Source organism: Streptomyces sp. NPDC005962, from assembly GCF_040629205.1.
GTDB lineage: Bacteria > Actinomycetota > Actinomycetes > Streptomycetales > Streptomycetaceae > Streptomyces.
Map to the genome: position 1 here is coordinate 113,648 of NZ_JBEXVE010000015.1, position 57,671 is coordinate 171,318.

The following is a 57,671-nucleotide window of genomic DNA, read 5'->3' on the forward strand; positions in this document are numbered from 1 at the left end:
AGGAGGCCGAGCGGATCGGGCTGATCGGCCGGGTCGTACCCGACGGCACCGCCCTGACGAAGGCCCTGGAGATCGCCGAACTCATCAACGCCAACGGCCCGCTCGCCGTCGAGGCGGTCAAGGCGTCCGTCTACGAGACCGCCGAGATGACCGAAACCGACGGCCTCGCGTCCGAACTCGAACGCGGTTGGCCGATCTTCGACACCGCCGACGCCAAAGAGGGATCGAAGGCCTTCGCGGAAAAACGCCCCCCGGTCTACCGCCGGACCTAGGGCCCTGCTGACAGCAGAAGGAGACGCCCCATGACACCGGCTCCCGCCCCCGAGGTGCTGCAGGCCCCTCTGGTCGTCGAGTTCCCCTTCACCCGCTCCCTCGGCCCCGTCCAGAGCGCCTTCCTCACGGGGTTGCGCGAGCGCACCGTGCTCGGCGTACGGACCGCCGACGGCCGGGTGCTCGTGCCGCCCGTCGAATACGATCCGGCCACCGCCGACGAACTGCGCGACCTCGTCGAGGTCGCCCCCACCGGCACCGTCACCACCTGGGCCTGGAACCCGGCCCCGCGCCGCGGCCAGCCCCTGGCCACCCCCTTCGCCTGGGCGCTGATCCGGCTCGACGGCGCCGACACCGCCCTCCTCCACGCCCTCGACGCGACCGGGCCGGACGCCGTGCGCACCGGCATGCGGGTACGGGTCCGCTGGGCCGGCGAGCGCACCGGCGCCATCACCGACATCGCCTGCTTCGAACCGTACGACGGCGAGGCCACCCACGAACTGAAGCCCCACGACGGGGTGTTCGCCGACCCCGTCACCGGCATCGTCGCCCCCGCCCGCCTCGACTACACCTACGCGCCCGGCCGCGCCCAGTCCCGCTACCTCGCCGCCCTCGCCGGGCAGAAGACCGTCGGCGAGCGCTGCCCGTCCTGCCGCAAGGTGTACGTACCGCCCCGCGGCGCCTGCCCCACCTGCGGCGTCGCCACCGACGAACAGGTCGAGGTCGGCCCGGGGGGCACCGTCACCACCTTCTGCATCGTGAACATCAAGGCCCGCAACCTCGACATCGAAGTGCCGTACGTCTACGCGCACATCGCCCTCGACGGCGCCGACCTCGCCCTCCACGGCCGGATCGGCGGCGTCCCGTACGACCAGGTGCGGATGGGGCTGCGGGTGACGGCCGTATGGACCGAGGGCGGCCGCTACCCCGACCACTACCGGCCCACCGGCGAACCCGACGCCGACTACGACACCTACAAGGAGCTGTTGTAGATGCGAGACGTCGCCATCGTCGCCTTCGGGCAGAGCGGAACCCGGCGCACCAGCGCCGAGGTCTCCGAGGTCGAGATGCTGATGCCCGTCCTCCACCAGGTGCTCGACGCGGTGGACTTGCGGGCGGACGAGATCGACTTCACCTGCTCCGGCTCCTCCGACTACCTCGCGGGCCGCGCCTTCTCCTTCACCATGGCGCTGGACGGCGTCGGCGCCTGGCCGCCCATCGCCGAGTCCCACGTCGAGATGGACGGCGCCTGGGCGCTCTACGAGGCCTGGGTCAAGCTGCTGACCGGCGAGGCGGACACCGCGCTCGTCTACGCGTACGGCAAGTCCTCGCCCGGCGATCTGCCCGAGGTCCTCACCCGCCAGCTCGACCCGTACTACGTCGCCCCCCTGTGGCCCGACGCGGTCTCCCTGGCCGCCCTCCAGGCACAGGCGCTCCTCGACGCGGGCCACGCCGACGAACGCGCCCTCGCCGAGGTCGCCGCGCGCGGCCGGAACGCCGCCGCGGACAACCCGCACGCCCAGGTGACCCGCTCCGCCCCGGCCGCCGCCCTCCTCGACACCCCGTACCTGGTGCGGCCGCTGCGCCGCCACGACTGCCCGCCCATCGGCGACGGCGCCGCCGCCGTGGTGCTCGCCGCCGGGGACACCGCGCGGCGGCTGTGCGCCCGCCCCGCCTGGATTCGCGGCATGGACCACCGCATCGAAGCGCACGGCCTGGGCGTACGGGACCTCACCCGCTCCCCGTCGACCCGGCTCGCCGCGACCCGCGCCGGGGCCTTCGACGCGCCCGTCGACATCGCCGAACTCCACGCCCCCTTCACCCCGCAGGAGATCATCCTGCGCCGCGAACTGGACCTGGACGACGGCGTACGCGTCAACCCCTCAGGCGGGGCACCGGCCGCCCACCCCATGATGGCCGCCGGGCTCATCCGGCTCGGCGAGGCCGCCGCCGCCATCCACCGCGGCGCCGGGGACCGGGCGCTGGCCCACGCCACCTCCGGCCCCTGCCTGCAGCAGAACCTGGTCGCCGTCCTGGAAGGGGAAGCCTCATGACCATGACGGGCAAGGAACCGGTGGCCGTCGTAGGCATCGGCCAGACCAAGCACACGGCCGCCCGGCGCGATGTCTCGCTCGCCGGACTGGTCCGGGAGGCCGCCGTACGGGCCCTCGACGACGCCGAGCTGACCTGGGCGGACATCGACGCCGTCGTCATCGGCAAGGCGCCCGACTTCTTCGAGGGCGTCATGATGCCCGAGCTGTACCTCGCCGACGCGCTCGGCGCGGTCGGCAAACCCATGCTGCGCGTGCACACCGCGGGCTCGGTCGGCGGCTCCACCGCGCTCGTCGCCGCGAACCTGGTCGCCGCCCGCGTCCACGGCACCGTGCTCACCCTGGCCTTCGAGAAGCAGTCCGAGTCCAACGCCATGTGGGGGCTCTCGCTGCCCGTCCCCTTCCAGCAGCCGCTGCTGGCCGGGGCGGGCGGCTTCTTCGCGCCCCACGTCCGCGCGTACATGCGGCGCACCGGGGCGCCCCCGGCCATCGGCGCGCTCGTCGCCTACAAGGACCGCCGCAACGCCCTGCGCAACCCCTACGCGCACCTCCACGAGCGGGATCTGACGCTGGAGAAGGTGCAGTCCTCGCCCATGCTGTGGGACCCCATCCGCTACTCCGAGACCTGCCCCTCCTCCGACGGCGCGTGCGCCATGGTGCTCACCGACCGCACCGGCGCCGCCCGCGCGCCCCGGCCGCCCGCCTGGATGCGTGGCGGCGCCATGCGCAGCGAGCCGACGCTCTTCGCGGGCAAGGACTGCGTCTCGCCGCGCGCCGGGCGCGACTGCGCCGCCGACGTCTACCGGCAGGCCGGGATCACCGACCCGCGCCGGGAGATCGACGCGGTCGAGATGTATGTGCCGTTCAGCTGGTACGAGCCGATGTGGCTGGAGAATCTGGGCTTCGCGGAGGAGGGCGGGGGCTGGAAGCTCACCGAGTCCGGGGTGACCGAGATCGGCGGCGACCTTCCCGTCAACCCCTCGGGCGGGGTGCTGTCCACCAACCCCATCGGCGCGTCCGGCATGCTCCGCTTCGCCGAAGCGGCCCTCCAGGTCCGCGGGCAGGCGGGCGACCACCAGGTCGAGGGGGCCCGCACGGCCCTCGGCCACGCCTACGGCGGCGGCTCGCAGTTCTTCGCCATGTGGGTGGTCGCGGCGACGTCCCCCACCGCGTAGCCGCGTCCCCGCCGGACGGATCACATCCTCCTTTCGTGGCCTGTCCGGCACCGGCCGCGATCGCTAGGGTGGGGCCGGGACGACGATCCGGGAGGAGCCGACACGTGGCAGACACGACCACGACCGCACAGCCGCTCAGGGGCAACGGCGAGAAGCCCGACCTCGACCTCAGAGGCGCCCAGTGGCAGTCGAGCAGCCAGGGGGTGGGCGATGTCGAGATCGCCTTCGTCGAGGGCTTCATCGCGATGCGCCACGGCCGCCGTCCCGAAGGCCCGGCCCTGATCTTCACCCCGGCCGAATGGCGCGCCTTCGTCCTGGGCGCCCGCGAGGGCGAGTTCGACCTGACCTGACGCCTCATCCGGGCACGCCTCATCCGAGTACTCCTCATCCGAGTACGACGCAGCCCCGCTCGCCGAGCGCCCGGAGCACCGGGCCGTCATCGACGCCGTCGTCGAGCGGGTTCCAGCGCAGGTCGAGCTTTTCGAGGGCGGGCAGCTCCGCGAGCCAGTGGGGGAGCGTCCGGATCTGGTTGCCGCGCAGATCGAGTTGGCGCAGGTGCGGGAGTCCGCGGAGCGGCTGGGGCACGTCGCTCAGCGCGTTCTCCCGCAGCTCCAGCTGGCGCAGCTGACGTAAGCCGGACACCTCGGCGGGCAGGGCGGTGATCCGGTTGCCGCGCAGCCACAGCTCGCGCAGCGAGCCGAGCCGCCCGATCGACCCGGGCAGCCCGGTCAGCCCGGCCTGCTGGGCGCGCAGCTCCACCAGGCCTGCCATGCCGCCGAGTTCCTCCGGCAGTCGGCCGAGCGGGTTCTCGCCGACGTTGAGATAGGCCACCCGGTCGAGCCGACCGAGCGCACGCGGCAGCCGGGTGAGCCGGTTGTCGTGCAGATAGAGGCAGCGGGTCAGGCCCGACAGCTCGCCGATCTCCTCCGGGATCTCGGCCAGCCGGTTGTGGCCCAGGTCCAGCGTGTGCAGCCGCCGCAGCCGTCCGAGGGCGGGCGGGAGGCGGGTGAGGGCGTTGTCGGCGAGGATCAGGACGTGCAGGCCGGTGCGCTGCCAGATCTCTTCGGGGGCTTCGGCGAGCCCCGCCTTCCACAGGTTGAGTGTGTCGGTCACGCGCCCTTGATACCCGAACGGCCCGCCGGGGCGGGCCGTTCGTGCGTAGTGTGTCCGGTCAGGCGGGGCCGGGGGCGCTGAGTCCGGCCCACGGTCGTTGGCGGCCGTCGCTGACCGCCGCTATGCCCCGCTCGTCGTAGCGGGCCGTCCGCAGGGACCAGCCCAGGTTGCCGCACATCACGTGGCGCATTCCGTCCACGTAGTGGTCCACGTCCCGGCGCAGATCCGCCCCCGCGCCCGCCTCGCCGAGCAGCCGTGGCAGCTGGTCAGCGGTCTGCTCGAACCAGCGGTAGCGCGCGTTGGCGAGGCCCGCGATGTGCTCGACCGCGTCCTCCAGGGTGCCGCCGTGCCGCTGGTGGCGGACGATGACGGTGTTGTGGAGGTCCCCGGCGGCCAGCTCCTTGTCCAGGGAGGCGATGTCGTTGGTGAAGACGACCACGTCGTCCGTGGCCTCCCGCATCCGGGCCAGCGGATAGCCGCCGTGCAGCGCGGCGGGCAGGGCGTAGCCGCCGAAGCGCTCGGCCAGGTCCAGGCACGGCTGTACGCCGATGGAGTGGCGGCGCAGCGCGAGTACGGCGTCCACCGAGAGCGGGGGGCCCTGCGGACCGGTGCCGGTGCCGGTGGCGGCACCAGTGGCGGTGGCGGCGCGGTCGAGCGCCTCGCGGTGGTAGGAGTGCAGATACTCCAGCCAGTGGTGGCGGAAACGTTCCCGCCATACCGGCGGGCGGCCCGCGTGGATGCGCCGCCACAGGTCGCGGAAGCTCTCCAGCAGAGGCCCGTCGCCCTGCCCCGGCGCGTCGTCCGGCTCCTCGGTGACCCGTATGACGTCCCGCACCATCCGCGCCACCGCCTCCGGGCGACAGCCGAGTTCACCGTCGAACTGATCGTCGAAGACGAAGTACCAGCCGATGAGGTCATTGCCGACATCCAGCTCCGCACCGGTCGTCCGGGGGTAGAACAGGCCGTTCAGCAGGTCGAAGCGGAGCGCGTCGTACTCGGCGACCGCGCCGCCGGCCGTGAACACGCCGTACCGCGACAGCCATTGGACGGTGTGCACTCTGGCGGCCCCGGTGCCGGGGCTGGGGTCGGCCGAGGCCGGAATGTCGAGCAGGGCCGCCCGGCTCAGCAGCGCCGCATGCCGGGCGTGCGGGCGCGAAGTGGTCGTGTACGTCGTGTTCATGGCGGAATCGCCCCCCTTCGGGATCAGGGGACGGCCGCGCCGCCACTACCACAAGCCGCTGCGGCGACGGGCCGACCCGATGAATCCGGTCATCCTCGCGTGGTGAACGTGCCATCGATAGAGCACGAGTTGAATTGGCGTGTGCCAATGGCAATGCCAGAAGGAAATACCCGCATACCGGGCTACGGAGCGTGCCAGACAGGCTACGCTCGGCGTTACGTGCCGAAGGGGATCGAACGTGGCGGACATGATGGACCGGCAGGACCGGACACGTCGGGCACTGCTGGAGCGGGAGGCGGAACTCGCCGCGGTCGACCTCGCGTTGACCGATCTGTGCGGCTCCGATCCCGGTGATCCGTCCGGCACCCGCACCGGCGGAGTGATCGCCTTCGCCGGGCCGGGCGGCGCCGGCAAGACCGCGGTGCTCGGCGAGATGCGCAGGCGGGCCGCCCACCGCGGCTGCACCGTGATCTCGGCGCGCGGCGGCGAGCATGAGCAGGGCGCCGCGTTCCACGTCGTGCGGCAGCTCTTCCAGCCCCTGCTCGCGACGACCGGCGAGGAGGAGCACCGCAGAATCCTGGGCAGCTGGTACGACATCGTCGCGCCCGCGGTGGGCCTGGTCGTCTCCGGAAGCGGCGGCTCTCCCGATCCGCAGGGCGTGCGCGACGGCCTGGACTGGCTGGTCACCCGGTTCGCGGTGGAGCACGCCCCGGTCGTCATGATCCTGGACGACGTCCACTGGGCCGACCCCGAATCCCTGGACTGGCTCCTGCGGTTCGCCGCCCGCGCCGTGGACCTGCCGCTGCTGCTCGCCGTCGGCTACCGCCCGGAGGACCTGACCGCCGACGCCGCCGGGGTCCGCGGCCTCACCGAACGCCAGGGCTCACGGCCGCATGTGCTCGCCCCGCTCACCCCGGCCGGAGTCGGCAGGATCGTGCGGGACGTGCTCGGCGAGGAAGCCGACGAGGCGTTCTGCCGCGAGTGCTGGGCGGTGACCGGCGGCAACCCCTTCGAGGTCGTCGAGCTGACCGCCAAGGTCCGCGACCGCGACCTCAAACCGCAGACGGTGAACCTCAGCGCCCTGCGCGAGCTGGTCGCCGCCGCCAAGGACAGCGGTCTTGGCGACCGGTTGACCCGGCTCGGCACCGCCGCCGTCCGCCTCGCCTGGGCCGTCGCCGTCCTCGGCATCGAGGCCACCCCGTCGCTGACGGCCAACGTCGCCGGGCTCAGCGAGACCGAGACCGACGAGCAGGTGGCGCGGCTCGCCGACGCCCGTATCCTCGCCCCGCCGCGGCAGGGCACCCGCGGCGGCCAGCCGCTGGAATTCCTCCACCCGCTCATCGCCACCGCCGTCTACCAGGCGATCCCCGGCGCGCTGCGCGTGGCCATGCACGGCCAGGCCGCCTCCGTGGTGCTCGCCGCGGGCCTGGGCTCCGCCGCCGCCGGGCGCCATCTGCTGGAGATGTACCCGGAGGGCGACTCCTGGGTGGTGCGCCACCTCAGGGAGGCCGCCCGGGAGTATCTGCGGGCCGGAGCCCCCGACGCCGAGCGCCGCTGCCTCGCCCGCGCCCTGCGCGAACCGCCCGCCCCGGAGGAGCGCGCCGCCGTCCTGTACGAGCTGGGCTGCTCCGCCCAGCTCACCGAGCCCTCCGTCACCGTCAACCATCTGCGGGCCGCCCTGGAGGAACCGGATCTCGGCTCCGACCTGCGCGAGGCGATCACCTACCGGCTCGCCCAGGCGTACGGCCACAGCGGCCGCATGGAGGAGGCCGCGCAGGTCGTCGCGGCCGAGGTGCCGCGCGCCACCAGCGCCCGCACCCGGCTGCGGATGCAGGCCGAACAGTTCATGTGGAGCATGTTCCGCGCCGACGAGAAGGAGTCCCCCGCCCGCGCCCGGCGTCTCGCCCGGCTCGCCGACCACCTCACCGGCCGCGGCATGGCCGAGCGCCATCTGATGGGCCTGCGCGCCTGGGACGCGATGACGCGCGGAGAACCGGCCGCCACCGCCCTCCACTACGCGGAGGAGGCCCTCGGTGACGGCCTGAGCTGGACCGATGACGACTGGGGCTTCGAGGTCCCGATCCTGGTCGCCCTGATCTTCCTCCACTGCGACCAGCCCGGACGCGCCGAGGCACTGTTCAACACCGGCATAGCGGAATGCGAGCGCAAGGGCTGGCGCGGCTCCCACCTGGCGTTCGGGATCACCCTCCTCGGATACGCCCGGCTGCGCCGCGGAGCGCTCGTCGAGGCCGAGGAGCTGGCCCGCGAGGGCATGCGCATCGCCGACCTCGTGGGCTCCTCCACCCCGGCCCACTGGACCGCCGTCGGCACCCTCATCGAGACCCTGATCAGCCGCGGCCGTATCCGGGAGGCCCAGGAGTTCGCGGCCGGCCACGGCGGCGAGATCCTCCCGCAGGCCGTGCTCTGCCCCGACGTGCCCACCGTCCGCGGCGAGCTGCTGCTCGCCTCCAACCTGCACGGCGAGGCCCGGCAGCAGCTCGCCGACGTCGGCCGCCGGATGGACGGCCGCGGTATGCGCAACCCCGTCTGGTGCCCCTGGCAGCTCCACATGTCCCAGGCCCTCGCCCTGACCGACCCCCGCCAGGCCGCCGAGGTCGCCGACGACGCGGTGCGCCGCGCCCGCCAGTTCGGCACCCACTCCGCGATCGGCCGGGCGCTGCACAGCGCCGCCGCCGTGGCCCAGGGCTCGGAGCGGATCAAGCTGCTGGCCGAGTCCGTCAGCCATCTGGAGCGCTCGCCGTCCGCGTACGACCTGGCCGTCGCGCTGGTCGACCACGGCGCCGCCCTGCGCCGCGTCGGCCTGCCCCAGGAAGCCGGGGACCGGCTCTACCGCGGGCTGGAGGGCGCCGTCCAGTGCGGAGCGGACACCCTGGCGGCCCGCGCCCGCGACGAGCTGTCCGCCGCCGGGCTGCGCCCGATGCAGCTGCGGGTCGATCACACCAGCCCCCTCACCTCCCAGGAGCAGGCCGTCGCCGAGCGGGCCGCCGAGGGCTGGCCGGACGACCGGATCGGCGAGGCGATGGGCCTCGCCGAGCGCGACGTGGCCCGCCTGCTGTCCGACGTCTACCGCAAGGTAGGCACCGACCGAACCGGCCTGGCCCGCCTCCTCGACCCCTCCCGCCCCACCCACCCCCTACCTCCCGACTGAGCGAGACCCGCCCCCGTCGACCGCTCCCCGGGGGCACCGGGGGCAGGGGGTGTTCGGGGTGTGGGAGGGGTGCTCCCGAGCAGGGGAACGGTGGTGGGCCACGTACCATGTCCGCATGTCCTTCCTCCGCCGCCGCAGCGCCGCCACGCCCACCGGGCCGGACTTCGATGTCCTGGCCATGGACCCGGGGGACTGGCCCGGCGATCTGGGCGCGGGGCTGCTGCCCGCACCGGACGGCACCTGCCAGGGCGTCTTCCTGCGCTACGACCTCTTCGGCGGACGCGGACCGGCGATGATCATCGGGAATCTGCCCGAGGGCTCCCCGGCCCGCGAGGTGGCGGAGGGCCAGGCTCCGTTCGAGGTGACCCAGCTGCTGGCCGCCCTCGGCAACGAGGAGGCGGTCCAGGTCGTGGACACCGAGGACACCCCGGTCATGCATGACGACAACCTCCTCATCGTGCGCCGGATCAAGCTGTCCGAAGGCCGGATCTCCTGCGCCCAGTTCGACCGCAGCGACGGCGTCCTCGTCACCATCGCCAGCTGGGACCGGCCGATCACCGACGACCTGTACCGGCTGCTCAAGCCGCTGCCCGCGGAGATGTTCCAGCAGGGCTGAGGGGAAACCGGCCCCGTACCCCGATCGGGTGATCGTCGGACGGCTCGACGCGCCCCGGCGACCACCACGCCACCGCCCACGACGGCGGCGCCACGGGCGGCGAGACGGCCGTACGCGACGACGCCGGGGAACTCCGGCGACGGCGTCGTCACGACCACGCTCGCGGCCCGCGGCGGCCACATCTACCGCTTCACGGCGCGCGGCCGACTCACCGCCCCGAGCGCCGCACCCGCACATCCGCGGCCCGCACGAACGCCACCCGGTGCCCGAACTGGACCTGGTAGTAGACGTCCTGACCGCGCACCACCACATGCCCGGCCTGATCGAACGTGGTCGCCCACAGATACTCGCCCCGGGTCTTCAGCCCCAGCGCGTACCGCTGCCCGGCGAGCAGCTTGTACGGCAGCGGCGAGACCGCCTGCACCGGTACGCCCTCCGGGTACGCCTCCTGCTCCGGGTAGGCGCGCCCGTACACCGGGACCTCCGCCAGGCCCGGCTTCGGCGTGACGACGAGACCCTTGCCGTACACGGCCGTGGGCCGCCGCCGCGGGTTGTGGAACCAGGCCTGCTGGCCGAGGTACCAGATCGCCGTCCAGTCGCCCTGCCGCCCCGCGACCGCGTAACTCTGGCCGGTGGTGGCGCGGGCGCCGGTGTCGTTGACGCCGGTGGTCGAGTCGGCGCCGTCCGGACGCAGCCCGATGTCCTTGACCAGCGGGGCGTCGTCGCTCGGCGCCGTGTGCAGCCGCACCGCGGACGAGCCGTGCGGGGCGCACACCTGTCCGGCCGTCTCGCAGCCGGTGTACACCGGTTCGTTCGTCTCGTAGTCCGGGCGGATGGTGACCAGCCCGCCGGAGGCGCCCGCGGTGCGGCGGAACGGCGCGCCGAGGAGGCCGAAGTAGTGCGCCCAGTCCCAGTACGGGCCCGGGTCGGTGTGCATGCCCTTGATGGTGGAGGCGGTTGTGCCGGGCACATTGTCGTGGCCCAGGATGTGCTGACGGTCCAGCGGGATGTCGTACCGCCGCGCCAGCCACTTCACCAGCCGGGCCGACGACCGGTACATCGCCTCCGTGTACCAGGCGTCCGGCGCGGTCAGGAAGCCCTCGTGCTCCAGGCCGATGGACTTGGCGTTGACGTACCAGTTGCCCGCGTGCCAGGCGACGTCCTTGAGCGGGACGTGCTGGGCGATATGGCCGTCGGACGAGCGCAGCGTGTACTGCCAGGAGACATACGTCGGGTCCTGGACCAGCTTGATGGTGGTGTCCCAGGAGCCCTCGGTGTCATGGATGACGATGTAGTCGACCGACTGGGAGAGCGGGCGGTTGCCCAGGTCGTGGTTGCCGTAGTCGTTGTCCCCGAACTGCTCGTAGGGGGCCGGAATCCACTCGCACGACACATTGCCGGGCGCCTCGACGTGCGGGTCCCGCTTACGGTCCGGCAGCCCGAGCGACCGCAGCTGCCGCCGGTCCGGGACGGCCCCGGGGGTCGCGTCGAGCGTGACCCGCTCACCGTCGCCCGTGGTGCGCGCCGCGCCGCCGCGGATCACGTCGTAGACGTCGTCGGCGAACACGGCGGCCGCCGGGGCGCTGTCGGCGCCCGGGTAGGCCGCCACCGCCGCGTACCAGTCCGCCGGGTCCTCGCTCGGCGGCAGCCCCAGCCGCTTCTGCGTGGCGGCCAGCAGCGCGGCGCCACCGCGCACATTGGCCGCCGCGTCACTGCGCAGCGCCGCGGCGGACAGGCCCGTCAGCTCCGCGGCCCGGTCCAGCGTGCGCAGCCGCGCGGGCAGCTGCCGCGGCTCGGACACCGAGGCCTGGGGCACCTTCAGGGGCCGCGCCAGGTCGCCGCGGGCGTCCTCGGTGCCCTGGCTGTGGTGCGGGGCGGCGGAGAGGGCGGTGAAGGCGTCGGTGAGGTGCATGGGGCCGTAGCCGCCGGTGACGCTGGGCGCGCCACGATGGCCGTCCCAGCGGGACTGCAGATACGACACACCCAGCAGCACGCTCAGCGGCACCCGGTGCTCCTTCGCCGCCGCCGCGAAGGCCCGCTGCAGCGCCCCGGCCCCGTCCGGCGACGGCGTGCCGCCCGAGGGCGCGCTGCCCGCGGGCGGCTGGTCGGCCCGGGCGGCCGGGGCCGCGGAGACGGCCGGGAGCAGAAAGGCGGCACCCGCGGCGGCGCCCGCGGTCCACAGCGCCGTCCGGCGGCTGGGGCCGGGGACCGGTCTGTCCGCGTCTCGTTCCGCGTCGTGGGTGCTGTCCTGTGCGGATGATCCTGGCATTGCAGCCTCCTCAAGGTGGGCTGAGCCGAACCGTGGCCGTGCCCCACCTCCACCGGAGGTACGGCACGGCCTACAGCTATCCGCTGCCAGGCGATCCGTCAATCACCGCCGTACGAAGACGGCTTCGCACGTCACCGCGTGCCCACCGCGGCGCGTACGGCGCGGCGGGCCAGGCCGCAGTCGTCATGCAGCCGCCGCAGCAGCAGCCGCTGCTCCTCACCGGCGGCCATCACCCCCGGCACCACGGGGGCCGGATCGTGCATGGTGCGCTGCACGGCGGTCTCGTACCGGCGGATCTCCCGGGTGAGGACGAGCATCAGGTTCACCAGGAAGGCGTCCCGCGCCGCCGTACCCGCCGCCTGTGCGAGCTGGCTGATCTGACGCCGGGCCACCGGGGCGTCGCCCAGCACCGCCCACAGCGTCGCCAGGTCGTAGCCGGGCAGATACCAGCCCGCGTGGTCCCAGTCGATGAGCACCGGGCCCGAGGGGGACAGCAGTACGTTGTTCAACAGGGCGTCGCCGTGGCAGAACTGGGCCGGGAGCTGCCGCCCCGCCGTGTGCGAGATGCCGCGCAGCAGCTTGCGCACATCGCCCATGTCCCGGTCGGTCAGCAGCCCCAGGTCGTGGTAGCGGGACAGCCGGGCCGCGTAGTCGACGGGGGCGTCGAAGAGGTCCCCGGGCGGCCGCCACTGGTTGATCCGGCAGATCGCGCCGAGCGCGGCCCGCACATCGGAGCGCGATGGCGCCTCGGTGGGATGGCGCTGCGCGGCCACGACCCGCCCGGGCATCCGCTCGATGACCAGCGCGCAGTTGTCGGGGTCGGCGGCGATCAGCCGCGGCACCCGGACGGGCGGCCGCTGCCGTACGAACGTGCGGTACATCGCTATTTCGCGACGGAACCGCTCGGCCCACGCTGGGGAGTGGTCCAGCAGGCACTTGGCGACCGCTGTGGTGCGGCCCGTCGAACCGAGCAGGAGGAGGGACCGCCCGCTGCGCCGGAGCACCTGGACGGGGTTGAACTCCGGGCAGATGCGATGGACCGAGGCGATGGCGGTGCGCAACTGGGCACCCTGCGGGCCGGACACGTCGAGTCGTCCGCTGGGCGGCACGGAGCCGGGGGCGGGGGCCCGCCGCGCGCGGCCGCCGGGAGCGGGGTCGAGGTAGGGCCCATTGCCGGGCAGCTGCCGCCGGTACGGCCGAGGCGGGGCGGACACGGAGGACGACGCTGCGTACATGGGCGAGACAGATCCCTTCGTGTGCCGACGATGTACGTACGCTCCCGGCCCTGGGGGCGGGTCCGCACCCTGGGGAATGCGGCTGGCACATGCCAACTGGCACTTTTCAGCTGGCATTTTCCAACCGCCCCCGGGCCGGGTAGCGCACTCCTACATCACACCCGTGCGCGGGTGGCACACCATCTGGCGGACCCTGGCGAACCCTGGCGAATAGTCGCACGGCTCGTGACGGGCCCGTTACTGTCAAGTCAGCCGAGATCCTGGGGGCTTGACGTGACGAGGGAACCCAACACCCGTCTTGCGGACCTGTTCGGCCTCGCCGGCTGGTCCAAGGGAGAGCTGGCGAGGCTCGTGAACCGGCGCGCGGCGGCCATGGGCCACCCGCAGCTGGCGACCGACACCTCGCGGGTGCGGCGTTGGATCGACACCGGCGAGACGCCGCGCGATCCCGTGCCCAAGGTGCTGGCCGTCCTTTTCACCGAGCGCCTCGGTCGTGTCGTGACCATCGAGGACCTCGGATTCGGACGAGGTGGGCGCGCGGGAATGGGGCAGTCCGCCGACGGGCTGCTCTGGCCCCCCGAGTCCACTGCCGCGGTCCTCACCGAATTCACGGGAATGGACCTTATGTTCAACCGACGCGGCTTGGTGGGTGCGGGCGCCGCGCTCGCCGCAGGTTCCGCCATCACCGGTGCCATGAGCGAATGGCTGCTCTCCGACCCCACCCTCGCCATCGACGCGCCCCGTTCCGACAACCCCCTCTCCGCCGAGCCCGTGGGCTTCGACCGCTACGAGGCCGCCCCCGTGGGCTCCCAGGAGATCGACGCGCTGGAGACGTCGGTCGAGGTCTTCCGCGCCTGGGACGCGGCCCGCGGTGGCGGGCTCCAGCGCAAGGCCGTGGTGGGCCAGCTCAACGAGGTGGGCGGGATGCTCGCCTATCGCCACCCCGAGGTGCTGCAGCGCAGATTGTGGGGTGTCGCGGCCAACCTGGCCGTGCTGGCGGGCTGGATGTCCCATGACGTGGGCCTGGAGCCCACCGCCCAGAAGTACTTCGTCATCGCCGCGCACGCGGCCCGGGAGGGCGGCGACCGGCCGCGGGCGAGCGAGGCGCTGTCCCGCGCCGCCCGCCAGATGGTGCACATCGGCCGCCCGGACGACGCCCTGGATCTGATGAAGCTCGCGTCGTCCGGCGCGGGCGACGAGGCGCTGCCCCGCACCCGCTCCATGTTCCGCACCATCGAGGCCTGGGCGCACGCCTCGAAGGGGCACGGCCAGGCGGTGCGCCGCACCCTGGGGGAGGCGGAGGAGCTGTTCGTCTCCGACCAGGACCGGGGGGCCCCGCCGAGCTGGATGCAGCTGTTCAACGAGGCCGACATGCACGGGATGCAGGGGCTGGTCTACCGCACCCTGGCCGAGCACGACCCGGGCGTCGCGGCCATCTCGCAGCGGTACGCCAAGGAGGCGCTGCGGATGCGGGAGGGCGGGCGGCAGCGGTCGCAGATCTTCGACCACATCTCCATCGCCTCGGCCTCCTTCATCGGCGGCGACGCGGAGGAGGGGGCCGCTTCCGCCCGCAGGGCGCTGGCCACGATCGAGCAGAACTCCTCGCACCGCACCTGGGACCGGCTGTGGGAGATGTACCGGCTCACCGCGCCGTACACCTCGTCCTCCGCGATGCGGGAGCTGCGGGCGGAGATCCAGCAGGCCATGCCGAAGGGGCTGGGCCACCAGAAGGGAGCCGGAAGCGGGGCGGTGAAGAGCACGGTCGTCTAGCGGCTCGGCGGTCAGCGGCCTGGCGGCTCAGCGGACCGGCGGAAGCGCACGGCCGTTCAACCGTTCAGCCGGTCAACCGACCATCGCGAGCAGTACGCAGGCGTCGCCCTCGCGCCGCTCGTCGTCGAACTCCTCGGCCACCACCCGTACGCACTCCCGCGTGCCCCGGGCGGCGGCGAACCGTGGCGCGAGCCCGAGCAGCCGCTCGGCCGTCACCGAGGAGTCCTTGGCGAGCCCGCCCGCGTGCAGCAGAAGCAGATCGCCCGGCTCCAGCGGCTCCTCGGCCTGGGCGTACGTGGCGCCCGTGGTGCCGCCGAGCAGCACCCCGGCCGGGGGGAGCAGGGTGCGCCCCGTCCCGTCGCGGAACAGCAGCGGGGCGGGGTGCCCGGCCTGCGACCACACCAGGGTGCGGGTGGCCGGGTCGTACCGCCCGCAGACGGCGCTGCCCAGGGCGGGTTGCGAGGAGGCGTCGAGCAGTTGGTTGAGCCGCGCCATCAGCGGGCCCGGTGCGATCCCGGCCACCGCCATGCCGCGCACCGCGCCGAGCACCATCGCCATGCCGGAGGTCGCGGCGACGCCGTGGCCGGTGAGGTCGCCGACGCTGAGCAGGGTCCCGCCGTCGGGCAGTTCGAGCGCGTCGTACCAGTCGCCGCCGATCAGCGCGCTGTTCGCGGCGGGGAAGTAGTGGGCGGCGGCATCGAGGGCGGTGGCCGTGGGCCGCCCGCCGTGCGCGAGGGGCGCGGAGCCGCGCCACGGCGGCAGGACGGCCTCGTGGAGCTCGACCGCGAGTCGGCGCTCGGTGCGGGCGATATGCCGCTGGCGCTGGAGCGAGTCGCGGGACTCGCGCACCGCCCGCTCACTGCGGCGCAGCTCGCTCACATCGCGGAGCACGGCCCACATGGAGGCGGTGCTGCCGTCGCCGCCCAGCACGGGCTCACCCGCCAGGTGCACCGTCCGCACGGAGTCGTCCGCGCGGACGACCCGGAACTCGCCGTCGATCGGCTTGCCGTCCACCAGGCAGTCCGTGACCATCGCGGTCAGCACCGGCTGATCGTCGGCGACGACCCAGGAGGGCAGCTCGTCCAGGGACAGCCCGCCCTCCTCGGGGGCGCGGCCGAAGATCTGGCACAGCTCGTCGGACCAGGTCACCTCGTCGGTGAGGAGATTCCACTCGGCGCTGCCGACGCGGTTGAGCAGCGAGCCGGGTGCGAGGGGCCGGGCGGCCGCGGCGGACCCGGGACTCCGCCGCCCCTGCGCCGGCTCATCCGCATGTCCGGTTTCCCGCGCTTCCTTAGCTTCCACGGATGCTTCGACAGACGCTTCCACGGATCGCTCGGACGGCAGCCCCTCGCGCAGCTGGTCCAGATGCTGGCCCAGGTCGTCCAGATGGTGGACGGCCAGATCGCAGAGCGCGCGCTGCCAGCGCAGCTGGGGCTCGTTCGCCGTGCCGCTCAGGTCCGCCGTGGTGTCGCGCCGTACAGCGGCGATGCCGCCGCGGAGCCGCCGGGTCTGCGTGATGAGCGCGTCGACCGTGCCGCGCTGGGGCGACGGGGCGGCGGAATGGTCCGCGGAGCGGGGGGACGGCATGTGTTCTCCGATACGGGCCGGTACGGCGCGGCGCGGCCGGGTCTGAAGGGGTTAGGGCCGGTAACGACTTTTGCACAGGCTGCGACGTCACGTAAGTCGTTTGGCAATACCCGATCCGGTGGTGCTTCCGGCATATGTCAATGGCCTTCCTGGGGCAAGTCGGACACGGCTCGGTGGAGCATCCGATTCCGGGTAGGCTGCGGCGCTCGGGAATCCCTCAGTCCAGGTGTTCATCCGGCATATAGCACCAGGACACCGGCAAGAATGCCGGTCGACGGAAATCCCGTTGCCAGCGAACCCCCCGCACCGGATGCTGACCTCATGTTCGATCCAGACATAGCGCCCAGCGGTACCCTGCTCGGCCTCCTCCAGCGAGGCCGCGGCGACGGTACTCTGCATGCCCTCGCCGCGCCGCGGGCCGAGGCGCTCGCGGCACTGCACCACTGCGTGCTGCACGACCCCCGCCGTGACTGGCAGGTCGAGAACCGCTCCCTCTATTACGCCCGGCTCTGCCTGGACCTCGACGCGGACCTCGACGAGATCGAACAGCACCTCTTCCACCCCGACGACCTGGTGAACACCGACGAGGAGCGCACCGGGCTCGCCCTCGCCGTCCTCGGCCACCTCGCCGCCTACGACCGGCTCGACGCGCTGCGGCTGCTGCGCCGGTACGCCGCCGCGGGCAGCAACTGGGAATGGGCCCTGGACGAGCTGGCCCTGCGCGACGACGACGCCGGGCTGCGCGCCCTCGCCCCCGCCGTCCTCGGCCGCTTCCCCGAGACCCCCGACGGCGAGGCCGAACTCGCCACCGCCGCGCGCGGCGCCTACGAGCCCCGCCCCTGGCGGCTGTGGGCCGACGACCCGGCGTACGGGCCGCGCGTGCGCGCCGTGCAGGAGCAGGGCTCCTTCGACCGCTGGCAGCGCCAGCTGCGCCCCTCCGGGCCGCGGCCCGGCTGGAGCGTGCACGACGTGCTGACCTGGGCCCAGCAGGAGCACGACCTGCGGCCCGGCTCCAGGCGCCCCGACGCCGCCGCCCGCTGCCTCGCCGCCGTCGCCGGTCCGGAGGACCGGCCCGAGCTGCTGGCCGCCGCCGCGTCGGCCCCGGAGGCGGCCCGCGCGACCGCCCTGCGCTACCTCGCGGACAGCGGTGACCCCGAGGTGCTGGACCTGATCGAGGCCGCGGTGACCGAACCGGACGCCTCGGAGCCGGTCTCCCGGGCCGCCCTCGGCGCCTTCGAACGCATGCGCAGCATCGCCGCCCTGGACCGTGCCCGGATCTGGGCCCACCGCCCCGACGCGCTCGGCGCCGCGGCCGCCGCGATGCTCGCCGCCCGCGGCGGACAGTACGACACGGGCCTCGTGCTCGCCGCCCTCCGCCGCACGGTGCGGTCCGAGGGCCCGCACAGCCAGGCCCTGTGGACGCTCGTGGACGGCGCCGGGCGCCTCGCGATCACCTGCGCCGCCCCCGTCCTGCGCCACGTCTACCGCGAAACCGCCTCCTCCCACCTCCGGGGCCGCGCCGCCCGCGCGCTGGCCGCCACCGATCCCTCGTTCGCCGCGGGCTTCGCGGTGGAATGCCTCTGGGACTGCGAGGAAACGACCCGTGAACTCGCCGCCCGCCACGCCGCCACCGGTGACGCCCGCGTCGTGGAACAGCTGCGCAGACTGGCCGCCGACCCGGCCGAGGAGGCGGAGGTCCAGACCGCGGTCCGCAGCCGCATCGGCCCCGACGCCGCCGGAGTCTGACCACGGCGCCGCCGGAGTCCGACGCAGGCGGGCGCGGGGCGGTCACCCGGGGTGGCGGAGTCGGCGGGGCGGGTGACCGTGGCCGGGGCGGGAACCGATGTGTTTACGCCATGTGGTTATCCGTAGACCCCGGAGTTCGTGTCGGGATTCTGGGGGTTCGTCCCACACTCGCCCGGCTTCCGAGGGCGCGGGGGCCAACGCTCACGGGACGTTTCACGGCTCGCAAGGTGGACGATGCCGGGGCCACCCTTCGTACGCCGAGAACACCGGTATGCGAGTCGCCATCGTGACCGAATCCTTCCCGCCCGACATCAACGGCGTCGCTCATTGCACGCTGCAGACCGCCCAGCATCTCCACCGGCGCGGTCACCAACCGCTCGTCATCGCCCCCGCGGGTCCCCCCGGAGGCCCGACTGCCGCAGGCCTGCACGACGGGCCGTCCGACGGGGCCGGGGACGCCGACGGGGGGCATCCGTTTCCCGTTGTCCGGATTCCCTCCCTGCCCCTGCCCGGCTATCCGCAGGTGCGCGTCGCGCTGCCCAGCCGCCGGCTGGCCGCCGCCATCACCTCGCACCGCAGTGATCTCGTCCACCTGGCCAGCCCCTTCGTGCTCGGCGCGCGCGGGATGACGGCCGCGCTGCGGCTGCGGATTCCCGCCGTCGCCGTCTACCAGACCGACCTGGGCGGTTACGCCCGTACGTACCTCGGCGCGGGCGAGAACGCCGCCTGGCGCCGGATACGGGCCGTGCACACCGCCGCCGACCGCACCCTCGCCCCGTCCACCGCCGCCGCCCGCGACCTCGACGAGCACGGGGTGCCGCGGATCGCGCTGTGGCCGCGCGGGGTCGACACCGAGCGCTTCCACCCCTCGCGCCGCGACCCCGAGCTGCGCCGCTCCCTCGCCCCCGGCGGCGAGCTGATCGTCGGCTACATCGGCCGCCTGGCGCCCGAGAAGAACGTCGAGCTGCTGGCCCCGCTGTGCACGCTGCCCGGCGTCCGGGTCGTCGTGGTCGGGGACGGGCCGAGCGAGCCCGCGCTGCGCGCCGCCATGCCCGGCGCCCGTTTCCTCGGCCGCCGGACCGGCACCGAGCTGGCCCGCATCTTCGCCTCGCTGGACGTCTTCGCGCACACCGGCCCGCAGGAGACCTTCTGCCAGACGGTGCAGGAGGCGCAGGCCAGCGGTGTGCCGGTGGTCGCGCCCGCCGCGGGCGGCCCGCTCGACCTCGTCGACCACGGCCGTACCGGGCTGCTGGTGCCGCCCGGCGACGAGGACGAGGTGCGCGACGCCGTATCGCTCCTGGCCGCCCACCCCCGGCTGCGTGCGACGCTCGGGCAGGCGGGCCGGGAGGCGGTCGAGGGCCGCACCTGGGAGGCGATCGTCGACCAGCTGATCGACCACTACGCCGAGGTGCTGATGGCCCGTACGGCGGTGGCGGCATGAGCGACGCACCGTCCCTCCGGATCGTCCGGCTCGCCAACTTCGTCACCCCCTCCTCCGGCGGCCTGCGCACCGCGCTGCGCGAGCTGGGCGCGGGCTACCAGGCGGCGGGCCATGAATCCGTCCTGATCGTGCCGGGGGAGCGCGACGCGGACGAGCACACCCGCCAGGGCCGGGTGATCACCCTCCCCGGCCCCGCCGTGCCCGGCACCGGCGGCTACCGGGTGCTGACCGACCGGCGGCGGCTGACCCGGCTGCTGGACGGGCTCGCGCCCGACCGGCTGGAGGTCTCCGACCGCACCACCCTGCGCTGGACGGGGGAGTGGGCGCGGCGCGCCCGCGTGCCCGCCGTGATGGTCTCCCACGAGAGCGCCGACGCCGTGCTGCGCACCTGGGGCGTGCCCGAGGGCGCCGCTCGGGGCGCGGCCGACCGGCTGAACCGCCGCACCGCGCGGGCGTACGCGCGGGTCGTCTGCACCACGGAGTGGGCGGAGCGCGAGTTTGTACGGATCGGCGCGCGCAATGTCGTACGCGCCCCCCTGGGCGTCGACCTCGGCCACTTCCACCCGTCCCACTTCGACGGCGCGCTGCGCGAGCACCACCGGGGCGACGCGGCCGTGCTGCTCGCCATGTGCTCCCGCCTGTCGCCCGAGAAGCGGCCGGGCCGCGCGCTCGACGCCCTCGCCGAACTGCGGCGGCGCGGCGTCCCGGCGGCGCTCGTCGTCGCGGGCGACGGCCCGATGCGCCCCCGGCTGGAGGCCCGCGCCCGCGCGGAGGGGCTTCCGGCGGCCTTCCTCGGCCACGTCGGCGACCGGTCCCGGCTGGCCGCGCTCCAGGCGAGCGCGGACATCGTCCTCGCCCCCGGCCCGGCGGAGACCTTCGGGCTGGCCGCCCTGGAGGCGCTGGCGTGCGGGTCGCCCGTGGTCGTCAGCGCCCTGTCCGCGCTCCCGGCCATCGTCGGCCCGGCGGGCGCGACGGCGACCGACGACGGGGCGGCGTTCGCGGACGCCGTCGCCGAGGTCCTGGCCCGCCCCGAGCCCGTACGCCGCGCGACGGCCCGGGCCCGCGCGGAGCGCTACGGCTGGCCCGCGGCGGTCGACGCCTTCCTGGCGGCGCACGACGCGCCCGCCGTCGCCCGGCCCGACGGGCGGGCCCCGGCCCGCACGGCGGTCGGCGGTGCCCGGTGAGCGCACCCCGCGCTCACCCGGGCCACCGCCCCCACGCCGCGGCCCCGGGCGCCAGGGCGACCGCCCACACGTCGGCCACAGTCCCGGACGCGCCCCTTCCGGACGCGCCCGCCGAGACCGGTGCCCCGGCCCCAGCCGGGACGGCCGCGTCGTCGGCCCAGGGTTGGGCCGAGCCCTGTCCCGGGCCGGACACGGCCGCCCACCAGACCGGCCCCGCCGAGCCCGCTGCCGGGACGTTGGTCCCGCGCAACGCCGCGATGCCGGACCCGGGGCCGCCGCCCCGCCACGGGGCTGTGCCTGCCGTAGCTCCCGTCCACCGGGCGGGGAGCGCAGCGTCAGAGGACGACGCGCCCCTCCCGCCCCACGCCCCGACCCCGGTCGCCCGCCGAGCCGTTCGCCCGGCGCCGGGCGCCCCGGCGAATGGTGTGGTGGCCGGTTCGTCGCCCGCCGCTGCGGGTGGTCTGGCCTGTGCCGTTCCGGTGGCCGACCGCGATGCCGTAGCCGTCACGCCCCACGTTCCGGTCCCGGGCGCGGCGTCGCCCGTACCGGCCGTTCCGGTTGCCTGCGGGGCCGGTTCTACCGCGTCCGGTTGCCCGGCGGCTGCTCCGGTGGTTCCGGTGGTCCGCCGTCCGGACGTCGCCGGTTCGGGGGTATCGGTCGACGATGTGGCTGGGCCGTCGCCCGTTGTGTTGGGCGCTCCGGTCTGCACTGCGCCCGTAGCCGACCGCGATGCCGTAGCCGTCACGCCCTACGCCGCGGTCCCGGGCGCGGGGTTGCCCGTACCGGCCGCTCCGGTTGCCTGCCCGGCCGGTTCTGCCGCGTCCGGCGATCCGGTGGCTGCTCCGGCGGCCGGTTCGTCGCACGGCGCTTCGGCTTGCGCTGCGCCCGTAGCCGACCGCGATGCCGTAGCCGTCACGCCCTACGCCGCGGTCCCGGGCGCGGGGTTGCGCGCATCGGCCGCTCCTGTCGCCTGCCCGGCCGGGTCTGCCGCGTCGGTTCGGCGGGTGGGAGCCCTTGGGGGTGCTGCGGTCATGACCGGTGCGGGGGGTGTTTCCGTTGCTGTGCCCACCACTCGGTTCTTCGCGCTCGGGGACTCGCTCACCGAGGGGGTCGGGGACCCCGTGGCCGGGGGTGGGTGGCGTGGATGGGCGGCGTTGCTGGCGGGGGCGGGTGGGGAGGCCGTGGACTTCGTCAACGTCGCCCGCAGCGGCGCGCTCGCCGCCGACGTGGCCGGGGAGCAGCTGACCGCCGCCCGCCGGGCCCGGCCGCGTCTCGCGTCCGTCGTGGTCGGCATGAACGACACCCTGCGCGACACCTTCGACATCCGCCACGTCGCCGAGGCCCTGGACGCGACGATCGGCGCGCTGCGCGCCGACGGGACCGTGGTGCTCACCGCGTGCCTGCCCGACCCGGGCCGGATGCTGGGGCTGCCGACCGCGCTCGCCCGGCCGCTGGGGCGCCGTATGCGGGCCGTCAACACGGTGGTGCACGCGCTGTCCGGGCGGTACGGCGCGGTGCATGTGGAGCTGACCGAGCACGGCTGGGTCACGGACCGCGAGGCGTGGAGCGTGGACCGGCTGCACCCGAGCGAGCTGGGGCACCGGCTGCTGGCACGGGAGTTCCACACCGCGCTCACGGCCCGCGGCATCGCCATGGGCGACCCGCCGTCCACCACGCTCGACGGCCGGGCGCCCTCGCCTGCCGCGAGCGCCTGGTGGATGGCGACCAGGGGCACCCGCTGGGTCGTGGACCGGTGCACCGATCTGTTGCCCGGACTCCTCGCGCTGGCGGCGCAGGAGGTCCGCCACCGGGTGCGCGGGACCGGACAGCTGCTCGACGGGCAGGAACGGCGGGCGGCGCTCGCCGCGCTCGCCTCGTTGCCGCGGCTGGAAGCCCCGGCACCCCCGCACGCTGCGACAATGGCGGGATGACGGGTCGCTGGGAATTCTGGATCGACCGTGGCGGTACCTTCACGGACGTCGTCGGGAAGCGCCCGGACGGCCGCCTGGTCACCCGTAAGCTCCTGTCCCACCATCCCGAGCGCACCATGGACGCGGCCGTCGCCGGTATCCGGCAGACGCTGGGGCTCGGGCCGGAGGAGCCGGTTCCGGCCGACCGGATCGCCGTCGTCAAGATGGGCACGACCGTCGCGACCAACGCCCTGCTGGAGCGCGCGGGCGAGCCCACGGTGCTCGTCGTCACGGCCGGTTTCCGGGACGCGCTGCGCATCGCGTACCAGAACCGGCCGCGGCTGTTCGACCGCCGGATCGTGCTGCCGGAGGCGCTGTACGACCGGGTGATCGAGGTGCCCGAGCGGGTGGACGCGCACGGCGCCGTCGTACGCCCCCTGGACCTCGGCGCCGCCACGGAGGCGCTGCGCGCCGCCCACCGCGACGGCTTCCGCAGCGCCGCGGTCGTCCTGACGCACGGCTACCGGTACGCCGCGCACGAGCGCGCGGTGGGCGACGCGGCGCGCGGTCTCGGCTTCACCCAGGTGAGCTGTTCGCACGAGGTGAGCCCGCTGATGAAGCTGGTGCCGCGCGGCGACACCACCGTCGTCGACGCGTACCTCTCGCCGATCCTGCGCCGCTACGTCGAGGACGTGGCCGCCGAGCTGCGCGGCATCCGGCTGATGTTCATGCAGTCCAACGGCGGGTTGCGGGAGGCCGCGCACTTCCGGGGCAAGGACGCGGTGCTGTCCGGGCCCGCGGGCGGCGTGGTGGGCATGGTGCGTTCCTCGGCCGAGGCCGGTAGCGGCGGGCAGGCCGGGCCTGGTGGTCACGACCGTTACGACAAGGTCATCGGCTTCGACATGGGCGGCACCTCCACCGACGTGTCGCACTACGCGGGCGAGTTCGAGCGGGTCTTCGGTACCGAGGTCGCCGGGGTGCGGATGCGCGCGCCCATGATGAACATCCACACCGTCGCGGCGGGCGGCGGCTCGGTGCTCCACTTCGACGGGCGCCGCTACCGCGTCGGCCCGGGCTCGGCCGGCGCCGTCCCCGGCCCGGCCTGCTACCGGCGCGGCGGCCCGCTGACCGTGACCGACGCCAACGTCATGCTGGGCCGCGTCCAGGCCGCCCACTTCCCGGCCGTCTTCGGCCCGCACGCCGACCAGCGGCTGGACGCGGAGGTGGTCCGGGAGCGCTTCGCACGCCTCGCCGAGGAGATCGCGGAGGCGACCGGCGACCGGCGCGGCCCGGAGGAGGTCGCGGCGGGCTTCCTGGACATCGCGGTGCTCAACATGGCCAACGCGGTCAAGAAGATCTCCGTGCAGCGCGGCCACGACGTCACCCGCTACGCGCTCACCAGCTTCGGCGGCGCGGGCGGCCAGCACGCGTGCGCGGTCGCGGACGCCCTCGGCATCGGCACGGTCATCGTGCCGCCGCTGGCCGGGGTGCTCTCCGCGTACGGCATCGGGGTCGCCGACGCCACCGCGATGCGCGAGCAGGCCGTGGAGCGGGAGCTGAGCGAGGAGTCGCTGCCGGACGTGCGCGACCTGTGCGCGCGGCTGGCCGGGCGGACGCGCGAGGAGCTGCTGGCCGACGGCGTTCCCGGGGAGAGCGTGCGGACCACGGCCCGGGTCCAGCTGCGGTACGCGGGCACCGACGCCGCCCTCCCCGTCCCGCTGGACTCCGCCCCCGCCATGACCGCCGCGTTCGTCACGGAGCACCGCACGCGCTACGCCTTCACCATGGACAAGCCGCTCGTCGTGGAGTCGGTGTCGGTGGAGGCGGTCGGCGCGGCGGGCCCGGCGGGCGGCCACGCCGTGGAACGGCCGCCCAGGGAGGGCGGCTTGGCGGCGGTGGCGACCGTGGAGATGTTCACCGAGGGCCGCTGGCAGCGCACGGAGCTGTACGAACGCGCCGGGATGCGCCCCGGGGACACCGTCACCGGCCCCGCGGTCATCGCCGAGGACGACGCCACCACCGTCGTCGACCCGGGCTGGCAGGCGGCCCGGGGCGACCGCGGCCATCTGCTGCTCACCCGGGTCCGGCCCCGGCCGCGCGGGACGGCCGTCGGGACCGGGGTGGACCCGGTGATGCTGGAGGTCTTCAACAGCCTCTTCATGGCCATCGCCGAACAGATGGGCCTGCGCCTGGAGAACACCGCCCACTCCGTCAACATCAAGGAGCGGCTGGACTTCTCCTGTGCCCTGTTCGACGCCGACGGCAACCTGATCGCCAACGCCCCCCACATCCCGGTGCATCTGGGCTCGATGGGCGAGTCCATCAAGGAGGTGCTGCGGCGCAACGGGGACGCGATGCGCCCCGGGGACGTCTACGCCATCAACGACCCGTACCACGGCGGCACCCACCTCCCGGACGTCACCGTCGTCACCCCCGTCTTCGAGGAAGAGGGGGCGGAGCTGCTGTTCCTGGTCGCCTCGCGCGGCCACCACGCCGAGATCGGCGGCATCACCCCCGGCTCCATGCCCGCCTTCAGCCGCACCATCGAGGAGGAGGGCGTCCTCTTCGACAACTGGCTGCTGGTGCGGGACGGCGCGCTGCGCGAGCGCGAGACGCGCGAGCTGCTGACCGCCGGTCCGTACCCCTCCCGCGCCCCCGACGCCAACCTCGCCGACCTGCGCGCCCAGATCGCCGCCAACGAGAAGGGCATCCAGGAACTGCGCCGGATGATCGCCCAGTTCGGCCTGGACGTCGTGCACGCCTATATGGGCCACGTGCAGGACAACGCCGAGGAATCCGTACGCCGTATCGTCGGCGCCCTCCGGGACGGCTCGTACCGCTACGAGACGGACAGCGGGGCCGTCATCCGCGTCACCGTCACCGTCGACCGCCCCGGCCGCGGCGCCGTCCTGGACTTCGCCGGTACGTCGTCCCAACAGCCGGGCAACGCCAACGCGCCCAGCTCGGTGGTGATGGCCGCCGTGCTCTACGTCTTCCGCACCCTGGTCGCCGACGACATCCCGCTCAACAGCGGCTGCCTGAAGCCCCTGGAGGTCCGCATCCCCGAGGGCTCGATGCTGGCCCCGGAGTACCCGGCCGCCACGGTCGCCGGAAACGTGGAGACCTCCCAGGCCGTCACCGGCGCCCTCTACGCGGCGCTCGGCGTCCAGGCCGAGGGCTCCGGCACGATGAACAACGTCACCTTCGGCAACGACCGCGTCCAGTACTACGAGACGGTGGCCGGCGGCTCGGGCGCGGGCGACGGCTTCGACGGCGCCGACGCCGTGCAGACCCATATGACCAACTCCCGGCTCACCGACCCCGAAGTGCTGGAGTGGCGCTATCCGGTCCGGGTGGAGAGCTTCGCGGTACGGCCGGACAGCGGGGGCCGCGGCCGCTGGCGCGGCGGCCACGGCGTCACCCGCCGCATCCGCTTCCTGGAGCCGATGACGGTGGCCCTGCTCACCGGCCACCGCCGGGTCGCCCCGTACGGCATGGCGGGCGGCGCGCCGGGCGCGCTCGGCGCCAACCTGATCGAGCGCGCCGACGGCTCGGTGGACCGGCTGAGCGGCTGCGACGCGGCCGACGTCGGCCCGGACGACGTCCTCGTCGTGCACACCCCGGGCGGCGGCGGTTACGGCCCGGTGCCGGACGCGCAGGGCCGTTGAGCCGGGGGCTCATGGCGTCTGCTCGTCCTCGGTGAACGCGGTGAACGCGGTGATCAGGCCGTGAGGTGTGTCGTCGCCGTAGAGCAACTCGTGTAGTCGGGTGCCTTCGGAGGCGGCTTCGGCGCCGCGGGGGAACATGGCCTGCTCGTACTTCGCGAGGGCGACTTCGATGTCGTCGGGGTGCGCGGCGAGGGCCCGGCCGAGTTCGGCGCCGTCGTACATGGCCAGGTTGGCGCCCTCGCCGTTCGGGGCCGAGAGATGCGCGGCGTCCCCGAGCAGGGTCACCCCCGGCACCCGGTCCCACCGGTGCCCGATGGGCAGGGCGTAGAGGGGCCGCAGGGCCGGTGCGGTGTCACCGTCGACGATCAGCGCGGTGAGTTCCGGTGCCCAGCCCTCGAACTCCTCGGCGATCCGCGCGGCGGCCGCGGCGGAATCGGTGAAGTCGATGTTCGCGAACCAGTCCCGCGGCTGGGCGAGCATCACGTAGGTGTGCAGGGTGTCGCCCCTCTCCCGGTGAGCCAGAAGCCCCTTGCCCGGCGCGAGCGTGAACAGCGCCCCGCCGCCGACCGCTTTCGCGCTGGCCGGGTGCCGGGTGTCGGCGTCGAACAGGTAGGTCTCGACGCTCGACATGCCGGTGTACTCGGGTGTGGCGTCGGAGAGCAGCGGCCGGACCCGTGACCACGCGCCGTCCGCGCCGACCAGCAGGCTCGTGGCGACGGTGGTGCCGTCGGCGAAGGTCACCTCGTGGCGGCCCTCGCCGAGGGCACGGGTACCGCTGACCTTACGGCCCCACCGGACGGTACCGGCCGGGAGCGAGTCGAGCAGGATCTGCCGCAGCTCGCCCCGCTGTACCTCGGGGCGTCCGCCCGTGCCGTCGTCGGGCTGGTCGAACAGGACGGCCCCGTCCCGGTCGACCAGCCGCATCGCCTCGCGGCCCTCCAGGATGAGGCCGCGGAACTCTTCGATCAGGCCTGCCGCCCGCAAAGCCGGTTGGCCGTTGTAGTCGTGGATGTCGAGCATCCCGCCCTGCGCCCGCGCCGTCGGTGAGGCCTCCGCCTCGTAGACCGTGGCCGGGATGCCATGGACGTGGAGGACGCGGGCGAGGGTCAGCCCGCCGAGTCCGGCGCCGATGATCGTGACGTGAAGGGTCATGGTGATTCCTCGCGTTGTCGCACGCCTGCCGGATGGACACCCGGCCGGATCTCCTCGAAAGGTTCCAGGCCCGGCCGACATCGGACCGACAGCACCGATATGTCACCGACACCGCGTATCGGGCGCGTACGAGAAGGCGCACGAATAGCAGGGTTCATTGGCGCGATCAACCCCGTTTGCGGCCGCCGGGGTGGGAAACCCGACTTCTATCAAGCCCGTCAAGCCTCGTGCGCGGGGGTCGGCTTCGTGCCCATGACCACTCGTTGGATGTGTCATGCCCGCGTCGGCGAGGGCGGGAATTCACCGCAAAGCAGCATAGAAGGGGTAGTCATGGAGTGGTGGCAGAGCGCGGCATGCGTGGACGAGGACCCCGAGCTGTTCTTCCCGGTGGGGTCGGCCGGACCCGCGGCCCAGGCGCAGCAGGCCCTGGCCAAGGAGGTCTGCCACCGCTGCCCGGTGATCAACCAGTGTCTCGCCTACGCGCTGGACTCCGGTGTGACCCACGGCGTGTGGGGCGGTACCGACGAGGAGGAGCGCCGGGCGCTGCGCCGCCGGGAGCGGCGGCAGGCGAGCGGGGCATCGTCGCCGGGCGGTGGGCCGGGCGGCGGTCAGTCCTGGGGCGCACCGCCGCGCGGCGGTCAGCCGTCGCACAGCGGCAGGCGCAGGGACGGGCGACCGGCCGCCCACGCCCCGAGCAGGCGGTCCGACCAGCGCGCGTCCAGGTAGCCGGTGGCCTGGACGCCGAAGACGACGGCCGGGGCCTGCTCAGGCTCCTGGGCGAGGAAGCCGCCGATGACGTCACGGCGCATCAGCTGCTCGTGCACGGCGTCGGCCTCGATGTGCTCGGTGAAGAACCGTACGCACCGGGGTTCGGCGCCGAGCCGCTCCAGCGCCCGGGCCAGCCGCCGGGCCCCGGGGGACGAGGTGATCTCCAGGGTGGCGAAGTGCCCGGCCGTCGCGCCGCGCAGTGAGCGGTGCAGGCCGAGCAGCGACATCAGGTTGACGGTGGCGAGCGTCTCGGCGGGCGCCGGGTCCAGGTAGCGGCCGTAGGCCGGGTCGAGACCCGCCCCCGCCATCGCGTCGGCGAACAGCCGGGCGTGCGTCCGGTCGCCGTGGCCCGCGCCGAACTCGTCGAACTCCACCGCCACCAGCGACGCCTTGGGCTGGCCCGTCAGCCGGGGGATCAGCCACGCCTGCGGGTCGGCCTCCTTCAGCTGGTACAGCGAGCGGTGCGCCAGATATTCGCGCAACTGCCCCCAGGTGCCGCGGCTTTTGAGGTGGTGGCCGACGCCGCGTGCGTCCGGCGGTTCGGCCAGCAGCGCGTCCAGCTCACCGGCGACATCCGCGCCACCGGGCACGGCCTCGCGCAGCGCGCCGAGGAACCGGTCCTCCAGCGCGGCCCGCAGCCGCAGCAGATCCGGCTGCCACTCCCAGGCCTCGTCGACGTCCGCGAAGCCGCGGTAGTGGAGTTCGTACGCGAGATACAGCGCGAGCTGGAGGTCCTCGCCGAACGGTTCGGCGTCCCCCGCCCCCGGCAGTGCGGCCGGTGGCGGGGGCCGGAGCAGGGCGGTGCGGACCGCCGTGGACAGCGGGCCGCGCGCCTGAGGCAGTGGGGGCGCGCCCGCCGTCGCGGGCCCGGCGTGCGCGGCCGCGTTCCGGGCGGCGGTCGTCACCGCCGACCAGCCCCGTTCGGCCTGTCCTGCCCGTCCCGCCCGTCACCGGGGTCGTCGTACCGCTCCAGCGGGTGCGTCGCCGGGCCCTGCAGCACGCTGCCGTCGACGGCGAACCGGGAGCCGTGGCACGGGCATTCCCAGGTCCGCTCGGCGTCGTTGAACCGCACCAGACACCCCAGATGGGTGCAGCGCGCGGACAGGGCGTGCGGCGCGCCCGCCTCGTCGCGGTGCACGGCGCGCTGCCCCGCCCCGGTGCGGACGACCGCGCCGCCGCCCGGCGGAATGTCGCGGACCGCGTCCGCGCCGTCCCCGGAGATCCGGTCGCCGAAGAAGTGCCGCGCCACCTCGCCCTGCCGCCGGAGCAGCGCCGGGGCCTCGCGCAGCGGGTTCAGCCGCCGCGGATCGTAGAGGTCCGTCCACGGCGGCGGCTCGCCCGTCAGCCGCCCGGCCAGCAGCCGTCCGGTGAGCACGCCGCCGGTCATGCCCCATCCGGCGAAGCCGGTCGCCACGTACGCGTGCCGGGCGGCGGGGTGCAGCGGGCCCACGTACGGCACGTGGTCGGTGGTCCAGTTGTCCTGCGCGGCCCAGCGGAACGCGGGCTCGGCGCCCGGGAAGCGCTGTCGCGTCCAGGAGATCAGCCGTTCGTAGCGCTCCTCGACACCGCCCACCCCGGGCGTGAACTTCTCCCCGGTGACGATGAGCAGCCGCCGGCCGTCCCCGTAGGGCGCGGTACGGACCGACCGGGTGCCGTCCTCGGGCGTGAGGTACATACCGCGCGGGGCGCGCTCGTCCGGCAGCACAGAGGCGACGACCAGCTCGCGCCGCACTGTCAGCCGGGGGAAGAGCAGCGCCCGGTCGAAGATCGGGTAGGCGGTGGTGACCACGACCTCGCGGGCCCGCACCCGCGCTCCGCGGTCGGTGGTGAGGCGGCAGGGATGGCCCTCGCCCAGGCTCATGACCCGCGAGTTCTCATAGATCCGGCCGCCGCGCGCGACCAGGTCCGCGGCGAGGGCCAGCAGGAATTTCCGGGGGTGGAACTGGGCCTGATCGGCGACCCGGACCGCGCCCGCTACGGGGAAGGGCAGATCCGTCTCCGTCGTGAACGAAGCGTCCAGACCGGCCGCCGAGGCCGCCTCCGCCTCGGCCCGCACCGCGTCCAAAGCCTCCTCGCCCTCGGCGTAGGTGTACGCCGGAGCCCGCTCCAGATCGCAGTCGACGCCCAGCTCGGCGGCGACCCGGCCGACCCGGTCCACCGCGTCGGCCTGGGACGCCGCGTACAGCCGCGCCGCCTCCGTACCGCGCGCGGCGCTGATGTCCTGGTAGGCGAGGCCCTGCAGGGCGGAGAGCTTGGCCGTGGTGTGGCCGGTCGCCCCCGCGGCCAGCCGGTCCGCCTCGATCAGCGCCACCCGGCGCCCGGCCCGCGCCAGCTCCCAGGCCGTGCAGATCCCCGCGACGCCGCCGCCCACGACGGCGACCTCGACCTCGGGCACGGCACGCCCGGGCCCGGGCTCCAGCGCCGGATACGCGGGGCCCGGGGCCGACTCCATCCAGTACGAGGCGGGCGCGAACCCGGTGGGAAGACTCGTCATCTACCGCTCCTCTGCCGCCGCTCTTCCGGCGCTCCTCGGGACCTGCCGAGTGCCCCCGAACGCCCGGCCGACGCAGCGGGCCCGATCGGACCGATTCGACCTGCCGGTTTCGTCCGGTGCGGATGAGGTACCTGGGACGGATGCGACTGATCGCGCCTCCCGGGGTGTACGCACCGCAGGACGACACCGCCCTGCTGGCCGAGGCGGTGTGCCGTGAGCCCGCCATGGTGGGCGCCCAGGTGCTGGACATCGGCACGGGCACCGGCGCGCTGGCGCTGCTCGCCGCGCGCTGCGGAGCCGTGGGCGTCGAGGCGGTCGACGTCTCGGCGCGGGCGGTGCTGGCGGCCTGGGTGAACGCCCGGCTCAGCGGCGAGCCGGTCCGGGTACGCCTCGGTGGCCTGGCGTCCGTGGCCTCCGGGCGGCGCTTCGACGTCGTCCTGGCCAACCCGCCCTACGTACCCGCGCGCCGCGGCGGCCCCTTCGAGCGCGCCGGAGGCGCTCGCGCCTGGAACGCCGGGCCGGACGGCCGGGCGGCGCTGGACCGGCTGTGCGCCCGGATACCGGGGCTGCTGCGCCCACGGGGAGTGCTGCTGCTCGTCCAGTCCGCGCTGAGCGGCGTCGGGACGACGCTGGAGCGGCTGGCCGAGCAGGGGCTGCACGTGGACGTGACCGCGCGCCGCGTCGTCCCGTTCGGGCCGGTGCTGCTGCGCCGCAGCAGCTGGCTGGCCGCCCGGGGGCTGATCGGGCCGGGGGACGACAAGGAGGAGCTGGTGGTGATCCGTGCCATCCGTACGACCGAGTGCAGCAGCTGTTCCAGATGAGCCGGTGCCCGCGTCGGCCTCGGCGCGGCGCGTCCTCGTCGATCCGGAGGGCCCGGTGCTGGTCGAGGGCCCGGTGGAGGTCGTCCTGGACGACGGCAGTACGGTCCGCTCCGACCGGGTGATGGTGGCGGTCTGCGCCTGCGGCCGCAGCGGCCGCTACCCGTGGTGCGACACCAGTCACCGCCGCCCGGCCCGTACCCGGGATGGCTGTACGGGAGACGGCTCCACCCGGGGCGGGCCCACCGGGGACGGCTCCGCCCGGGGTGGCTACATCCGGGACGTCCGCCCCGCGGACGGCTGACCCGGGCGGCGCAGCGGGGCGAACCGCACCGGGGTGCCGGGGGCGGCCTGGGCCGCGGCGGCCAGGCACGGTTCCGGGACGACGCCCACCACGGGATACCCGCCGGTCGTCGGATGGTCGGCGAGGAAGAGCACCGGGCGGCCGTCGGGCGGCACCTGGAGCGCGCCGAGCACCATGCCCTCGCTGGGCAGCTCGCCCTCCAGGGCGCGCTCCAGCGCGGGGCCCTCGGTGCGCAGCCCGATCCGGTTGCTCGCGGCCGAGACCCGGAAGCGGCCGGTGGTGAGGGTACGCAGCCCGGTGGCGGTGAACCAGTCGTCGCGCGGCCCGAGCACCACCGGAAGCACCAGCTCCGTTACGACGTTCCTCAAGGGTGCGCAATCCGCGCCCGGCGCCGGTCCGTACGGGGTGCCGAGCCGCAGGACCGCGCCGTCGGCGAGCGGCGCCGGGCCGAGTCCGGACAGGACGTCGGTGGCGCGGCTGCCGAGCACCGGGTCGGCGTGCACCCCGCCGTCGAACGCCACGTAGGAGCGCACGCCGTGGGTCGCCGCCCCGGCCTCCAGCACGGCGCCCGCCGGTACCCGCACCGGTGCCCCCCAGGCGGCGGGACGGCCGTCGACGGCGACCGGGCAGGGCGCGCCGGTGACCACCACCGTGGCCGCGCGGCGCAGCCGTACGGCACAGCCGGTCAGCGTGGTCTCCAGGGTCGCGGCGCCGTCCGGGTTCCCGGCCAGCCGGTTGGCGAGCCGGTGGGCGGGCTGGTCGAGCGCGCCGGACCGGGGCACGCCGAGATGGGCGTGGCCCGTCCGGCCGAGGTCCTGGACGGTGGTGAGCGCGCCCGCCCGCACCACCGAGAATGCGCTGTCCGTCACGGCGCGTCCCCCCGCTCGCCCGGGGCGGGCACGAACCGCTCCCCCGGGACGGGCACGAAACGCACCCGGGTCCCGGGGACGAAGAGCGCCGCCGGTTCCCGCGCGGTGTCCCACAGCACCGCGTCCGTCGTCCCGATGAGCTGCCAGCCGCCGGGGGAGGAGCGCGGATAGACGCCGGTGTACGGGCCCGCGAGGGCGACCGCGCCGACCGGGACCCGGGTCCGGGGGGTGGCGCGGCGCGGTACGTGGAAGCGCTCGGGTAGCCCCGTCAGATAGCCGAAGCCGGGGGCGAAACCGCTGAACGCCACCCGGAACGCGGTGCCGGAGTGAATCCGGGCCACCTCCTGGGGCGTGACGCCCCACAGCCCGGCGACGTCCGCCAGGTCCGGCCCGTCGTAGCGGACGGCGACCTCCACGGCCTCCTCGTCGCCGCGGACCGGCGGCGGTATCTCCCAGCGCTTCAGCTCGGCGGCCAGACCGGCCGGATCGGCGACGCCGTCCAGCAGCACGGTGCGCGCGGCGGGGACGATCTCACCGACGGCGGGCAGCGTACCGGCGGCCGCGCGGCGCAGCAGTTCGGCGTGCAGGGCCTCCACGGCCTCACCGGTGCCCACTTCCAGGAGCAGCCCGTGGTCGCCGACCGGCAGACAGCTCACGCCCGGCCCGGCGCTCATGCGAACGCCGCCACGCGCACCCCCGCGCCGGTCAGCTCGCGCCGTACCCGGTGGGCGAGTTCGGCGGCGCCGGGGGTGTCGCCGTGCAGGCACAGGGAGCGCACCTCGACGTCGATCCGCTGCCCGTCGACCGAGGTGACGGCCTGGTCGCGGGCGAAGCCGAGGGCGCGCTTGACGACGGTGTCGGGATCGGAGACGACGGCGCCGGGCTCACCGCGCGGAACCAGGGTGCCCGCGGCGGTGTACGCGCGGTCGGCGAAGGCCTCGACGATCACCGGCAGCCCGGCCGCCCGCGCCGCCTCGTGCAGCCGGGAGCCGGGCAGGCCCAGCACCGGCAGCGGCCCGCCCGCCGCCAGCCGTACCCCCTCGGCCACGGCGGCGGCCTGCGCCGCGTCGTGCACACAGCGGTTGTAGAGCGCGCCGTGCGGTTTGACGTAGGCCACCCGCGCCCCGGCCGCCCGGGCGAAGATCTCCAACGCGCCGATCTGATAAGCGATCTCGTCGGCCAGCTCGCGCGGCGGTACGTCCATGGCGCGTCGCCCGAAGCCCGCGAGGTCGCGGTAGGAGACCTGCGCCCCGATGCGGACGCCGCGCTCGGCGGCCAGCGCGCAGACCCGGCGCATGGTCGAGGGGTCGCCCGCGTGGAAGCCGCAGGCGACGTTGGCGCTGGTGACGATGGACAGCAGGGCGTCGTCGTCGGTGAGCTGCCAGCGGCCGAAGCCCTCGCCGAGGTCGGCGTTGAGGTCGATCGTCGGGTTCGCCATGACATCACAAGCTAGCGATCGTTGAACGATCCGACAAGAAGTTGTTGTCGCCTTCCTGATTCTGGGCTTCACTTCTCGCCATAGCGGGACGAACGAAAACCAGCGAACCGAGCAAACCGACCAAAGGGGAGATGGCGTGGCAAACGGTGTGGAGCGGCGGCTCGCCGAGGCGTCCGGCGTGTCCGAGGTGGCCGGAGTCGCCGGACTGGAGGCCGACCGGGCGCTGCTGGGGCGTACCAGCACCGCCGAGCGCGTCGCGGACGTCCTGCGCGACCGCATCGCGGAGGGGTTCTTCCCGCCCGGCACCCGGCTGTCCGAGGACAGCGTCAAGGGGGCGCTGGGCGTCTCCCGCAACACCCTCAGGGAGGCGTTCCGGCTGCTCACCCATGAGCGGCTGCTGGTGCACGAGCTGAACCGGGGGGTCTTCGTCCGCATCGTCACCGTCGACGACCTCCATGACATCTACCGGGTGCGCGGGATGGTCGAATGCGCCGCCGTACGCGGCCTGGGCGAACCGCCCTACCCCCTGTCCGCGGTCGAGGCGGCCGTCACGGCGGGGGAGCGCGCCGCGCAGGACCGGGCCTGGCAGGACCTGTCCACCGCCAACATCCGCTTCCACCAGGCGATCGTGGCGCTCGCGGGCAGCCCGCGAGCCGACGAGCTGATGCGCGCGGTGCTGGCCGAACTGCGGCTGGTCTTCCATGTGATGGACGACCCGCGCCGCTTCTACGCCCCCTACCTGGTCCGCAACCGGCAGATCCTGGAGGTGCTGCAGGCCGGGGACGCGGCGGAGGCCGAGCGGTTGCTCGCCTCGTACCTGGACGACTCCCAGGCGCAGTTGTCCGGCGCGTACGCGCAGCAGGTTTCCCGGCGGGAGCAGATTTCCCACCCGTAAACGATCCGGCGCACCACTAACAAGTCGGCGTCAACCTCTTGTCGGATCGTTCAACAAAGTTCTAGCCTCCGGTGCAATCTCCTCACGCCCCTGTGAGGTCCTGTGCACGGAAAGGCGGGACGCATGATTGTTCTCCTGGGCGTCCTCGTGGTGATCCTCGGATTCGCCACACGACGCAATCCGTTGCTGGTGGTCGGGGTCGCCGGGATCGCCACCGGATTTCTGGGCAAGCTCTCGCCCCAGGAGATCCTGGCCGCGTTCGGCGACGGCTTCGCCTCCAGCCGCTCGGTGACGATCTTCGTCATCACCCTTCCGGTCATCGGCCTCCTGGAGCGCAACGGCCTCCAGGAGCAGGCCCGGACCCTCATCGGACGGCTCGGCAAGCTCACCACCGGCCGCTTCCTCGCCCTCTATCTGCTGCTGCGCCAGCTGACCGCGGCGGTCGGTCTCAACAGCATCGGCGGCCCCGCGCAGACCGTGCGCCCGATGGTCGCGCCGATGGCCGAGGGAGCCGCGGAGCGGCGTTATGGCGCGCTGCCCGAGCGGATGCGCGAGCGCGTCCGCTCGTACTCCGCCAGCGCCGACACCGTCGGGCTGTTCTTCGGCGAGGACTGCTTCCTCGCGATCGGTTCGATCCTGCTCATCACCGGCTTCGTCAACACCACGTACCACACCCATCTGGAGCCCCTGCAGCTCGCCTTGTGGGCCATCCCCACCGCCGTCTGCGCCTTCCTCATCCACGGCGCCCGGCTGCTGCGGCTGGACCGCACGCTGGAGAGCGACTTCGCCGCCGCGGGCGGCCCGTCCACTGCCGAGGGCAGCCGCACCGCGGAGGAGGCCAAGTGATCAAGGCAGAGTGGTTCTACTGGCTCGTCGGCGCCGTCTTCCTGGCCATGGCCGCGCAGATGGCCGTCGACCGCAGCAACCCCAAGCGGTACGGCTCGGCCGCCTTCTGGGGCCTGCTGGGCGCCTGCTTCCTCTACAGCACCTGGGTGGTCGAGAAGAGGGCCCCGGCCGAACCGCTGGGCGTCGCCGTCCTCGCCATGGTCTGCCTGGGCGGGTTCGGGTTCACCGGCCGCGGCGTCCCGCGCACCACCACCGCCGAGGAACGCACCGCGACCGCCGCCCGGCTCGGCAGCAGGCTGTTCATCCCCGCGCTCACCATCCCGCTGATCGCGGTCCTCTGCGCCTCGGTCGTCAAGGACTGGCGTATCGGCGGCGAACCGGTCCTGGAGACCGGCAGCGAGACGATCCTCGGCCTCGGCTTCGGCGCGATCGCCGGACTGGTGGTCGGCATGATCGTGGTCCGCGAGCGCAGGCCCTCGGTCCCGCTGCACTCCGGCCGCGGTCTGCTGGAGTCCATGGGCTGGGCGCTGCTGCTGCCCCAGCTGCTCGCCGTCCTCGGCTCGATCTTCCAGGTGGCCGGGGTCGGCACCCAGGTTGGCAAGATCACCGAAGCGCTGCTCCCGGACGGCCAGAAGTACATCGCCGTGGCCGTGTACTGCGTCGGCATGGCGCTGTTCACCGTCGTCATGGGCAACGCCTTCGCCGCGTTCCCGGTGATGACCGCCGCCATCGGCTGGCCCGTGCTCATCCAGCAGATGCACGGCGACCCGCCCGTCGTCCTGGCCGTCGGCATGCTCGCGGGCTTCTGTGGAACGCTCGTGACCCCCATGGCCGCCAACTTCAACCTGGTCCCGGCGGCGCTGCTCGAACTCAAGGATCAGTACGGCCCCATCAAGGCGCAGATCCCCACCGCGGGCGCGCTGCTCGTCTGCAACGTCGCCATCATCTCGCTCTTCGCCTTCTGAGGAGGCCACCGCGTGACCCGCGTACTGCTCACCGGCTTCGACCCCTTCGGCGGGTCGGCCGTCAACCCCTCATGGCAGGCCGTCTCCCTGGCCGCCGCCGACCCGCCGCCCGGTCTGACCGTGACCACCGCCCGGCTCAGCTGCGCCTTCGGCACCGCTCTGGACGAGCTGCGGGCGGCGGTGGACCGGGACGATCCGGAGGTGGTGGTGTGCGTGGGGGAGGCGGGCGGCCGCCCCGGCATCACCGTCGAACGGGTCGCCATCAACGTCGACGACGCCCGCATACCCGACAACGCGGGACGCCAGCCTGTCGACGGCCCGGTCGTCGAGGGCGGCCCCGCCGCGTACTTCTCGACCCTGCCCGTCAAGCGGTGCGTCGCCGCCGTACGCACCGCCGGAATCCCCGCCTCCGTATCGCAGACCGCCGGGACGTTCGTCTGCAACCACGTCTTCTACGGCCTCGCCCACCTGATCGCCACCGAGCGGCCCGCCCTGCGCGGCGGCTTCGTCCATGTCCCGTATCTGCCCGAGCAGGTCGTGGACCGGGCCGAACCGTCCCTGCCCGCCGCCACGGTCGCCGAGGCGCTGCGTGCGATCGCCATCGCGGCGGCGAGCACCGAGGCGGATGTGCGCAGCGCCGAAGGCGCGATTCATTGAGCGCGCGGCTGGGCCCGTACGCGGAGCGGTTCGCCGCCCTCGCCGTCGCCAACGTCACCCGGGAATATCCGTACGCTCCCCAGCGGCTGCTGCGCGGGCCCGAGGACCTGGTGCCGCCCCGCACCTACCATCCGGCCTTCTACGGCTCCTACGACTGGCACTCCTCGGTGCATATGCACTGGCTGCTGGTCCGGCTGCTGCGCCGCTGCCCCGACCGCGTCCCCACCGATACGGTCATCGGCGTCCTGGACGGCCATCTCACGGCCGCCCATCTCACCGCCGAGGCCGACCATCTGCTGGCCCACCCCTCCTTCGAACGCCCCTACGGCTGGGCCTGGCTGCTGGCCCTGACGGCCGAATGCCGTGCGCTCGACGGGGACGTGAAAAGCGGGGACGTGAAAAGCGGGGCCTTGAAGGACGCGGGGGAGCGCTGGGCGGACGCGCTCGCACCGGCCGCCGACGCCGTGGCGGAACTCCTGCGCTGCTGGCTGGGGAAGGCCGCCTATCCGGTACGGCACGGGGTCCACACCAACAGCGCGTTCGCCCTCGGTCTCGTGCTGGACAGCGCGTCGGCCGCCGGGCTCGCCGCGCTCACCGGCCCGGTCGAACGGTCCCTTATGGGCTGGTTCGCCCATGATCGTGACGCCCCCGTCCACTGGGAGCCCTCCGGGCAGGACTTCCTCTCCCCGGCGCTCACCGAGGCCGAGGCGGTCTGCCGGGTGCTGCCGCGCGAGGAGTTCGCGACCTGGCTGGAACGTTTCCTGCCCGGCCTCGCGGATTTCGCGGGCCGCGCGGGTCTTGCGGGCCGCGCCCCCGCAACCCTGCTCACCCCGCCCGTCGTCACCGACCCCGCCGATCCGCAGATCGGCCATCTCCTCGGGCTCTCCCTCAGCCGGGCCGCCGCGCTGCGCCGCCTCTCCGCCGCCCTCCCGGACGGCGATCCCCGTATCCCCGTATTGGCGGCCTCGGCCCGCGACCATCTGGCCGCCGGACTCCCGCACGCTGTCACCGGGGACTTCACCCGCGACCACTGGATCGCCACCTTCGCCGCCCTCGCCCTCGACGGCCCGCCGGGCGGTCCGGGGGCGGTCCGGGGAACGTGAGCGAAGCCGTAGACTGACCGGTCGGTGAGTCACCGGAGAAGCACCGGTGTACAGGAGTGACGCGCTCCGACATAGCGGGATCTCCCGCGCCGTTTCGTGCGTTGTCGGTGCGACCGCCTAATCTGTGCGACGTGACATCTCCACCCCCCGGGGTCGCCACCGCGCCCCAGCTCAACGGCCATGACGGGGCAGCCCGCCCGGCGCCCGGCCCGGCCGCCGACGAGGGCCTGGCCCGGCGGCTGCGCGCGCTCGCGTGCACCGCGCCGCTCCATGACCTGGACACCCGCAAGGCCAACCTCGCGGGCGAGTACGGGGTGTACGCGATGGCCGAGGTCGCCCTCTCCGCCATCGACCTGGTCACGCTCAACATGGACTTCGACACCGGCGCCGACCACGAACAGATAGTGTCCAGGCTGCTGCCCCGCGTCGCCGCCCAGGCCCCGGGGCGACCCGCCGCCGAGCACGAGCGCGTCGCCCGCTGGGTGCTGGAGAACCTGATCAACGTCGGCAGCGTGGACCGCGGCTTCCGCGCCGTATACGGCACTTTCGGCGCCGACGGCGCGTATGTCCGGCGCGACTACGACTTCAAGCTGATCGAGGAGGTGCCGGGGCCCGGCGGCGGCGTCTATCTGCGCACCACCGACGAAGCGGTCAACGTCCTGGTCGGCGCCCTCGACACGGACGTCACCAGCGCCCAGATCGCCGCCGAGGTCAAGCTGGAGGTCCTCATCAGCCGCGGCCGCCTCGCCGACGCCCAACTCGCCGCCGAGCAGGCCCGCTACCGCACCGTCCAGTACTCGGAGACGCTGCGCCGCACGCTGGACGCGACCCGGCGCAACGTCCGCGCGGTCGACTGGCTGAGCGCCGTCCCCGAGATGATCGCCGAGGCGCTGGACCACGTCGCCGACCGCTACCGCCACGAGAACGCGATCCTCACCAACATCCGCAAGGCGCGCGACGAGGCCGAGGGCGCCGAGCACAAGCGGCGCGCCGCCGAGCTGGTCGACATCGTCAAGGACTGCATCCGGCGCCACACCCAGCTCCAGTCCCGGCTGCTGGAGGCCGGGCCGCTGTTCCGCGCCGAACAGGACCGCCAGGCGTTCGCCCCGCCCGCCGCGCGCGCCGGACTCGACCTGTACGGACAGCTCCTGGCCCCGCTCCTGCCGCTGCCCGTCGAACAGGCGGCCCGCGCCACCGACGCGTTCTTCGCCCGCGGCACCGGAATGCGGACGCCCACCTCCGTGCGCGTCGGCGACCTGGTCGAGATGCTCCTCACCCCGCCCGTCGAGCGCGAGCACCTCGGCGCGGAGATGCCCGAGCCGGACCTCATCGCGACCCCCGACGACAGCCGCTTCAGCGAGGAGCAGCTCGCGGTCGCCATGGAACTGCTCGACCTCCCCGCCGACGCCCCGCGCCGCCTCTCCGGCCTCCTCGCCGACGCCCGCCGCCGCGACCCCGACCTGCCCTACCTGATCGCCCTGCTGGCCGTCCATGCCGCCAGCCCCCCGGTCGGCACCGCCTACCGCCAGGGCGAACAGCGGCTGCTGTTCGCCGTGGACGACGGCACCGAGCTGGAGGACCACGAGTTCGGCGGCGCCGACCTCATAGTGGGCACCGCCCTCCTGGACGCCGCGGGCATGGCAGCGGACCGGACGGAGGTGGCCTAGATGCCCCACCACTCCAAGAGCACCGCGCCGCCACACGCCCGCCAACGGCTCCCCGCCGGTCCGTGCCCCTGCCACACGGCGGCTCCGCCCCGCGCCGGGTCCGCCGCTGCCGCCGCGCGCCCGGCGGCCGGTCGGTCGGCTGCCCGTGGGGACCGCGTACCGGTGCGGCCGGTGTGGTGCGCCCGCAGGCTGGGGGCGCGCCCGGCGGCCGCCGCTACGCTGACCGGCCGCGTTGCCGCGTGCCCGGTGCCGTCGGAGATCGGCCCCGGCCGCCCCGGGGCCGAGGGCGCTGCCCTGCCGGTCGGCCGGAGCGCCGCACCGGCGGTGGCCCCTTGGCGGGCCGGGTCGCTCGCCGCAGATCGTGAGAACGCCCCGTGCAAGGAGCTTCACCCGTGACCGAGTACGACGCCGCCGACGACGCGGTACAGACCGAGCCGACCGCCGCGCCCAGCGGACCGGCGAGCGGGGTCACGCCCGCCGACGCCGCCGACGCGGCGCGGCTGGTCTCCTTCGGGCTGCAGCCCAAGCTGCTGCCCGCCCGGGACGTCGAGTACGCCGAGATGCTGCGCCGCTACCGCGACGAACCGGCGTTCGCCCGTCTCACCGATGCTGTCGCCACCGGGCTCGGCCTGATCGTGCTGGAGGTGTCCACCCGCGCCGGGATGGCCGTGACCGCCGACGAGGAATCGGTCTTCGCCGTCCGCATGGGCGACTACGCCCGCCGCGCCGCCAGCGACTCCGCCGACCGCTTCCTGCACGGCCTCGCCCACCTCGCGGTCGCCGCCATGGCCTTCCCGCGCCCCGAGGACCTGGCCGACGACGGGTACATCGGCCGGGTCACCGTCAACGGCGTCGACGCCTTCGTACGGCAGGCCTGCGCCCGCCTGGAGGAGCGGGCCGAGGAGCAGGGGGAGAACACCGACCCGGCCACCGAGGCGCCCGGCCTGGAGGCCGCCTGGCGGGTATACGCGCGGCGCAGCGCCACCGGCGCGACCAAGGACGCGCGGCGGCTGGCCGGTTCGACGACCGGCATCATCGGCAAGGCCGTCGCCTTCCTCGTCGACTCCGGTTTCCTCCAGCGCACCGGGGACGAGTCCGGCGGCACGTACCGCACCACCGCCCGCTACCAGTTGCAGGTGCGCGACATGGCGTCCGGCGCCGCCATGTCCGAGCTGCTGGCCCTCGGCGTCGTTCCGGTCGGCGACGGCAGCGCGACGCTGCTGCCGCCGGACGAGGGCGACGACCTCGACCTCGTCGCCGACGCCGGTCTGCCCTTCCACTCCTGAGCCTTCCACTCCCGCCTTCGCTCCCGAACCCTTCAACGAGAGTCCGCCGCCATGTACGAGCTGTCCCGGGTCCGCCTCTACTCCATCGGGCCGGCCGGTGCGCGCTACGCCGACACCGTGCTGGACCTGCGCGGAGTCGGCCAGCCGGTGCCCAGCCCCGCGCCGACCCAGGCGGAGTTCTTCGAGGACGAGCCGGTCGGCCCGCCGCGCCGCCCGGCCCCCGCCGGGGTGCTCTTCCTGGAGAACGGCGGCGGCAAGTCCGTCCTCCTCAAGCTGATCTTCTCGGTCATGCTGCCCGGCCACCGCAACACCCTCGGCGGCGCCAGCTCCGGCGTGCTGCGCAAGTTCCTCCTCGCCGACGACTGCGGGCACGTCGCCCTGGAGTGGCAGCACACGGTCACCGGCGAGTCGGTCGTCGTCGGCAAGGTCAGCGAATGGCGCGGCCGCCAGGTCTCCAACGACCCGCGGAAGTTCGCCGAGGCGTGGTACTCCTTCCGCCCCGGCCCCGGGCTCAGCCTCGACTCGCTGCCGGTCGCCGAGGCCGCCTCGGTGCGCCCCGCCGTGGACGGCGCGTCCACCGCGCGCGGCCGGCGCCGCACCATGAAGGGGTTCCGGGACGCCCTCACCGAGGCGGGCAAGGCGTACCCGCACCTGGACGTCGCCTGGGTGGAGATCCACGAGCGCTGGAACGAGCACCTCGGCGAACTCGGCCTCGACCCCGAACTCTTCCGCTACCAGCGCGAGATGAACGCCGACGAGGGCGAGGCGGCCGGGCTCTTCGCCGTCAAGAACGACTCCGACTTCACCGACCTGCTGCTGCGCGCCGTCACCGACACCCGCGACACGGACGGGCTCGCCGACCTCGTCCACGGCTTCGCGCACAAGCTCGGCCGCCGCGCCGAACTCATCGCCGAGCGCGACTTCACGGCCGGATCGCTGGACCTCCTCCAGCGCATCGCCGACGCCGCCGAGCGCCGCGAGCAGGCGCGCGGGGTGCACGCGGGCGCCGAGCGCCGCACCCGTACGCTCGCCCGGCGGCTCTCCGCGCGCGGCACCGAGGAGCGGGGCCGCGCCGCCGAACTCGCCCAGCAAGTCGCCGCCGCCGCGCACGCCGTCACCGAGGCGGAGACCGCACGTGGGCGCAGCGACCTGGTCGCCGCCGAACTCGCCTACCGCCACGCCTCGCTGGCCCTCGCCGCCGCCGAGAAGGGCGCCGCCGCCCAGCGCCGCGAACTCAACGACGCCCGCACCCTGCACTCCGCCTGGCAGGCCGCCGAGACCGTGCTCCGCCACCGCGCCGCCGCCGACCGCTCCGCGCGCGTGGCCGTCGCCATCCGCGAGGCCGAGCGGGACGCCGCCCCCGCGCTCGCCGCCCGCGCCACGGCCGCCGCCGACCTCGTACGCGCCCTCCACTCGGCGGCGGAGGACGGCGAACGGCACGCGGGCGAGGAGGAGGAGCGCTCCGCCGCCCTCCAGGAGACCGGCGAGGCCGCCCACCGCGACGCCACCTCCGCCGCCACCTCCGCCCAGCGCGCCCGCAGCGACGCCGAGCACCTGCGGCAGCGGCTCGCCGAGGTCGAGCAGGAGACCGCCGAGGCCGTGCGCGCCGGATGGCTCGACGACTCCGCCCCCGACGCCGACCCGGCCCGGGCCGCGCTCGCCGCCAGCGACGCCGAGAAGACGACCGCCGCGGCCTGGGAGGCCGCCCGCGAGACGGCAGGCCGCACCACCGACCACGCGAAGGCGGCCGCCGCCGAACAGGCCCGCACCGAACTGGCCGCCGCCCGGGCGGCCGACGCGGCGCGGGCCACGGAGTCGGCGTATGACGCGGAGCGGCGCGCCGCCGAGGCGCTCGGCGCCGAGCCGCGCCTCATCGAGCTGCTGGGCCTTCCCCAGCCCGCCGCCGCCATCCCCGCCGCCCGCCGCCCCGCCCGCCCCTCGGCGGCCGAGTCGCCCCGCACGGGCTGGATCACGGTCCGGGTGGACGACGACCCGGACGCGGACGACATGCTGGGCCTGTCCCAGCTCCCCGCCGCCTTCCGCGCGGACCCCGCGACCCGCGCCCAGGACGAATGCGCCCTGGACCCCACCTGCGCGACCCGCCCCGAAGCCGACCACGCGTACGCCCCCGACGCCCCCCACGACGCGAGGGGCTCCCGCGGGGCCGCGGACGACGACGAGTGGTCGCAGGAAGAAGAGGAACGCGACGCCGAGCGGTCACCCGCCCCAGAGGAACACCCGGACCCGCCCGGCCACACCCACGCGGCAGACTCCCGCCCCCCGGGCCGGGTAACGGTCCGCATCGAGGACCTGGACAACGCCGTCCCGGCGAACGGCACCGGGCGCCCGGGCTCGCCCGCAGCGGGCGAGCCCGCCGCCTCCGGCACCGGCGCCCGCAGCGGCGCTGCGTCAGAGGGCGGAGACGGCGCGCCCGCCTCCGGGCCCGGTTCGGCGAGCCAGGGTGCGGTCCGTGTGGGGGAGGAACGGTCGCAGGACGACGCCGCGAACGGCGCAGTGCTGTGGTCGGCCGAGGAGGAGCGCTCGGGCTCGCCCGCAGCGGGCGAGGGCGCCGCCTCCGGCACGCGCGCCCGCGGCGGCAGCACGCGGGCCACCGGCGCCGCAGCTGCTGCGGGCGGCGGCGCTGCCTCGGAGGGCGGTGACGGCGCGCCCGCCGCCGGGCCCGGTTCGGCGAGCCGGACTGCGGCCGAAGGCGGTGCCCCCGGCAGCGGTGCCCTGCGGGCCGCTTCCGGGGGTGCCGGTGTGCGCACCGGCCGCGGGCGGGGCGCCGGTGACGTGGGCGGCGCCCGGGGCACGCGTGCCGTGGCCGCCGGGCGCGTGTGCGCGGCTGATTCGCCGCCGCCCGGGCAGGTGTCGGCCCGGGTCGGTGACGACAGTGAAGGCGAGGGCGTCGACGCGGCCTCCGCCGGTGCGGACTGCGGAGAGCAGGCGCCGGAAGCCGGTCAACCGCACCCAGCGGAAAGTGCGTCGGACGACGAGCGGGACTGCTGGGCGCCCGAGGTCGGCGACGACGGCGATCCGGCGGGCGGTTCCCGCACGGGCGACGGCACCGCGCAGCGCCCGCGGCCCCTCGCCGACGGGCCGCTGACCGCCGAGGAACTGGACCGGAACGCCGACGCGTTGCGGGAGCTGCTGGAGGAGAGCGTCGCCTCCGCCGAGCGGCAGCTGTTCGACCTGCGGACCGCCGCCGCCGACGATTCGCGCATCCTCGCGGCGCTCGGCGACGGCGGGCTGCTGCCGCCCAGCTCCGACGTGCTGGCCGCCGTCGAGTACCTGGGCGAGCACGGCATCCCCGCCCTGCCCGGCTGGCGTTACCTGGCCCAGGCCGTCGACCCCGTCGACCACGCGGCCGTGCTCGCGGCCCGCCCCGAGCTGGTGGACGGCGTCGTCATCACCGACCCCGGCACCCACGCCCGTGCCCGCGAGGTGCTGGCGCAGGCGTCGCTGCTGCCGCGTTCGGCCGTCGCGGTCGGGACGGCCGCCGCGCTGCTCGCGCCGACGCCCGCGCCCGGGGCGGGCGAGGAGAGCGGGGTGTTCCTCGTACCGCCGAACCCGGCGATGCACGACGAGCGCGCCGCGGACGACGAGCGGCGCGGGCTGCGGGACCGGGCCACCGCACGGGACGAGGAGATCCGGACGCTGGCCGCAAGGCTGGCCGGGGACCGGGCGCTGGCGGCCCGGCTGTCGTCGTGGCGCGGCGGCTGCCCGGCCGGGCGGCTCGCCGAGCTGGCGGCCGCGGCCGAGGGCGCCGCGGAGGCGGCCGAGACGGCGCAGTGGGAGCTGACCGAGGCGCGTACGGCCCGGGCCGAGGCGGACGAGGCGGCCACCGAGGCGGCCCGGGTGCGGGACGAGCGGCAGGAGGCCGCGCAGCGGGCCCGCCGGGCGGCGGACGCGCTCGCGGGGCTCGCGTACCGGCTGCGCGAGCGCGCCACCTGGCAGACCCGGCTGCGCGAACTCGCCGACGAGGCGGCCGAGGCCGAGGAGCAGGCCGCCGTCTGCGTGGACCGGGCGCGCGCCGCCGACGAGGACCGGCGCGCGGCCCAGCGCACGGCCGACGACGCGCACCGCACCGCGCGCGCCCTGCGCGCCGAGCGGGCGGAGATCGCGGGGGCGCCCGACGACCTGGGCGACAACACGGAGCCGCCCACCGCGTCGCTGCCCGCGCTCCGCGAGGCGTACCGCGCGGCCTCCCAGGTGTACGAGAAGGTCGGCGTCGGCGCCGATCTGCGGGCCGAACAGGCCCGCGCGGAGAGCGACGAGAGCGCGGCGCTCGCCACGCTCGACCGGCTCACCAACAAGGTCCGCACCCGCGCCGCCCAGCTCCTGGAGGGCACCGACGGCGCCGACGGCCCGTCCCGGCAGGCCGCCGCGGCCCGCGCCGAATCGCTCGTCCAGATGCTGGAGACCCGCGCGTCGGCGGCGAGCGAACAGCTCGGCCGACTGCGCGGCGAGGCCGAGCGGCTGGCCCCGGCCGACGGAGACGACACCCACACCGCACTGCCGGAGGAAATGGTTCCGGCCGATGCGGAGCGGGCGAAGGAGCTGCTGCGCACGGCCAACGGCGAACTGGCCGCCCGCACGGACGCGCTGGACACCGCCCGCACCGCCCACGCCGACCTGCTGCGATCCCACCGCTCCGCCGAGGACGCGGCGGGCGGCTTCGACGAGACCGCCGCCCTGCTGCGGGACCTGCTCCGCGAGGGCCCCGGCGCCGAGGACGACGGCGAACGCCCCGACGCGTACGCGGGCGGCCTCGACGAGGCCCGGCAGGCGGCCACCGAGGCCCGCCGCTCGCTGCGCGGCTGCGCGGCCGATCTGTCGGGCGCCGAGTCGTCGGTCCGGGAAGCGAGCGACGTCCTCGTACGGCACGCCAACTCCACCCGCTACGAGCAGGTCCGCACCCCCGCCCGCCAGCAGATCCGCGAACTGCCCGCGGCCGCGCTGCCCGAGCACGCCGCCGCCTGGGCGGACGCGTTCGCGCCCCGGCTGCGGGTGCTCACCGACGAACTGGAGCAGCTGGAGCGCAACCGCGGCTCCATCGTGGACCGGCTGCGCGGCCTGGTCGAATCGTGCCTGGCCACGCTCCGTTCGGCGCAGCGGCTCTCCCGGCTCCCGGAGGGGCTGGGCGAATGGTCGGGGCAGGAGTTCCTGCGGATCAGGTTCGACGACCCGGACCAGGCGACGCTGACGGAGCGGCTGGGCGAGGTCATCGACGAGGCGACCCACTCGGCGGTGAAGAAGAACTCCGACCTGCGGCGGGACGGCATGTCCCTGCTGCTGCGCGGCGTTCAGGCGGCGCTCCAGCCGCGCGGGGTGGCCGTGGAGATCCTGAAGCCGGACGCGGTGCTGCGCGCGGAGCGGGTGCCGGTGGGTCAGATGGGCGACGTCTTCTCCGGCGGCCAGCTGCTGACCGCGGCCATCGCCCTGTACTGCACGATGGCCGCGCTGCGCAGCAACGACCGGGGCCGCGACAAGCACCGCCACGCGGGCACGCTCTTCCTCGACAACCCGATCGGCCGCGCCAACGCGACGTATCTGCTGGAGCTCCAGCGGGCGGTCGCGGACGCGCTGGGCGTCCAGCTGCTCTATACGACGGGGCTGTTCGACACGACGGCGCTGGCCGAATTCCCGCTGGTGATCCGGCTGCGGAACGACGCGGACCTGCGGGCCGGGCTCAAGTACATCAGCGTCGAGGAGCATCTGCGGCCCGGCCTTCCGGCCCAGGACCCGGGCGAGGAGCAGGTGCACGGCCAGATCACGGCGACGCGGATGTACAAGCGCCCGGAGGGAGACACGGGCGCGTCCGCCGGGGCACCGGCGGACGGCACATGACCACGAAGGGCTGCTCCGCGAGGGGCTGCTCCGCGCTGGGCTGAGACCCGAGGGGCTACGACGCGGCGCGCTACTGGTTCGTCACCGTCAAGGTGGTCGTCCCGGTGGACGCCGCATAGCCGACGCTGCCGTTGTAGTTGGCGGTGACGGTGTAGGTGCCCTTGGGCAGGGGGTTGAACGTCCCGCTGGCCGTGCCGTTCACCAGCGTCACGGTCTGCGTGGTGCGCCCCGGGATGGACAGGGTGACGGTGCCGGTGGGCGTGCCCGTGCCGGGGGACACGGCGGACACGGTCGCGGTGACCGTCACCGGATCATTCACCCTCGCCGGGTTCGGGGAGGCGACCACGGCGGTGGCCGTGGTCGCCTTGTTCACGGTCTGGGTGGTGGAGTCGCTGGAGGTCGCGAAGCTGTCGTTGCCCTTGTACGTGGCCGTGACCGTGAACGGGCTGCCGGTGGTCGTCGTGTAGGTGTGGGTGACGAAGGCGAAGCCCAGGGCGAGGGCCACGGTGGCGGTGCTGGTGCCGTCGCCGAAGGAGAAGGTGACCGTACCGCTCGGCGTGCCGGACACGGACGAGACGACGGCCCTGATGGTCACCGACTGGCCGACCACCGAGGTGCCGGTGATCGACGTCACCGTCGTGGTGGTCGCGGCCTTGGCACTGACGGTCTGGGTGTCGGTGCCGCTGGAGGTGGCGTAGTTGGTGTCGCCGTTGTACGTGGCCGTGATGGCGAACGGACTGCCGGTCCGGCTGGAGTAGGTGTGGGTGACGGTGGCGACGCCGCCGGACAGGGGCGCGGTGGTGGCCGTCGTACCGTCGCCGAAGACGAAGGTCACGGTGCCGGTCGGGGTCCCCGCCCCCGGGGCGACGGCCGCCACCGTCGCCGTGAGGGTCACCGACTGCCCGGCCGCCGAGGGGTCGGGGGAGGAGACCACGGCGGTGGTGGTGGCGGCCTTGTTGACGGCCTGGGCGTCGGTGCCGCTGGACGTGGTGAAGTTCGTGTCGCCGTTGTAGGTGGCCGTCACGGTGTACGGGCTGCCGGTCACGGCGGTGTAGACGTGGCTGACGCTGGCGATGCCGTTCGAGAGCGTCGCGGTGGCGGCGGTCGTGCCGTCGCCGAAGGCGAAGGTCACGGTGCCGGTCGCGATGCCCGTCCCCGGCCCCACCGGGGTGACCGTGGCGGTGAGCGTGACCGCCTGGCCGACCGCCGTGGGGTCGGGGGAGGAGGTGACCGAAGTGGTGGTGGCGGCCTTGTTGACGGTCTGGGTGTCGGTGCCGCTCGACGCCGTGAAGTTGGCGTCCCCGTTGTAGGTGGCGGTGATGGCGAACGGACTGCCCGACGTCCCGCTGAACACATGGCTGACGGTGGCGACGCCGCCGGACAGCGTGCCGGAGGCGGACCCCGTGCCGTCGCCGAAGGTGAAGGTGACGGTGCCCGTCGGCGTTCCGGCCCCCGGCGCCGTCGCCGCGACGGTGGCGGTGAAGGTCACCGCCTGGCCCGCGGCCGAGGGGTCGGGGGAGGACATCACGGTGGTGGTGGTGGCGGCCTTGCCGACGGTCTGGGTGTCGGTGCCGCTGGAGGCCGTGTAGTTGGTGTCGCCGTTGTAGGTGGCGGTGATGGGGTACGGGGTGCCGGAGGTGGCGGCGTAGGCGTGGCCGATCGTCGCGACGCCGCCGGACAGGGGAGCGGTCGCGGAAGGCGTGCCGTCGCCGAAGGTGAAGGTGACGGTGCCCGTCGGCAGTCCGGCGCCCGGCGCGACCGAGGCCACCGTGACGGTGATGGTGGTGGACTGGCCGACCACCGTGGGGTCGGGGGAGGAGACCACGGCGGTGGTGGTGGCGGCCTTGTTGACGGTTTGGGTGTCGGTGCCGCTGGACGTCGTGTAGTTGGTGTCGCCGTTGTAGGTGGCCGTGATGGCGAACGGGCTGCCCGTGGCGCCGCTGTAGGTGTGGGTGACCGCCGCCAGCCCATTGCTGACGGGAGCGGTCGCGGAAGGCGTGCCGTCGCCGAAGGTGAAGGTGACGGTCCCGGTCGGGGTCCCGGCGCCCGGCGCGACCGAGGCCACCGTGGCGGTGATGGTGGTGGACTGGCCGACCACCGAGGGGTCGGGGGAGGAGACCACGGCGGTGGTGGTGGCGGCCTTGTTGACGGTCTGGGTGTCGGTGCCGCTCGACGCCGCGAAGCTCGGGTCCGCGTCGTAGTGCGCCGTCACCGGATAGGAGCCGCCCGCGCCCGTATACGTGTGGGTGGCCCGGGCCACACCGCCGGAAACCGGCACCGAGGTGACGGGGCTGCCGTCGCCGAAGTCGAAGGTGACGGTACCCGTGGGCACCCCGGCGCCCGGCGCGACCGGGGCCACGGTGGCCGTAAAGGTCACCGGCTGGCCCACCACCGACGGGTCCGGGGCGGAGACCACCGTCGTGGTGGTCGACGCCGGGTTGACGGTCTGGGTGTCCGTGCCCGTGGAGGAGCTGAAGTTGGAGTCCCCGCTGTAGTCGGCGGTGACGGTGTAAGGGCTGCCCGCCGCGCTCGCGTACGGGTGGGTGGCGGTCGCCACGCCACCGGAGAGCGGTGCGGTGAGCGGCGCCGTACCGTCGCCGAAGCGGAACATGACGGTGCCGGTGGGCACTCCGGCGCCGGGCGGGGTCGGTGCGACGGTGGCGGTGAACGTCACCGCCTGGCCGGTCACCGAGGGATCGGGCGAGGAGACGACCGTGGTCGTGGTGGTGGCCGCACCGGCCGACACCGTGTGGGTGTCGGTGGCGGTGGCGGGGTCGAAGTCGGCGTCCCCGCTGTAGGCGGCCGTGACCGCGTAGGGGCTGCCCGCGGAGTCCGCGTAGGCGTGGGCGACGGTCGCCACCCCGCCGGAGACCGGCGCCGTGACGATGGGGCTGCCGTCGCCGAAGCCGAAGGTCACGGTCCCGGTGGGAGAGCCCGCGCCCGGGGCCCCGGCCAGCACCCGGGCGGTGAAGGTGACCTGCTGCCCGGCCACCGACGGGTCCGGGGAGGACACCACGGTCATGGTGGTCGGGGCCGGGCCGACGGTCTGGGTGTCGGTGCCGCTGGAGGCGGTGAAGTCCGGGTCCCCGCTGTAGGCGGCGGTGATGGTGTAGGGGCTGCCGGAAGTGCCCGCCCCGGTATGGACGACGGTGGCCACACCCGCCACGACCGGGGCGGTGGCGGCGGTCGTGCCGTCGCCGAAGTCGATGGTGACGGTGCCGGTGGGGGTTCCGGCGCCGGGCGTAGCCGCCGAGACGGTGGCGGTGACGGTGACCGGCTGGCCCGACACCGAGGGGTCGGGTGTGGTGGTCACGGCGGTGGTGGTCGGGGCCGGGGCGACAGTATGGATGTCCGTCCCCGTGGAGCCGGTGAACCCGGTGTCCCCGCTGTACTCGGCGGTGATGGTGTACGGGCTGCCCGACGCGGTGGCCCAGGTGTGGGTGAGGCCCGCGACACCGCCCGTCAGGGGCGTGGTGACGCCGGGGGTGCCGTCGCCGAAGTCGAAGGTGACGGTGCCGGTGGGGATTCCGGCGCCGGGTGCCGTCGCCGAGACGGTGGCGGTGACGGACACCGGCTGGCCCGACACCGACGGATCGGGCGACGAACTGATCACGGTCGTCGACGAGGCGGGCTGCACGGTGTGGGACGCGGTTCCCACGGAGCCGGTGAAGTCGGCGTCGCCGCCGTAGGACGCGGTGGCCGTCACGGGCCCGCCCGTGGCGCCCGCGTAGGAGTGGGTGGTCGCCGCCGTGCCGTCCGTCACCGGGACCGAGACCGTCGCGGTGCCGTCGCCGAAGTCGAACGTCACCGTCCCCGTCGGCGTCCCGTCCCCCGGGGCGTCCGCCACCACACGGGCGGTGAACGTCACCGGCTGGCCGGTCACCGACGGCTCGGGCAGCGCGCTGAGCGTGGTGGTGGTCACCGCCCTGCCCACGGTCTGCGACTGCGTCCCGGTGGAGCCGCCGAAGTCCTCGTCGCCGTTGTAGGTGGCGGTGACGGTGTACGGGCTTCCCCCGGCGCTCTCCCAGACGTGGGCGGCGGTGGCGGTGCCCGCCGTCACGGAGGTGGTGACGGTGGGGGTGCCGTCGCCGAAGTCGAAGGTGACGGTGCCCATCGGGCTTCCGGCGCCCGGCGCGTTCGGCACGACCGTGGCGGTGACCGTGACCGGCTGGCCCGACACCGAGGGGGCGGGCGAGACGGCCACCGTGGTGGTGGTCGGGGCCTGGACGACGTGGTGGGTGTCCGCCCCGCTGGACGCGGTGAAGTCGGCGTCGCCGCTGTAGTCGGCGGTGAGCGCGAATGGCACTCCCTCGGTGCCGGTCCAGGTGTGGGTGGCCGTCGCCACCCCGGCCGTCAGGGGGACCGTGACCGGCGCCGTACCGTCGCCGAAGTCGATGGTGACGGTTCCGGTGGGCGTTCCGGCGCCCGGTGCCGCGACGGTGGCGGTGACGGTCACCGGCTCGCCCACCACGGAGGGGTCCGGCCCGGTGGCGAGGGCCGTCGTGGACGGCGACTGGCCGACGGTCTGTGTGGTGGTGGCGTTCGAGCCGGTGAAGTCGGTGTCACCGCCGAAGATGGCGGTGACGGTGTACGGGCTGCCGGACGTGCCCGCGTAGGTGTGGACGGCGGTCGCCACACCGCCGACGACGGGCACCGCGGCCGGGTCCGTGCCGTCGCCGAAGTCGAAGGTCAGCGTGCCCGTCGGGGTGCCGCCGCCCGGTGCCTGCGGGGCCACGGTCGCCGTGAACGCGACCGGCTGGCCGGAGACGGAGGGGTTCGGCGAGCCGGTCACGGTGGTGGTCGTCGAGGCCTGGACGACCGTCTGGGATTCGGTGTCCGCCGAGGCGGTGAAGTCGTCGCTGCCGCTGTAGGTGGCGACGATCGCGTACGGACTGCCGACGCTGCTGGTGTAGGTGTGGTTGAGGACGACGGCCCCGCCGGTCAGGGGCACCGTCGAGGGAGCCGTGCCGTCGCCGAAGTCGACGGTCACGGTGCCGGTGGGGGTTCCGGCCCCCGGCGGCACCGCCGTGGCCGTGGCCGTGACGGTCACCGGCTCGCCCACCACCGCGGGGTCCGGCGCGCCGGTCGCCCTCATGGTGGTCGCGGACTGGAGCACGGTGTGGGTGGTCGTGGCGTCGGACGGACTGAAGTCGGCCGTCCCGTTGTACGCGGCCGAGACCGTGTACGGGCTGCCGCTCGTGGAGTTGTACGCGTGTGTGACGGTCGCGAGACCGCCCACGGTGGCGACGGTGACGGTCGGGGTGGTGTCGCCGAAGTCGAAGGTGACCGTGCCGAGAGGGGTGCCCGTCGCCGGGGCGACGGTCGTGACGGTCACCGTCATGGTGGTCACGGACTCGCCGACCGTGGAGGGGTCCGGTGAGGAGAAGACGCTGGTGGCGGTGTCCGCCGGGTTCACGGTCTGGGCGTCGGTGTCGGTGGAACCGCTGAAGCTCCCGTCCCCGTTGTAGGTGGCGGTGACGGTGTACGGGCTGCCCGCGGTGTGGGCGTAGGTGTGGACGGCGGTCGCGACCCCGCCGTCGAGGGGCGCCAGGATCGGGCCGGTGCCGTCGCCGAAGTCGAGGGTGACGGTGCCGGTCGGGGTCCCGGTGCCCGCGCTCGCGGGCGCGACGGTCGCGGTGACGGTGACCGGCTGGCCGGTCATGGACGGATCGGGCCCGGTGCTCACCGTCGTCGTCGACGGGGCCAGGGTGACCGTCTGGGTGTCGATTCCGGCCGACCCCGCGAAGTTGCTGTCGCCGCCGTAGACCACGGTGATCGGGTAGCCGTCGCCGGCGGCGGTGTAGGTGTGGGTGACCGACGCCGCGCCGCCCGTGAGCGGGACGGTCGCGGTCGTGGTGCCGTCGCCGAACCTGAAGCTCACCGTCCCGGTCGGAGTGCCCGAGGCGGGCGGGACGGCCACGACGGTCGCGGAGATCGTGACCGCCCCGCCCACGACCGACGGGTCCGGGGCCGAGGTCACCGTCGTCGACGTGGTCGAGACGCTCGCCTCCACACCCTGCGCGGTGGTCCCGGAGGAGGCGGCGAAGTCGCCGTCACCGCTGTACGAGGCGGTGACCGTGTACGGGCTGCCCGCCGTGCTGGTGTAGGCGTGCGTCGCCGACGCCCGGCCGCCGGAGACCGGCGCGGTGACGGTCGCGGACCCGTCGCCGAAGTCGAAGGTGACGGTGCCGGTCGGCGCACCGGCGCCCGGCGGGACCGGCGACACCCGCGCGAACATCGTCACGGTCTGGCCCACCGCCGACGGATTCGCCGACGACGTCACCCTGGTGACGGTCGACGCCGGGTCGACGGTGTGGACGATGGTGTCCTCGGACGGGTCGTAGTCGGTGTCGCCGCTGTACGCGGCGGTGATGGTGTACGGACTGCCGGAGGCGCTGGTGTACGCGTGGGTGACCGTCGCGGTGCCCGCCACCAGCTGGACGGTGACCATCGGGGTGCCGTCGCCGAAGTCGATGGTGGCCGAACCGGTCGGGACACCGGACGCGGGCGCGTTGGGCGCCACGGTGACCGTCACCACCTCGCCCGTCACCGACGGCTCGGAGGAGGCGGAGACCGTGGTGGTGGTCGTGGCCTGCTCGACGCTCTGGAAGCCGGTGCCGGTGGACGCCTGGAAGTCGGTGTCGCCGCTGTAGGCGACGGTGACCGGATACGGGGTGAGCGAGGCGTGGTCGTAGGCGTGGGCGGCATCGGCGCTGCCGCTGGACAGCACCACGGTGACGGGGTCGGTGCCGTCGCCGAAGTCGAAGGTGACCGTGCCGGTCGGCGTGCCCGCGGCGGGCGGCACGGCGGAGACGGCCGCCGTGAACGTGACCGTCTGACCGGTCACCGAGGGCGAGGGCGAGGCCGTCACCACCGTCTTCGACCCGCCCTGGGCGATGTCGCCGGTGCCCGTACCGGCCGAGGGGTTGAAGTTCGCGTCTCCGCTGTAGGCGGCGGTGACGCTGAGCGGGCTCTCCGCCACGCCCGGACCGGTGTGGCGGAGCATCGCCGTACCGCCCACGACGGGAGCCGTGACGGACGGACTGCCGTCGCTGAAGCCGAACGTCACGGTGCCCGTCGGCGCACCGTCCCCCGGGGCCTGGGGAACGACCTGCGCCACGAACGTCGTCGACTGCCCCGGCGTGGTGGGGTCGGGCGCGGAGGTGACGGCGGTGGTGGTGTCGGCGGTGTCGACGCTCTGGGTGTCGGTGCCGGTGGAGGTGGTGAAGTCGGCGTCGCCGTTGTAGGTGGCGGTGATGGTGTAGTCGGCGGCGTCGGAGTAGGTGTGGGTGGCGGTCGTGGTGCCGCCGGTGAGGGTCGCGGTGACGGGCGGGGTGGTGTCGCCGAAGTCGAAGGTGACGGTGCCGGTGGGGGTGCCCGCGCCGGGCGGCACGGCCGCGACGGTGGTGGTGACGGTGACCTGCTGACCCACCGTGGACGGGTCGGGCGCGGAGGCGACGGCGGTGGTGGTCCCGGCGGGCTGGACGGTCTGGGCGTCGGTGCCGACCGAGGCGGTGAAGTCGGTGTCGCCGTTGTAGGTGGCGGTGACCGGGTACGGGCTGCCGGAGGTGGTGGTGTAGGCGTGGGTGGTGCTCGTGGTGGTGCCGGTGAGGGTCGCGGTGACGGGCGGGGTGGTGTCGCCGAAGTCGAAGGTGACGGTGCCGGTGGGGGTGCCCGCGCCGGGCGGCACGGCCGCGACGGTGGCGGCGAAGGTGACCTCCTCGCCCGTCGCGGACGGATCGGGCGCCGAGACCACGGCGGTCGTCGTCAGCGCCTGCCCCACCGCCTGGCTGCCGGTATCCGTGGAGGGCGCGAAGTTCGCGTCGCCGTCGTAGGTGACGGTGACGGTGTAGTCGGCGGCGTCGGTGTAGATGTGGGCGGCGTCGGCGGTGCCGCCGGTGAGCGGGACCGTCACGGCGGGTGTGCCGTCGCCGAAGTCGAAGGTGACGGTCCCTGTGGGGGTGCCCGCACCGGGCGGCACGGCCATGACCGCCGCCGTGGCGGTCATCTGCTCGCCGACGACCGAGGGGTTCGGCGCGAGATCCAGCCCGGTGGTCGTCGCGGCCTGTTCGACGGTCTGGGTGTCGGTGCCGGTGGACGCGGTGAAGTCGGCGTCGCCGCTGTAGTCCGCGGTGATCGTGTACGGGCTTCCGCCGACATCCGTGTACGTGTGGTCCACGGCCGCGGCGCCGCCCGACAGCGGCAGGGTGCTCGGGGGCGTGCCGTCGCCGAAGTCGAACGTCACCGTGCCGGCCGGCGCACCGGCGCCCGGCGCCACGGGCGCGACCCGGGCGACGACCGTGACCGGCTGCCCGGGCTGGGACGGGTCGGGCGCGGCGGTCACCGTGGTCGCGGTCGCGGCCTGTCCGACGGTCTGGGTGTCCGTCCCGCTGGAGGCCATGAAGAGGATGTCGCCGCTGTACGACGCGGTGACGGCGTACGGGGTGGCCGACGGGTCGGCGTAGGCGTGGTCGACCGTGGCCGTGCCGGCGGTGAGGTTCGCGGTGACGGGGTCGGTGCCGTCGCCGAAGTCGAAGGTGACGGTCCCGGTCGGGGTGCCCGTGCCGGGCGGTACGGCCGCGACGGTGGCGGTGAAGGTCACCGGCTCGCCGACCACGGAGGGGTCGGGCGCCGAGGTGAGCGTCGTCTGCGTGGACGCCTGGTAGCCGAAGGCGCCGGGCACCGTCACGCTGCCGCCGGGGGTGGTGATGGTGAGGTCGGCGGGCCCGGCGGCACCGGGCGGGGTCACCACGACGAGCAGGGTGTCGGAGTACGCGCGGAAGGACGCCGCGGGGACGCCGCCGACCGTGACGGCCGTGACCCTGAAGAGCGCGGTGCCGGTCACCAGGACCGTGGTGCCGCCCGCGATCGGCCCCGTCTCCGGGGAGATACCGGTGACGGTCGGCACGGTCACGTAGGCGTAGAGCAGCCGGTTGCTGATCCCGCCGGTCGTGGTGACGTAGACCGGGACGGTGCCCGGGCCCGCGGCCGGGGGAGCGACCACCAGGAGCTGCTGGTCGGAGACGGCGGCGGGGTGGGCGGTGGCGGTGCCGAAGTTCACCAGCAGCGCGGTGGACAGATTGACGCCGCTGAGTTCGACGATGTTCCCGCCGCCGACCGGACCGGCGGCGGGGTCGATGCCGCCCAGGCTGGGCCAGCGGATATAGAAGAAGTAGCCGATACGGGCGGTGCCGCCGGGAGTGGTGACGGTGACCGGAACCGCCCCGTTTCCGGCCGGGGCCACGGCCACGATGGTCGCGTCGTCGAGGACGGCGAAGCTCGCAGCGGAGCGGGGGCCGAAGCGCACGTCCGTGGCGCCGGTGAAGTGGTGGCCGATCAGGGTCACCACCGTGCCGCCGTTGTAGGGGCCCTGGTCGGGGAAGACGCCGGAGAACGGGTTGAGGAGGTCGAACGCGCCGAAGGGCACGGCCGCGACCACACCGGTGGGGATCAGCAGGCGGTCGGAGAGGCCGCGCGCCACCAGCCGGGCGGGCGCCCCGGCCGTGCGGGCGACGGTGCGGGACACCGGGTCGACGACGGCGACGTGGTTCCCATGGCGGTCGGTGAGGATGATGAGCCCGCCCGGGCGATACGGAGTCAGCATGACGGCGCCTTCCACTCCTCCGGAAAGGATGGGCGGCCCGCCGGAATCCGAGGGCCTCAGTAACCCATTCCGGTGAGGCGAAGGCAACGCCGCGCACAGCGGACCACCCGAACGGCGGAGCGCGGAGGGGCGGCCCCAGGACCTGGCCGCTGCCCCCGCACGCTCCGCCTCCTACTCCTACGGTCCGTCAGACCTTGGCGGCCGCCGTGGAGTCGCGGTCCGTCCCGGTCGCCGCTGCGTGCTCGGCCGGCACCACCTACTGCAGACCGTCCGTGGCCAGCGTGCGGGTCAGGTGAACCACCCCTGCGGCCTGGGGCGGGTGTTGCACCAGATGTGTTTCGTCTCCCGGTATTCGGCGAGCCCGCTCGGCCCCAGTTCCCGCCCCGTGCCCGACTGTTTGAACCCGCCCCACTCCGCCTGCGGCACCGACGGGTGGTAGTCGTTGATCCATACGGTGCCCAGCCGCAGCCGGGACGCCACCCGCCGTGCCCGCCCTTCGTCGCAGGACCACACCGCCCCGGCGAGCCCGTACACCGTGTCGTTGGCGAGCCGTATCGCCTCCTCCTCCGAG

The 57,671-nt window shown here is 74.5% G+C and carries 37 protein-coding genes and 1 pseudogene (2 of these 38 running past the window's edge); 24 read left to right on the plus strand and 14 right to left on the minus strand.

The annotated features are described in order from the left end of the window. From ABZ370_RS24700 to ABZ370_RS24720, 5 genes are all read left to right on the plus strand, one after another. On the plus strand, nucleotides 1-272 hold the 3' end of the coding sequence (locus ABZ370_RS24700; RefSeq protein ID WP_358624734.1) for a crotonase/enoyl-CoA hydratase family protein. It extends 535 nt beyond the left edge of the window; the window shows 272 of its 807 coding nt (coding positions 536-807); its start codon lies off the left edge, out of view; it ends in the stop codon at nucleotides 270-272. A gap of 30 nt (nucleotides 273-302) precedes the next feature. Beyond that, the gene (locus ABZ370_RS24705; RefSeq protein WP_358624736.1) at nucleotides 303-1,262 is read left to right on the plus strand and encodes an OB-fold domain-containing protein; all 960 of its coding nucleotides are present in this window, start codon (nucleotides 303-305) and stop codon (nucleotides 1,260-1,262) included. Next, on the plus strand, nucleotides 1,263-2,324 hold the full coding sequence (locus ABZ370_RS24710; protein ID WP_358624739.1) for a thiolase domain-containing protein: 1,062 nt from the start codon (nucleotides 1,263-1,265) through the stop codon (nucleotides 2,322-2,324). 2 nt (nucleotides 2,325-2,326) lie between these two features. Beyond that, nucleotides 2,327-3,496, plus strand: coding sequence for a thiolase domain-containing protein (locus tag ABZ370_RS24715; protein WP_358624900.1), 1,170 nt, complete (start codon nucleotides 2,327-2,329; stop codon nucleotides 3,494-3,496). Nucleotides 3,497-3,600: 104 nt separating this feature from the next. After that, nucleotides 3,601-3,846: a DUF397 domain-containing protein gene (locus ABZ370_RS24720; RefSeq protein WP_358624741.1), complete on the plus strand. Its 246-nt coding sequence runs from the start codon at nucleotides 3,601-3,603 to the stop codon at nucleotides 3,844-3,846. Between the two features lie 34 nt (nucleotides 3,847-3,880). Here the strand turns inward: ABZ370_RS24720 and ABZ370_RS24725 are convergent, their stop codons facing one another. After that, on the minus strand, nucleotides 3,881-4,609 hold the full coding sequence (locus ABZ370_RS24725) for a leucine-rich repeat domain-containing protein (RefSeq protein WP_358624744.1): 729 nt from the start codon (nucleotides 4,607-4,609) through the stop codon (nucleotides 3,881-3,883). A 58-nt stretch (nucleotides 4,610-4,667) separates the two neighbouring features. After that, nucleotides 4,668-5,789, minus strand: coding sequence for an isoafricanol synthase (locus tag ABZ370_RS24730; protein ID WP_358624746.1), 1,122 nt, complete (start codon nucleotides 5,787-5,789; stop codon nucleotides 4,668-4,670). 247 nt (nucleotides 5,790-6,036) lie between these two features. Here ABZ370_RS24730 and ABZ370_RS24735 point away from each other — a divergent pair, with 247 nt between their 5' ends. Beyond that, entirely contained in the window at nucleotides 6,037-8,958 is a 2,922-nt protein-coding gene (locus ABZ370_RS24735) for an AAA family ATPase (RefSeq protein ID WP_358624902.1), read from the plus strand. A 115-nt stretch (nucleotides 8,959-9,073) separates the two neighbouring features. Next, on the plus strand, nucleotides 9,074-9,574 hold the full coding sequence (locus tag ABZ370_RS24740; RefSeq protein ID WP_358624749.1) for a hypothetical protein: 501 nt from the start codon (nucleotides 9,074-9,076) through the stop codon (nucleotides 9,572-9,574). A gap of 208 nt (nucleotides 9,575-9,782) precedes the next feature. Here ABZ370_RS24740 and ABZ370_RS24745 read toward each other — a convergent pair whose 3' ends face one another. Continuing rightward, complete coding sequence (locus ABZ370_RS24745; RefSeq protein ID WP_358624752.1) at nucleotides 9,783-11,843, minus strand: peptidoglycan recognition family protein; 2,061 nt, start codon at nucleotides 11,841-11,843, stop codon at nucleotides 9,783-9,785. A 131-nt stretch (nucleotides 11,844-11,974) separates the two neighbouring features. Then, on the minus strand, nucleotides 11,975-13,078 hold the full coding sequence (locus ABZ370_RS24750) for an aminoglycoside phosphotransferase family protein (protein ID WP_358624754.1): 1,104 nt from the start codon (nucleotides 13,076-13,078) through the stop codon (nucleotides 11,975-11,977). Between the two features lie 273 nt (nucleotides 13,079-13,351). On the opposite strand from ABZ370_RS24750, the gene ABZ370_RS24755 reads away from it, so the two are divergent. Continuing rightward, nucleotides 13,352-14,848, plus strand: a complete 1,497-nt coding sequence (locus tag ABZ370_RS24755) for a hypothetical protein (protein WP_358624757.1) — start codon at nucleotides 13,352-13,354, stop codon at nucleotides 14,846-14,848. Nucleotides 14,849-14,920: 72 nt separating this feature from the next. Here the strand turns inward: ABZ370_RS24755 and ABZ370_RS24760 are convergent, their stop codons facing one another. Beyond that, nucleotides 14,921-16,435, minus strand: a complete 1,515-nt coding sequence (locus ABZ370_RS24760) for a SpoIIE family protein phosphatase (protein ID WP_358624760.1) — start codon at nucleotides 16,433-16,435, stop codon at nucleotides 14,921-14,923. A gap of 321 nt (nucleotides 16,436-16,756) precedes the next feature. Here ABZ370_RS24760 and ABZ370_RS24765 point away from each other — a divergent pair, with 321 nt between their 5' ends. The 3 genes from ABZ370_RS24765 to ABZ370_RS24775 all read left to right on the plus strand — a co-directional run bounded on the left by ABZ370_RS24765 (nucleotide 16,757) and on the right by ABZ370_RS24775 (nucleotide 20,806). Beyond that, nucleotides 16,757-18,181: a HEAT repeat domain-containing protein gene (locus tag ABZ370_RS24765; RefSeq protein WP_358624762.1), complete on the plus strand. Its 1,425-nt coding sequence runs from the start codon at nucleotides 16,757-16,759 to the stop codon at nucleotides 18,179-18,181. A 271-nt stretch (nucleotides 18,182-18,452) separates the two neighbouring features. Beyond that, a complete protein-coding gene (locus ABZ370_RS24770; protein ID WP_358624764.1) occupies nucleotides 18,453-19,622 on the plus strand; it encodes a glycosyltransferase family 1 protein in 1,170 nt (389 codons plus the stop codon). Further along, complete coding sequence (locus tag ABZ370_RS24775) at nucleotides 19,619-20,806, plus strand: glycosyltransferase (protein WP_358624766.1); 1,188 nt, start codon at nucleotides 19,619-19,621, stop codon at nucleotides 20,804-20,806. The genes ABZ370_RS24770 and ABZ370_RS24775 overlap by 4 nt, the downstream gene beginning before the upstream one ends. 335 nt (nucleotides 20,807-21,141) lie before the next feature. On the opposite strand, the gene ABZ370_RS24780 is transcribed toward ABZ370_RS24775, so the two are convergent. Next, nucleotides 21,142-21,321 (minus strand): hypothetical protein, encoded by a 180-nt coding sequence (locus ABZ370_RS24780; RefSeq protein ID WP_358624769.1) that lies wholly within the window; start codon nucleotides 21,319-21,321, stop codon nucleotides 21,142-21,144. Nucleotides 21,322-21,867: 546 nt separating this feature from the next. On the opposite strand from ABZ370_RS24780, the gene ABZ370_RS24785 reads away from it, so the two are divergent. Together ABZ370_RS24785 and ABZ370_RS24790 are read left to right on the plus strand one after the other, a co-directional pair. Beyond that, nucleotides 21,868-22,737 (plus strand): SGNH/GDSL hydrolase family protein, encoded by an 870-nt coding sequence (locus ABZ370_RS24785; protein ID WP_358624771.1) that lies wholly within the window; start codon nucleotides 21,868-21,870, stop codon nucleotides 22,735-22,737. Next, nucleotides 22,734-26,384 (plus strand): hydantoinase B/oxoprolinase family protein, encoded by a 3,651-nt coding sequence (locus tag ABZ370_RS24790; protein WP_358624774.1) that lies wholly within the window; start codon nucleotides 22,734-22,736, stop codon nucleotides 26,382-26,384. The genes ABZ370_RS24785 and ABZ370_RS24790 overlap by 4 nt, the downstream gene beginning before the upstream one ends. Before the next feature lie 9 nt (nucleotides 26,385-26,393). Here the strand turns inward: ABZ370_RS24790 and ABZ370_RS24795 are convergent, their stop codons facing one another. After that, nucleotides 26,394-27,536: an NAD(P)/FAD-dependent oxidoreductase gene (locus ABZ370_RS24795; RefSeq protein ID WP_358624776.1), complete on the minus strand. Its 1,143-nt coding sequence runs from the start codon at nucleotides 27,534-27,536 to the stop codon at nucleotides 26,394-26,396. Nucleotides 27,537-27,866: 330 nt separating this feature from the next. Between ABZ370_RS24795 and ABZ370_RS24800 the strand changes: the two are divergent. After that, nucleotides 27,867-28,115: pseudogene (locus tag ABZ370_RS24800) on the plus strand (WhiB family transcriptional regulator); the annotation flags it as partial. 59 nt (nucleotides 28,116-28,174) lie between these two features. Here the strand turns inward: ABZ370_RS24800 and ABZ370_RS24805 are convergent. Both ABZ370_RS24805 and ABZ370_RS24810 read right to left on the minus strand, forming a co-directional pair. Continuing rightward, nucleotides 28,175-29,209 carry an iron-containing redox enzyme family protein gene (locus ABZ370_RS24805; RefSeq protein WP_358624778.1) on the minus strand — a complete coding sequence of 345 codons (1,035 nt, stop codon included), beginning with the start codon at nucleotides 29,207-29,209 and terminating at the stop codon, nucleotides 28,175-28,177. Then, nucleotides 29,206-30,798, minus strand: a complete 1,593-nt coding sequence (locus tag ABZ370_RS24810; protein WP_358624780.1) for an FAD-dependent oxidoreductase — start codon at nucleotides 30,796-30,798, stop codon at nucleotides 29,206-29,208. Before ABZ370_RS24810 ends, ABZ370_RS24805 begins: the two co-directional genes overlap by 4 nt. A 140-nt stretch (nucleotides 30,799-30,938) precedes the next feature. On the opposite strand from ABZ370_RS24810, the gene ABZ370_RS24815 reads away from it, so the two are divergent. After that, the gene (locus tag ABZ370_RS24815; protein WP_358624782.1) at nucleotides 30,939-31,619 is read left to right on the plus strand and encodes a HemK2/MTQ2 family protein methyltransferase; all 681 of its coding nucleotides are present in this window, start codon (nucleotides 30,939-30,941) and stop codon (nucleotides 31,617-31,619) included. Between the two features lie 4 nt (nucleotides 31,620-31,623). Further along, on the plus strand, nucleotides 31,624-31,920 hold the full coding sequence (locus tag ABZ370_RS24820; RefSeq protein WP_358624785.1) for a CDGSH iron-sulfur domain-containing protein: 297 nt from the start codon (nucleotides 31,624-31,626) through the stop codon (nucleotides 31,918-31,920). Here ABZ370_RS24820 and ABZ370_RS24825 read toward each other — a convergent pair. From ABZ370_RS24825 to ABZ370_RS24835, 3 genes are read right to left on the minus strand one after another with little or no spacing between them, the layout of a single operon-like run. After that, nucleotides 31,887-32,789, minus strand: a complete 903-nt coding sequence (locus tag ABZ370_RS24825; RefSeq protein ID WP_358624788.1) for a biotin-dependent carboxyltransferase family protein — start codon at nucleotides 32,787-32,789, stop codon at nucleotides 31,887-31,889. The two genes, ABZ370_RS24820 and ABZ370_RS24825, sit on opposite strands and share 34 nt — an antisense overlap. Then, nucleotides 32,786-33,463, minus strand: coding sequence for an allophanate hydrolase subunit 1 (locus ABZ370_RS24830; RefSeq protein WP_358624791.1), 678 nt, complete (start codon nucleotides 33,461-33,463; stop codon nucleotides 32,786-32,788). Before ABZ370_RS24830 ends, ABZ370_RS24825 begins: the two co-directional genes overlap by 4 nt. After that, nucleotides 33,460-34,227: a 5-oxoprolinase subunit PxpA gene (locus ABZ370_RS24835; RefSeq protein WP_358624793.1), complete on the minus strand. Its 768-nt coding sequence runs from the start codon at nucleotides 34,225-34,227 to the stop codon at nucleotides 33,460-33,462. The genes ABZ370_RS24830 and ABZ370_RS24835 overlap by 4 nt, the downstream gene beginning before the upstream one ends. Nucleotides 34,228-34,405: 178 nt before the next feature. On the opposite strand from ABZ370_RS24835, the gene ABZ370_RS24840 reads away from it, so the two are divergent. From ABZ370_RS24840 to ABZ370_RS24875, 8 genes are all read left to right on the plus strand, one after another. Beyond that, nucleotides 34,406-35,122: a GntR family transcriptional regulator gene (locus ABZ370_RS24840; RefSeq protein WP_358624904.1), complete on the plus strand. Its 717-nt coding sequence runs from the start codon at nucleotides 34,406-34,408 to the stop codon at nucleotides 35,120-35,122. Between the two features lie 123 nt (nucleotides 35,123-35,245). Continuing rightward, a complete protein-coding gene (locus ABZ370_RS24845) occupies nucleotides 35,246-35,968 on the plus strand; it encodes a DUF969 domain-containing protein (RefSeq protein WP_358624796.1) in 723 nt (240 codons plus the stop codon). Further along, on the plus strand, nucleotides 35,965-36,933 hold the full coding sequence (locus ABZ370_RS24850) for a DUF979 domain-containing protein (protein WP_358624799.1): 969 nt from the start codon (nucleotides 35,965-35,967) through the stop codon (nucleotides 36,931-36,933). Before ABZ370_RS24845 ends, ABZ370_RS24850 begins: the two co-directional genes overlap by 4 nt. A 12-nt stretch (nucleotides 36,934-36,945) precedes the next feature. Beyond that, nucleotides 36,946-37,590, plus strand: a complete 645-nt coding sequence (gene pcp / locus ABZ370_RS24855; RefSeq protein ID WP_358624802.1) for a pyroglutamyl-peptidase I — start codon at nucleotides 36,946-36,948, stop codon at nucleotides 37,588-37,590. Then, nucleotides 37,587-38,693 carry a DUF2891 domain-containing protein gene (locus tag ABZ370_RS24860; protein ID WP_358624804.1) on the plus strand — a complete coding sequence of 369 codons (1,107 nt, stop codon included), beginning with the start codon at nucleotides 37,587-37,589 and terminating at the stop codon, nucleotides 38,691-38,693. Before pcp ends, ABZ370_RS24860 begins: the two co-directional genes overlap by 4 nt. A gap of 131 nt (nucleotides 38,694-38,824) precedes the next feature. Beyond that, nucleotides 38,825-40,360, plus strand: coding sequence for a hypothetical protein (locus ABZ370_RS24865; protein WP_358624806.1), 1,536 nt, complete (start codon nucleotides 38,825-38,827; stop codon nucleotides 40,358-40,360). A 392-nt stretch (nucleotides 40,361-40,752) separates the two neighbouring features. After that, nucleotides 40,753-41,646, plus strand: coding sequence for a hypothetical protein (locus tag ABZ370_RS24870; protein WP_358624808.1), 894 nt, complete (start codon nucleotides 40,753-40,755; stop codon nucleotides 41,644-41,646). A gap of 51 nt (nucleotides 41,647-41,697) precedes the next feature. Then, on the plus strand, nucleotides 41,698-47,496 hold the full coding sequence (locus tag ABZ370_RS24875; protein WP_358624810.1) for a hypothetical protein: 5,799 nt from the start codon (nucleotides 41,698-41,700) through the stop codon (nucleotides 47,494-47,496). Nucleotides 47,497-47,566: 70 nt separating this feature from the next. Here ABZ370_RS24875 and ABZ370_RS24880 read toward each other — a convergent pair whose 3' ends face one another. Both ABZ370_RS24880 and ABZ370_RS24885 read right to left on the minus strand, forming a co-directional pair. Continuing rightward, nucleotides 47,567-57,100, minus strand: a complete 9,534-nt coding sequence (locus ABZ370_RS24880) for an Ig-like domain repeat protein (RefSeq protein WP_358624813.1) — start codon at nucleotides 57,098-57,100, stop codon at nucleotides 47,567-47,569. 288 nt (nucleotides 57,101-57,388) lie between these two features. Then, nucleotides 57,389-57,671 carry the end of an aldehyde dehydrogenase family protein gene (locus ABZ370_RS24885; RefSeq protein WP_358624815.1) on the minus strand. It continues 1,184 nt past the right edge of the window, so 283 of the gene's 1,467 nt are visible here — the last part of the coding sequence; its start codon lies beyond the right edge, outside the window — the gene reads right to left on this strand; its stop codon occupies nucleotides 57,389-57,391.

Excerpts from the sequence above, each read along its gene's own strand:
- ABZ370_RS24705 (WP_358624736.1), top strand. The coding sequence starts at position 303 with ATGACACCGGCTCCCGCCCCCGAGGTGCTGCAGGCCCCTCTGGTCGTC.
- ABZ370_RS24710 (WP_358624739.1), top strand. The coding sequence starts at position 1,263 with ATGCGAGACGTCGCCATCGTCGCCTTCGGGCAGAGCGGAACCCGGCGC.
- ABZ370_RS24715 (WP_358624900.1), top strand. The coding sequence starts at position 2,327 with ATGACGGGCAAGGAACCGGTGGCCGTCGTAGGCATCGGCCAGACCAAG.
- ABZ370_RS24730 (WP_358624746.1), bottom strand. The coding sequence starts at position 5,789 with ATGAACACGACGTACACGACCACTTCGCGCCCGCACGCCCGGCATGCG.
- ABZ370_RS24735 (WP_358624902.1), top strand. The coding sequence starts at position 6,037 with ATGATGGACCGGCAGGACCGGACACGTCGGGCACTGCTGGAGCGGGAG.
- ABZ370_RS24740 (WP_358624749.1), top strand. The coding sequence starts at position 9,074 with ATGTCCTTCCTCCGCCGCCGCAGCGCCGCCACGCCCACCGGGCCGGAC.
- ABZ370_RS24745 (WP_358624752.1), bottom strand. The coding sequence starts at position 11,843 with ATGCCAGGATCATCCGCACAGGACAGCACCCACGACGCGGAACGAGAC.
- ABZ370_RS24750 (WP_358624754.1), bottom strand. The coding sequence starts at position 13,078 with ATGTACGCAGCGTCGTCCTCCGTGTCCGCCCCGCCTCGGCCGTACCGG.
- ABZ370_RS24760 (WP_358624760.1), bottom strand. The coding sequence starts at position 16,435 with ATGCCGTCCCCCCGCTCCGCGGACCATTCCGCCGCCCCGTCGCCCCAG.
- ABZ370_RS24765 (WP_358624762.1), top strand. The coding sequence starts at position 16,757 with ATGTTCGATCCAGACATAGCGCCCAGCGGTACCCTGCTCGGCCTCCTC.
- ABZ370_RS24770 (WP_358624764.1), top strand. The coding sequence starts at position 18,453 with ATGCGAGTCGCCATCGTGACCGAATCCTTCCCGCCCGACATCAACGGC.
- ABZ370_RS24775 (WP_358624766.1), top strand. The coding sequence starts at position 19,619 with ATGAGCGACGCACCGTCCCTCCGGATCGTCCGGCTCGCCAACTTCGTC.
- ABZ370_RS24790 (WP_358624774.1), top strand. The coding sequence starts at position 22,734 with ATGACGGGTCGCTGGGAATTCTGGATCGACCGTGGCGGTACCTTCACG.
- ABZ370_RS24795 (WP_358624776.1), bottom strand. The coding sequence starts at position 27,536 with ATGACCCTTCACGTCACGATCATCGGCGCCGGACTCGGCGGGCTGACC.
- ABZ370_RS24810 (WP_358624780.1), bottom strand. The coding sequence starts at position 30,798 with ATGACGAGTCTTCCCACCGGGTTCGCGCCCGCCTCGTACTGGATGGAG.
- ABZ370_RS24815 (WP_358624782.1), top strand. The coding sequence starts at position 30,939 with ATGCGACTGATCGCGCCTCCCGGGGTGTACGCACCGCAGGACGACACC.
- ABZ370_RS24830 (WP_358624791.1), bottom strand. The coding sequence starts at position 33,463 with ATGAGCGCCGGGCCGGGCGTGAGCTGTCTGCCGGTCGGCGACCACGGG.
- ABZ370_RS24835 (WP_358624793.1), bottom strand. The coding sequence starts at position 34,227 with ATGGCGAACCCGACGATCGACCTCAACGCCGACCTCGGCGAGGGCTTC.
- ABZ370_RS24845 (WP_358624796.1), top strand. The coding sequence starts at position 35,246 with ATGATTGTTCTCCTGGGCGTCCTCGTGGTGATCCTCGGATTCGCCACA.
- ABZ370_RS24875 (WP_358624810.1), top strand. The coding sequence starts at position 41,698 with ATGTACGAGCTGTCCCGGGTCCGCCTCTACTCCATCGGGCCGGCCGGT.
- ABZ370_RS24880 (WP_358624813.1), bottom strand. The coding sequence starts at position 57,100 with ATGCTGACTCCGTATCGCCCGGGCGGGCTCATCATCCTCACCGACCGC.